Here is a 57671-nt window from a genome sequence, read left to right as displayed (position 1 = left end):
GATAATAAATATCTAACGATGGATTGTTGCTCCTTGACTTGGTGCGGTCCATGATATCGAATGTGTTGCTATTCTGAATAAGTTTGGAATTTCTATCAAATACCGCATGAGGCGCATTGTTATATAAATCACGAAAAGTAACACTCAATATGTTCCCCCTATGTATGTAATCGTATCCTATGGATAGATTGATGTTATCATATTGTGCCTTTGTATTTTGCCCTATCTCATAGTTGTTGATACTGGGTGTCGTTGCATTGAAAGCCTCCATGTTTTCACGTAACCAGTTTATATCACGCCGATTCCAGTTTACAGATGTCTTGAAGTTTGACTTACCTACATGATAATTACCCGATAGCTGATAATCTCCTATACCTAAAGGGTTAATAGTGTTCATCAACTCTCCGGAGATACTTCCTCCATTCTTCTTTTCCTTTAAGATAATATCAATTACGGCAGCTACATTTCCATATCGTAAACCAGGGTTATCATGATATTCTATTTTCAACACATCTGCCGGCAAGAGAGCCTTCACCTCCTGTATCTCTGCCTTTACACCATTAATACGTAACTCTACGGCATCCCCCATAGTGGTAGTCACCTTACTGTCGAGAGTATTTACTGAAATGCGTGATAGCTGAAGATGCTGCAACAAACTTAAACCATTGCTTGATGTTTTTTGCTGAAGCAGATTAGGGATAATTATTTGACGGTCAACTTTTTGTATTACGTTGTTGGCTGTCACGGTCACGTCATTAAGCTGCTTACTCTCTGGCTCCAACACTATTGTGCCCACCGATAGATGCTTAGAGATGTTTTGGCATTTAATTTCCTGTGTAGAATACCCAACAAAAGATATCCTTATTCTATAGCTCTCTCCTTCATGCGTATTCAGCTCAAAGCCGCCATTCATATCAGTTACCACTCCACTAATCATCTTATTTTCGCTTTCACGAAATAACGAAACAGTTGCAGCTGGTAATGGTTGCTTGTTTTCATCTACGACCGTTCCCGTAGTTTGTGCAGCAAGAATACCATAGCAGCCAGACATGAGCAACGTGAGAATTTTCTTTTTCATAAACATTATATTATTTATTATATGTATTGTCTTATTATAATTTTGGAGTCATCATCATGAGATGCCGACAGCATTTCTTGTCTTTCGACGTTGTAAAGGTAATATTTTTCTTTAATTTTCACTACGCAAAAGTATAATTCTTAGTTGTTTGCTTAAATTTAACATCAAAGTGTGATTATGTTGTTTTATAAAAACAATATTCACATAATTTCTTTTGTTTCTTGATTTATATGGCAAAATTACTTATTATCCAAAGATCACCTATCACACTTTTGTGTAAATTTGCTCCTCTCTCTTTGTTTTTTACACTTTTGTGTAATTCTCTTGCGACATTCTGCATTAAAAATGTACTTTTGTAGAAAATAAAATAGAGGGACCTTATTAAGTTGAACATATATGACAGATATAAAAGAATTCTTTATAGCGTCGAATACTGTAAGCAATGCACCAGATTATGATTCTAATGTACTGTCCACATTGATTCATACAGTAGAGTCCTTTGCACGTGTAACCTATCAGAGCATTTATTTGATAGACTATTATAAGCAGGAGTTTCTTTATGTATCAGATAATCCTTTGTTTCTTTGTGGTCATACAGCAAAGGAGGTGAAGGAATTGGGATATAGTTTTTATTTGAAATATGTACCAGAGGAAGAACAAAAAATGCTTGTTGAGTTGAACAGAAGTGGTTTTAAGTTCTTTGATACTTTCGACAATGTTGATAAATACCAATGTTCCATGTCATATCATTTTCATCTGAAGAGTGGAACAAGGAGCAGACTGATCAACCACCAGCTTACTCCTATACTATTAACTGACGATGGCAAGATATGGATAGGTATGTGTGTTGTTTCTCTATCTTCACATAAAACAGTTGGGCATGTAGAGTTCCACAAAAAGGGTAATCCTAACTATTGGAAATATTCTGGTTCTTCCGTTAAATGTGTGGACGCTTTTCGTAGTGCTTTAACGTAAGAGCCAAAGTTACTCATAAAACAAAAATATAGCTGAGAAAGTCGTCAACTATTTATTTTATTTTCATCCTCTTTCATTGAAAATCTTTTCGTTTTAAAACTTCGAAAATCTGCAGACAAAAGTTTGAAAAATCATTACATAATTTCAAAGAAAACACCTATAATTAACGACAAAAATACACACATAAAACAGGTTTACAATCAACAGAGTATCAATTAGTTACCAAGTATAAAGTAAAAGGTGCTTAATTGGACTTCAAAAGGGCGTTAGCATGGGTCTTAAAGAGCATCTTTTGCAAGCCAAAAGGGCGTCTTTTAGAAGCCAAAAGAGCATGTATTGGGTTTGAGATGTATAAAAATAGTTTACAAACATGATTTAATAAGGGGATAAGCAGGTTATAGATGACAGATAGACATCACACCTAATTACATTTATCATATAGTTTACCCCCCTTATAAAACAATCTTATTGGAAGTAGGCTTACCATGTATGTGGATTAATCTCATTCTATTAACAATCTACACATTTAACGGAAGAACCAATATTCTTTCGAAAGCCATCGGTGGATGGAATGTGAAGGAGTTTCGCTAAAAGAAGAGGAACTCGAAGTGCTTAGATTGTCAGCAGCGGGACTAACAATGACAGAAGTAGCAGACAGAATGTGCCGCTCATTAGATTCTATTAAAACCTACAAACGCCACGCCTTTGACAAATTAGGCGTAGCGAATATCACCGAAGCTATTTCAAGAGCTATCTTAAACAAACTCTTCTGAAAATAATAATTTACGGCAAAGGCGAAGATACACATTCAATTAGTAAGTGCATATTGAGACTCATTTGGCTTTGAAAAGGCGCCTATCGATTAAATGGTCTCTACATGCTCTAACACTGTGTATCCTTTAAAAAGCATTTCCCAGTGAAAACAATTTTGCTGTCACTACTGTCACCCTAATTCATTAGTTAACTTATTATGTAACAGTAGGATTACATGAAATGTTAAATGTGACAGCAAAACGAAATTAAAATTATTCGTGGAATAGTGTGTATAAATTCCACACGACCTAACATTTAGACGATAAACTAACGGCTTATATTATATACGAAAAGACCAAAAACAGCAAAGTTCAACAAAAAGGTTGTAACATTACAACCTTTTCTCAAACATTTTTCATAATTTTGCGATGTATTTAAAATAAATATGTCTGTATGAAGTATCTAAATATAAAGAAGGCATTAGCTGCTTGGCGCGATATTCAGCCATTGTCAGAGAAGGACAGGGATAGGCTCAGCCGCCGCTTCACCGTGGACTTCAACTATAATAGCAACCACATTGAGGGCAACACACTGACTTATGGTCAGACCGAGATTCTTCTGCTATTCGGCAAGGTGATTGGCGAGGCTGACATAAGGGACGTGTACGAGATGACGGCAAGCAACGTGGGGCTGCAAATGATGACAGAAGAGGCTGCTGTCAAAGAAAAGCCTTTGACACAAAACTTCATCCGCACACTGCACAGAACACTGCTTCGTGAAAACTACACCGTTTACCGCAATCTGCCTGGTGGCGTGCAGACAAATTATGTGATACACGCAGGTCAGTATAAGACGCGCCCCAATAGTGTGATAACAAGGTATGGCGACCGCTTTGAGTACGCTTCGCCCGAAGAAACGCCGGGGCTGATGTTTGACTTGGTGAATTGGTACAATGAAGCCGAGAAGAAAGGGAAACTTTCAGCTATCGAACTGGCGGCATTGTTCCACTATCGTTATATACGCATTCACCCCTTTGAGGATGGCAATGGACGTATCGCCCGTTTGATGATCAACTTCATTCTCACACGCCACAATTATCCGATGATTGTTGTGCGCAGCCGCAAGAAGAGCGAGTATCTGGAAGCGTTGCATCAGTCTGACCTTGAAGTCGGCCCTGTGCCGAGCGACGGAGCACACGCCAACATTGGCGATATTCGTCCATTCCTCAAATATTTCAATGAGCTTGTGGCAACAGAGGTTTATAATGATGTGCTCTTCATCAGCGAAAAGAATGAAAATCTTTGGTGGTATGACGGCGAAAGAATTTCTTTTCGCTCGCCTAACTACACCAAAATATTGAACGCCATGCGCACACAGCCTACGCTGACTCTGAACGATATGAAAGAGGGAACAGGTATTAGTGTGTCAGCTATCCAAAAACTGTTGGATAAACTGCTTTCTAAAAAGTATGTGGAGCGTGGTGAGAAAGATGGAAGCTGGAGAGTCTTTCTTACCCAGTAAACACGCAAAAAGGTTACATCACTACAACCTTTTCTCAAACATTTAGTCTGCTACTGGGTAGAACACTCCTTTGATTAACTGCGACATTCCGTTTTCTGTGAATGTCGCAGTTAGATTTTCGCAGATGTAACTTTTGCCTCTTATTATCCCAAGTTAACCAGCAAAAATATTTTTCATAAACTTTCGGGATGCTTTGTGCAGTATCAACTTTATAAATGATTGATAACCAAGTATAGGGTATTGTAATATTGGTTAGTATAGGGATAAGTTGTTTGTAGAATACGGAGAGATATGGTAATGATAGGTATAATATGTGTTTGTCTTTCCTACATACTATGTCCCCTTTGTTAGACCATTGATCCAGGAAAGTCATACCATGTAAGCAATAAGCCTTTATTCAGTTTCCTATCTATGCATTTAACGGAAGAACCAAAGCATTTCCCAGTGAAAAAAAATTTTGCTGTCACTACTGTCACCCTAATTCATTAGTTAACTTATTATGTAACAGTAGGATTACACGAAATATTAAATGTGACAGCAAAATGAAATTAAAACTATTCGTGGAATAGCGTGTATGATTTTCTACTTACATTTAGTAGCCTTTATCACGCTATTACACAAAACCGCCTAAATAATTCCCATCAAGCGGAGAACCGTTGGGGTAAGCAGGGCGGTGAAGATACCATTTAGCGTAATACCTAAGCTCGCAAAAGCACCATACTTACTGCTATATGCCATGGCGGTTGATGCACCCACAGCATGAGAAGCTGCTCCCATAGATAGTCCTTGAGCAATAGGACTCTTCACATGGCCGATTGTCAATGCTTTGAAACCTACCAACGCACCAATAATACCAGTGATGACCACCACGGCTGCCGTAAGAGAAGGAATACCGCCAAGACTCTGTGTTACCTCCATTGCGATAGGTGTTGTGACAGATTTACTTGCCAAAGACAGTATGATGAACTTCGGAGCATGAAAGTATTGCGCAACCAAAACGACACTCACGATACCTACCAAGCAACCTACAAGCTGAGAGAGGACTATCGGGAGCCATAAACGCTTTATCGCATCAAGCTGAAGATAAAGCGGTACGCCTAAGGCAACAACGGCTGGCTTGAGCCAGAAATCAATAAGTTGTGCATCTTGTTTATAAACCTCAAAAGGAACACCCGTCACCTTGAGGTAAACAATGAGAAGTATTATTGCTATCAGAATAGGATTGAGTAGCATCCAACCTGTACGCTGCTGCAGTCGTCTAACATAAAAGAAAGCTGCAAAAGTCAATGCGAGAATAACGTACTGATTGGAGAAGATGTCCTTACCGTCCTGTATTAAGTCAATAGTTTGACCAATCGTATCATTCCATGAATCCATTATTCTTCCTCCTGATTATTTATACCATCCTGACCATGTAACGCCTTATCCATAACGATACGTTCGGACTCTTCAATGGCTTCTGCCTCCTCTGCCTCCTCCAAAGCCTTTTTCAGCTTCGCTGCATGAGAACGATGATGGAGCAAGTCAAGCGCCATCAGTCGACGTTCAAACTTAATGACGAGTTGGTGCATGTGCCCAGTGACAACCAATACTAAGACCGTACTGACAACTGTTGCCATCATTATCGAAAGCCAATAGTCCTTGATAACGTTGAGATAGAGTATTAAAGCCACCCCAGGTGGCACAAAGAAGAAACCAAGATTGGATATTAAAAGCTGTGAAAGGCGTTCTACCCAACCTAACTTTACCCATCCCAACTTCAAAAGAAGTGTAAGGATAAGCATACCAATAATACTGGACGGCAGTTTGATTCCTGTTGCCCAAACAATCACCTCTCCTAATGCTAAGCATCCGAAGATTACAAAGAATTGTATTGCCATGTATAAAAATTATTATTCAATACGACCACTTAAAATGATGAATTGAATAGTTATCGCTTTATAAGTGGGTGCAAAGTTATACTTTTTTTGAGTATCACGTATCGAAATTCCCTTTTTTTATACTTAAAAAGGAACTATTCTCTGATATTTATCAAATGGTTAACCATCGTAATCGGAAAATTTTATGTAAGTTTGCAAGTGATAATATGCTATATAACGTTCGTAATGACAGAGACAGACAATAATTTATACGATAAGAAACTACGCCTTACTATCAGATTTAGCAGAAATAGTATGGCTCTTGCCGTGGGCGACCCGCAGGAGAATGGTACACTCGTTTATGAGCCATACGACATGAATATGGGTATCTCTATTGCTGCTAATCTGCGTGAAGCATTCAAAGTTTCGGAATTACTGCAGAGTGGATACAAACGCTTATTAGCAACCATTGACACCCCTGTCATGCTAATGCCTACAGACGACTTTGGTACACAGGACATTGAAACACTCTATCATCACACCTTCAAGAGGCAAGGTAATGAGGAAATTCTATCGAGTATCCTTCCTGATCTGAACGCTGTTGCTGTCTTTGCGATTAACAAGGACCTCAAACTTGTTATCGATGACCATTTCAAGGATATCCGTTTACAACCGCTAATGCAATCGGTATGGACCCATCTCTATCGTCGCTCATACGCAGGACCACGCAGGAAACTATATGCTTACTTCCACGACAAGCGTATGGAGGTGTTTAGTTTCCAACAAAACAGGTTCCGTTTCAGCAATTCATACGAGGTCACAAACGAACATGATGCCTTGTATTTCCTTCTTTATATATGGAAGCTAACAGGAATGGATACCGAGAAAGACGAGCTATACCTTGTAGGTGACCTTCCTTATCAAGAGTGGCTCTTGAAGAAAGCTAAGGAACATCTAAAGTTCTGTAGAGTCCTTGACCAAGAGGTCTACTTCAATAATAGTCAACTGGCTAAGCGTACTGAGATACCCTATGACATGAAGACTATCTATCTGGAATAGAAGAAATAGAGAAAGATTAAGGTATCGAATAAGTTAAACCACTCACATTTTCGATAAAAGACTAATGTCTTAACTCCATTTCACTCCTTAACTCCTTAACTCCATATCCCCCCCTAAAAAAGAAACCATGCGAATTATAACTGGAAAATATAAAGGTAGACATTTTGATATCCCACGTACCTTTAAGGCACGCCCTACAACAGACTTTGCTAAAGAGAACATCTTTAATGTCATCAATGCTTACGTGGATTGGGATGAGACAACAGCGCTCGACCTCTTTGCTGGTACGGGTAGTATATCCTTAGAACTCTTATCACGTGGCTGCAGTGAGGTGATTAGCGTTGAGAAAGACCGTGACCATGCTCGCTTTATCAGTCAATGTATGGAGAAACTCGGCACTGAAGACCATATATTAATCAAAGGTGATGTGTTCCGTTTCTTAAAAAGTTGTCATCAGAAGTTCGACCTTATCTTTGCTGATCCACCCTACGCTCTGCCCGAACTGCAGACTATTCCTGACCTTATCTTCCAATATGACTTATTAAAAGAAGATGGCCTACTTGTCTTTGAACATGGTAAGAACTATGATTTCTCCGCTCATCCCCACTTCATCGAACATAGAAGTTATGGCAGTGTGAACTTTACTTTGTTTAGATAACAGACTTTAAATCTGATTCTACCGAAATATGGAGTGATAAACTAAAACTCTCATATAATAAGGCACACAGAAGCATTAAGCCAACCATATCACAAAGCCTTTCAGCTCACGTTAAAGGAAGCGGCCCCTCCCCCAACCCCTCCCCCACAGGGAAGGGGCGTAGTATGTGAGGTTACCCCTATAGGGCTGCTGATAAGAGGATAGAACGAAGCGTACACCCTCTCCATAGGGGTATCTCGGTGATTACGCCCCTTCCCTTCGGGGGAGGGGTTGGGGGAGGGGCCGCTCTCTCATGTTCTCTTTTTTTCTCTCACAGAACTACACAGAAGAACAGAAATCACAAAGGCGCACAGAGACATTAAGTCAACCGATAACACAGAGCCTTTCAGCCATTGTTGGGTGTTAGGTGTTAATTGTTAGGTGTTGATGAATAGCAGAAAGGCTCTGTGATATCTGTCGTCGCTTGCCGGCGTTTGTGGGTTCTCCCTGTGAGCAGAAAGGCTTCTGTTCATCTGTGAAAATCTGTGAGAAATAAATCAACGAGCTACCACCAAAAAACTTGCCCCTTAACACCAACAATGGTGACAGGGGCAAGAAACGAAAATTAAATTACCGATGTATCGTCATTGATATCACATCAATGGATTCCCGCTGGAAACATAATTAAAACTAAATTAATCAATTCAGTATTATTAAAACCGAACTTTTTTCTTTTCTTGAATATTGGCCTTATTAGGCCCATTGGCCTTATTGGCCTTATTAGGCATAATATCCTCCTTTATCCTTGGCCCGCTACTGGGCCACTTCCTCCTCCGTTCTTTTTCTTATCCTCCTTCTTGTCCTTGTCTGCTTCCTCTTTCTTCCTCACTGACTCGTAGGAGTTTGCGGCAAGCTCACTCTTCAATTCTCTTCCAGGCGTAAAGACCACACGCGGCTTAATCGTCTCAGTCTTAAAAGCCTTTTCCGTTGCAGCACCCTCGCTTGACAGTGTCAGGCGCATTGTGCCAAATTCTCCTAACTGCACGCTAAAGCCGTCACGAAGATAATGAGGCAGACAATCCATAAAGTTTGCCAACACGTTTTCGATATCACCACGTGTCAGCGAAGAACGCCCAGCAATGTCGCGAGCAATATCCCGCAAAGTCTTCTTCCCCACGTTCACAGGACTTGCATAAAACTTTCCAGGACCTGTCTTGGTGCCTGGTTTTCTTCTTTCAATCAATTTGATTCTCATTGTGTTTAAAATTTTATTAGTTATTACTTACTTCTGCTGCATTCGCAGCAACACGTCTTTCATTAGTTTCGTTTCTTATACCGAGCATAATTAGCTTAAGTAAAAGCTTCTTTATTCACTATTCAAAAGAAACAAAAACCTCCGTAAAGCTTGGAAAACCCGCACGATGCGGAGACTTAAAAACATATATTAGATCAGAGTAAAATTTCTAACGGGTCGGAAGAAAATTTCTAACCCGTTAGAAATTTCTCGCTAACACGTTCCCCGTAAATTTATAACACGTTAGAAATTTTCTTGCAACAGGTTAGATTTTTCCTTATCTCTCACCCTCCTTTATCCCGTTAGACACTCCATCTCCTTTGGGGAGGGCTGGGGTGGGGTTTCTTAAGCACTCCGCTCGTAAGCCTTCCAAAAAAGACCTTCACGATGAAGATAAATCTTTACCTCTTCTGATGCTTCTAATGCCAAGATTGAAGACAATTTCATTATGTTGTCGACTATATTATTATGTATATTCTTGATTTTCTAAAATTTGCGTCGACCGCCTTACGGCGGTAGTTAAGGTGTCGCCTTTTAGAGGGCGACACCTATAAAGGACCAATCGCGAGAACTACTGAAGCGCCTCCGCCCTGAACCCGTAGCTGCGGTAGTTGCTGCCCACGTAGACGTAACCACTGAAGAAATTCAGGTTGTACGCGCCGCTACTGCCCCACGGGTAAGCACTTGACGACCAATAGTAGCCGCCGTCGCCAACGAGGTTCAGCTGACCAGAGTAGTAGTAACCCAAGGCGGGCAGGTAGAAATATTTATTTGCATCGGCTGCTGATGGAAGACCAGAGGTGATGCTACTGTTAGTGTTGTTATAATCCTTGTATGTTGTACGTAAGTCGGTTGTATTATCGGCGGATTTCTCTGTGTCGTAATGATTCTCTGCCTGCAACACAGCCTTCTTCTTAAACCACATGCCACCTTTATATAAATGACCCATAGTAGTCCATAATTCGTCACCGTCCCAACGTGGATCGCCATACACGCAATACCAAGACATCTCGTTAGCGTTTGGAAGGTCTTTACATGAACTGTGCGTTGCTGGGTTACTTACGCCATAACCTGGGTAACTCTCGTTGTACCAACGAGACACATCACTGTTACTCTGAGGGTAATTTGGGGAACTGTTGTTGTTTAGTGTTGGCTGACCTGTATTGCCTGACAAGTGCCTTGTCCATTCGTAATCCTTCCAATATTGCTCCTGTGCATCCCACATGTAGTAATGGTCGCCGTCGTAATCGCGTACGTTAAGGTTAGCTGTCATATCGTAGTAAGTGTTAGAAGCATAAGCAGTAGCAGGAAGCGTCTTCGTAATAGTACCCTCTACGTTGGTAGCTTCGTCTTTTACCCAGTAACGTACTTTTAAGATATGAGTTCCAGGCTTAATCACCATGTATGCACCGTTTGTTGTTACATTTGCTGCGCTGTTAGTCAGTGGGAAGCCGTTTGGATTAGTACTACTGCCGCTTGTAGTCAAAACAATTTGTTTGCTGCCTGTACCTGCAGAAGCATCCAAAGCACCTGTAGTTGTATTGACACTGTATGTTTCGGCTATATCGTTGTCAGAAGTTACCTCTACTTTGGTTAAGTAACAGTTACGGAGAATTGTGTTACTTGTGTAAGGCTGGAAGACAAGGTAAGCTGGCTGATGCTCTAACTGAAAGCTAAAGATGCTACCGCCTACTGCTCCTGTTGCCGTAGCTGTACCGTAGTCGCCTACTGTGCCGAAATGCTCGGTGTTGTCTGGGGCGGTCTGCGTCTGGTTAGCAGAGATAGTTACTTGGCTGCCATTACTATTCTTCCCCAAGTAATAAACCTTATAACTTGTGTGTTCTGTAAACTTGCCTGGTACTTTATACTTAAAAGAAGCTACCTTCTGAGTTGGAGCGTTCGTGCTCTTTCTCATTACGCCGTCGTCATCCTTAACGTAGATATAATCGCCTGCCTCCCAAGAGAAGTCGCTGCTGTTATAATCCAATGAGGTGCGAGTCTTTGCCTCATCGCCTGCAACGAAAGTTGTAAGGTTCTTATCGTTATCGCCCTCTTTGTTGGTTGGGTTCTGTACCACATCTTCCTTAGCACAAGATGCGAAAGTCAAGGCGACGCCGAACACGACTGCCAAAGACTTTAGTTGCGATGCGAATGAATATTGTTTCATTGTTTTCTTCATCATTTATTCGTTTTACTTTGTTCTTTTAGTTAATTACACTCTGTTAGTCTTCCCATGAAGTTGAGTTTTCATCTTCGAACTCTTCCTCATCCCATTGACTTGCCTTAGCACTGGCTGGACCAGAAGCATGGTTTGCCTTTTTGTGCTGGCCAGGCATGGACGCGTCCATCAGATTAGTGGTTTCGTTTACGTGGACTATTTCACACTCTGGTGCAGAATAGTTCTTCTTTTGTTTCTTTTTCTCCATTGTTTTATCAATTAAAATAGTTATTATTTCGTGCTTAATTTCTTTTTATTTCGTTTACGTAGGGACACAAAAAAGCGAACAAAGGAAACTCCGAAAAGTCCTTTGTTTACAGGGATTGCACGGCACGCCTCGCGCGCGTATGCGAGAAGAAAAAAGTGGGGAGGTTAGGCCTGGCCTATATGAGAGAGAGAGAGAGAGAGAGAGAGTACAAAATTATTTGGAACTACCAAATAATTTGCGATATTTTTTTCGTCTTTCTTTGTTAAAGAATCTAACACAGCACAAAGCATGTCTGCGCCTTTATTTCCTAATAAAGTGCAAACATTTGCTGAATTAATATTCTTTATGACTCTCATCGTTATTACGAGTTAATTTTAATTTAACTGGGCGCAAAGGTAGTGAGAATATATGAAACAAACAAGAAATTAGCAAAAAAATATAAAAACCTTTATCTCACCTTACTCTATACATCACCTTTATTAATTGATAACTAATCAGCAACAGTATTTATTTGCAAGAGGTTTCTTACCCTTACAACAGTGGACTCAAGAGCCTTACCATTGATTCCCACAGGCGTTGTAGGAAAGAACGATGTGTAAGGTTTCGCACATCTTCTAAGGAAACACACTCATCTTGGTCTTTTAAGAAGATATCCTTTACTTCTAATGCTATTTTCTTATCATAGAAGAAAGCATTTGCTTCAAAGTCATTCTCAAAGCTACGGAAGTCAACATTAGTAGAACCAATCGTTGCTATGCTATCATCGGCAACAAGAAGTTTTGAATGATTAAAACCAGCCTTATATAAATAAACTTTTACTCCCGCTTTCACTGTATCTAAGACGTATGTGCGTGAAGCCCATTCCACAATCTTTGTGTCTGTCTCGTAAGGAATCATCAGTCTTACATCTACTCCCGACAAGGCTGCAGTACGCATAGCAAAAAGGATTGGGTCGGTAGGAAGGAAGTAAGGTGTTTCCATATAGACATATTGCTTTGCACTGGTAAGTACCCTTACGTAGCCTTGCTCTATCTCTGGCCATAAACTTGTTGGGCTACTGGTGACAATCTGAATAAGACTATTATTCTCAGCAACCTTGCTGACAGGATAATAAACATGATCTGTAATCAACTCACGACTCACAAAGAACCAATCTACCAGAAAGGCACGTTGCAAACCATATACCGCAGCACCAGTTATCTTAACATGCGTATCACGCCAAGCTAATTTCTTTATTCCCTTCACATAACGATTGGCGATATTCATACCACCGATAAAACCAACTTCACCATCAATCACACATATCTTTCTATGATTACGATAGTTCACCTTACTGGTAAAGACTGGGAAGCGTACAGGCATGAAGGCATATACTTTTATTCCTTCAGCACGCATACGGTCAAAGAAACGATTCTTTGTTTTCCAAGAACCTACATCATCATAGATAACACGCACCTCTACTCCTTGTCGTGCTTTATCAATCAAAGCATCAGCAACAATCTGTCCCAAGGGGTCACTGGCAATAATAAAAGTATCTAAATGAATATGGTGTTCAGCCTTACCAATCTCCATTAACAAAGAAGGAAAAAACTCGTATCCAGAAGTATAAATCTCTGTCTCGTTGTTCTTAAATGGTAAGACCCAGTTCTGATTCATGAAGAGATTGATGAGTTCTCGGTACTCATTAGGCAGATGAAGACGCTTTTGTTCTACAAACTCCAACATGGAATGCTTGGTCAGTTGGTCCATACTATACTGCCAAATCTTACGCTCCTTACGTGTGGTCTGACCGAAGAAGAAGTAAAGAATGATACCTAACATTGGGATAAACGTCAGCACCAACATCCATGCCATTGTCTTGGCTGGCTGTCGGTTATCCATCAATACGCGCACCATCACCATTATGACGATAACAACGTAGATGACTAAGAATACCCAATGTACGTAAATCATCTTTCTCCTCCTTTTCTTATCATTCTATCTTGGGAGTATTCTCCCCTTCTCTTCCCTCTTCTTTCTCTTTTTCTTTCTCCCTCAACTGCTGTATATGAGCCAACTGGCTTAAAGCAAACTCCTTGTTTTCAGGTGAATCAAGCATGTTACGCAAAAAATCTTCAGCCTCATCCAACTGCATAGTCTTAATTAACATATAAGCTTTTCGGCGTTGTAGGAAGTTTAAGAACGACTGAGGCATAGGGTTCTCACCCTCTTCATAATCGTTTGCTATCTCCACGTATCTATTAATCTGCTCACCTATCTGCATAAACGTACGGAAGTCTCCCATATTAACCAGGCAATTCACGTATGTCTCTATTTGTTCAATGCTATTTGATTGAGCACTATATGCAAGGTAGTAATGGGCCCGCTCATACTGATGTAATGCATTATAGCAGAAACCCACCCAGAAAGCAACATCAAAGAAAGTCTCCCGTTCTCTCTTCTTTAGCTTATGAAAATCAAGCTGAAGACGCTTATAAACATTCTCTAAATAGGCCACTGCTTCATAGTAACGCTTCTGTCGATAGAGTACCTTACCCCGATAGATATACTCAGCAGTATTAATATTAACAATGTTAGCTATCAGCAACTGCTCATCCGTTAGTTGTTTCTGTTCGCCATTAGCCATTTTACTCTTCGCTTCCTTCCACATATAGACAAATTCATCATGGAACTGTTTAGCTGAACGGAGGTCGTAAGCCAACAAAATAGAACGCGACTGCACCTGTGTCTCCTGTGAATGGAATGATATATCAGCAGAAATATTCAATGGGAGAAGCGTTGCGACAACCTGATAGTAGAGTATGTTCTCACAGCTATCAGCTTGCTGAAGACTAAACATCATGCGCCGCCGCTTTGTTGGATGAGATGGAAGGAAGAACACAAGGTCGAGCATTGCCTTCTGACGAACAAAGCTGTTATCAGCTATCAAAGCATCTGATAAGTTATAATTCGCAATAGCAGTACTGTCATCAAGGCACATCACCTTATCTGTCACAATCGTCAACTCAGAAAAAACAGCATCCGCCATACCAAAGGCCCGTACCATCCACTGGCTTAACGTAGCAGCTGTCGCCTCATCATGTCGCCATCCAGGAACTGTCTCTTGTGTCGTCAGCTCCATTTCTCTCAATAGAAAGAGCTCACGTCCAGCGTCTTTCAGCGTCCGCTCCACGTCCGCCGTTCCTATATTCCTTGCGTCACTCCTCACCTCATTGAAGTTTCTTATAAACGCATTCTGCCATGCGAAACAGTTTTGCATAGCCAATGACAATATATCCTTAGCCCGATATTGGTCTAAAAGAAGTGTCGTCATGATGTGTAGGTCTATGACATTCGTTTCCTCATTGACTGAGTAAGCAAAGCGAGGACCATCAGAATTGATATTAAACTGGTTGCACACATGACGTACAAGATTGATTTCTTCCATCTTCGCCTCGCCAAAATAGAGGAAAGACAACTCTATCTGTGGATGCTGAGCAGAGATGAATATACCAAAGTGACCGCTCTGGAAGTCAAAGCGGACGATTATATCGTTACCATCTTTCTGCCAGTCTCCCGTACAGTTAAGCGATCTAAGGGCTTCTTTTATAATTCTCTTATTCTCGCTGACATCAAGGTCTGACAGCTGAAGTGACGGTTTGAACAAATTTCTAAACATATTCATCATGCCAGAATATTACTACCTGTTTTCTTTGCCAGGCTACTGCGAAGACTCTGAATCTTCATTATCTCTTCTATTATCTCTTGCATCTCTTTCGGGTCTTTCACCTGTTTTAGTCGCGCATTCAACTCTTTCAAACGAGATGACACATACTCAAGACGTAAGTCAGCAACGAGGTGTAAGACACGATCACGCAATGTTTGTTCCGTTTCTTTCACTTGCAGACTCTCTGCGAGTTGGAAACGGTCTACGCTCAATCTCACTGCTACAGATGCGATATTGATATCTGCATGCTGTGTGAAATACTCTTCAGCCTTGAACCCTTCTTCACCACAATGCTCTACAGCCTCCTGCAGTATCTTAGTATAAAGTTCATTTGAGAAACCAAGATTATCGCTTCCAAGGTCATAAGCAATATATTGTGCTACGGTCAGGTTATATGTCTGTCCGCTATTCTCATCTTTCACATCACGGAAGATAATCTTCTCGCCATCCCTAACAACAGCCTGAATGAGCATTTGTTCAACCTTTGATGCTGACTGATTAGACGTCATAGCCTGCGCCTCCTCACGTTGTTCCTCTATGTCTGCGGCCCGATGTTGCTGCTGTTCACGTGTCTGCTGTTCCCGATTAGAATAGATATTACGGTTCATCTGCTCCATCAGTGTACGCTCTGACACGCCCGTACGATTAGCACACTCACGTATATAGGTGTCACGAAGTATTGGATCTTTGATTACAGAGATACTCTGAACGATAGACCCGACAGCTTCTGAACGCTTGATAGGGTCGGTAACTCCTTTCAAGAGTACGTTAATCTTAAAGACGATAAAGTCTGTCTGATTATCTTCAATATATTTTCTGAAATCCTCCGCACTGTAACTACGTGCAAACTCGTCTGGGTCCTTACCATCAGGAAGCAGCAATACCTTCACGTTCATAGCCTCAGCCAATAGCATATCTGTTCCTCGTAAGGCTGCATGCTGGCCTGCCGCATCTCCATCATAGAGTAGAACAATATTAGAAGTGAAGCGATGAAGAAGGCGTATCTGATGTACTGAGAGTGCCGTACCACTATTGGCAACAACGTTCTCAATACCACACTGGTGCATAGAAACTACGTCGGTATATCCTTCCACCATATAGACAAGGTCGTGCTTGGCTATGGCTTTCTTTGCTTGATAGATGCCATAGAGTTCTCGCTCCTTATGATAGACAACGCTATCAGGTGAGTTGACATACTTCTGACTTACTCCCTTCGTACGAGAATCCAGCAGACGACCACCGAAGGCAGTCACCTTACCACTCACGCTCAGCCATGGGAACATCACTCGACCATTGAAGCGGTCGACGAGTTCGCCATTCTCTCGTTCAAAACAGAGACCTGTCTTTACGAGAAACTCTTTCTGAAAGCCTGCCTTTAAGGCCGCATCAGCAAAGGCATGACGGCCCGAAAGGCAGAAACCTAACTGAAACTTATGGATGATATCATCTCTGAAACCACGGCTACGGAAGTACTGCATACCAATAGCCATCCCATCAACATCGTTGTGTAAGATGTCATTAAAGTATTTCGCAGCCCACTCATTGACCAAGAACATTGATTCTCGTTCGTTCTCCTGCTGCTTTTCTTCACTCGTCAGTTCACGTTCATGCACCTCAATATGATACTTATTCGCAAGCCATTTAAGGGCTTCTGGATAAGTCAACTGCTCATGTTCCATGATAAACTTCACCACATTTCCCGCTGCACCACATGAGAAGCATTTGTAAACACCTTTCACTGGACTAACAGAGAAAGATGGTGTACGGTCATCATGAAAAGGACACAAACCTTTATAGCTTGTTCCCGTCTTGCGTAAAGATACGAAATCGCTGATTACCTCAACGATGTTCGACGCATTCATAATCCTATCTACTGTCGGTCTATCTATCATTATGCTACAAAGATAACACAAACCAATGAGATAGCAAAGTTAGAACAAGAAAAAGATAGATACCTCCTACAAGAAAGCCTTGACATAAACAGTCGACATCTATACCAAGATTTGATAAAATTCTCACACTGGATTCAATAAACGTTATATTCTTTCTTCACATCCTGCAGCAATTCCTCTTGTTTTCTTTCCTTCTTGCTCACAATAATCTTCATTGCAAAAGGTTGAGGCAATAAAAGAAATTCTGTTCCTTCACTCATCTTATTTTTCTGACAAGGTTGTGCCTCATAAATTGAGGTAACATTATAAACTTCAACACCTTTTTTCTTCTTTCCGTCAAACTCTTCCTGCATATAATTGGAATAACGGCAACTACTTAGATAGAAGTAATTATCTGCCTGCTGATACACTGCTTCAATGTCAATCTGCCAGTCCTTATACTTATGCCCGTACATGGCATTAATTGTTGAGCGCACAAGTGCATTAGTACGGTGCTGTACATTATAAGCCAACCCCGTAGAACGTTTTGCTCTGAGGATGACATTTTGTAGGGTATCTATACATAAATAGCCCGAATCTTTCCAATCTTTTTTCGACTTGAATAGGAGTCTTACCACATTGACACCAAAGCTTTCAGACTCATTATCCACATAGAACCTATGTTCCTTCACAAACTTCTCATCCATATCAGAAACAAAGTCATGGTAAAGCGTATTTTTAAGGTTACTATAGTCACAACCAGCTGACTTATCCTTAAAGGTGATAATATTCTCCAAGGGAGAGATTTCAAAGAGTTCCTTCTTTCTTACCAGTCCATTACTTACAAAGCGATATAACACTGTATCGCCTACATTCTGTGTCTGATACTCATATCTTAGAACTCCATTACTTCTATACTTCTTTGCTTTCGTCTTTACAAATTTCATCAACATGGGTTTAATCCATGCTGGCTCGCCCGCAGAACTCACGACAACTTCCGAAAGCAACTGCATACTTTGCTCCATAAACAGTGTATCAGACAATACTTTCACGCTTTCTTTCTGATAGTTTATATGCGAGATCATCAGATTATCAAAAGCAAAATCCACAACGACTCTCCCCTGTTGGTCGCTAAACGTACTCCTCACTTTCCCCATGTAGGTGGTATATACACTTGCTCTGCTCACTGGGATATTATTTGCTTTATCCCAAATAACGAACGTCTTCTGCGCAAATGAAGTCACAGAAAGACATAAAAAAACAATGCTAACGATAGTACGTTTATTCATTTGCTATATTAACTTTATTTATTTGCAAAATTCTTTTATCTTCAAGGAACTACAAGTATCAAAACTTCAAAAGGGTTAGAACTCACCACGCAAAGATATGAAAAAATAAAAGTACACACAATATTATCTTCTTATATTAGATAAATTATGTACTTATAAACATATTGTATCATAACTATACACGCCCTTCTTCACCATGATACATACAACTTCAAGGAATTATTTTCATGAAAAGAAATATTTATTTTCACGACAAAAAATATTTATTTACGTGAAAATAATGCCGAGATGAGCAAATATAACAAGATAGAACAAGCTATAAAAGAGCTTTCTGATAGAACTTTTCCATTGGAATTAAGGGTTTTATAAATAGTAAAAAAGAAGTTGCCATCCATCAACCCCTACACTATTTTTACGATATACATTCAAGTTTAAATCAGTTATTAGGATTCTACTTCCGTAAAACAAATGAGGGTACAACTCTCTTAAACTACAACACCTCCTCTAACTCCAACAAAACAGCTCATAGGATAGTTCCTAACAATCATAAACACAGGAAAGCTGTTTTTGTGCAACTTTTTTGTTTATGTTGCAAAAAAGCTGTACTTTTGCCCCCAACCAAAGCTATTGAATATTAAATAACACATTATTATATTTATGAGTTTGAAAATTGTAGTACTTGCGAAGCAGGTACCTGACACAAGAAACGTGGGTAAAGATGCCATGACAGCAGAGGGAACAGTAAACCGTGCCGCCCTGCCTGCCATCTTCAACCCAGAAGACCTAAACGCTCTGGAGCAAGCGCTAAGACTAAAAGAACAAAATCCTGGCTCTACTGTAGGCATATTAACCATGGGACCTCCACGTGCTGGAGAGATTATCCGACAGGGTCTCTATCGTGGTGCTGACACTGGTTGGCTGCTTACCGACCGTAAGTTTGCTGGTGCTGACACTCTCGCTACTTCATACGCTTTAGCGACAGCTGTACAGAAAATCGGTGATGTAGACATTATCATCGGTGGACGTCAGGCTATCGATGGTGACACCGCACAGGTAGGACCACAGGTTGCACAGAAGTTAGGACTCAACCAAGTTACTTACGCAGAAGAAATCCTGAAGATTGAGGATGGTAAAGCAACTATCCGTCGCCATATTGATGGTGGTGTAGAGACTGTCGTAGCACCATTGCCAGTTCTCATTACCGTGAACGGCACTGCTGCTCCTGCCCGTCCTTGCAATGCTAAGCTTGTCATGAAATACAAGTATGCTACCTGTCCGATGGAGCGCAAGGGCGATGAACCTTGGGCACAACTCTACGAGGAGCGTCCTTATCTCACACTGAACCAGTGGTCAGTTGCCGATGTCAACGGTGATGAGGCACAGTGTGGTTTAAGTGGTTCACCTACAAAGGTCAAGACTGTGCAGAATATTGTGTTTCAAGCTAAGGAGAGCAAAACACTCACAGGCTCAGACGAGGACGTAGAAGGACTCATCAAAGAACTGTTAGGAGAGAAGATTATTGGTTAAAAAACGACAGAACAACTAACCAACAAAACAAGCGACTGGCCCATCCCCTCCCCCAGAGGGAGGGGCGTAGAATGTCCTGATGCTTTTTCTTAGCTACAGACATCATAAGGGAAAGAAGTTTTATGAACACCCTTCTAATAAGCCAATTACCCTACAGTAAGTGACACATTTCACTCCCCTCCCTCTGGGGAGGGGTAAGGGGGAGGGGCCAGTTGGAGCCACTTAGGCCTGTTAGTTGGATTAGTACTTGGTCGAACATTTGATTTATGAACAACGTATTTGTATATTGCGAAATAGAGGAAACCACCGTACAGGAGGTTTCACAGGAGCTGTTGACCAAGGGTCGCAAGCTCGCAAATGAGTTAGGTGTGGAACTCCATGCCATCGCTGCCGGTAGTGGTATTAAGGGAAAGGTAGAAGACCAAATCCTGCCATACGGCGTAGACAAACTCTTTGTCTTTGATGGTGAGGGACTCTTCCCTTACACATCAGCACCACACACAGACATTCTTGTAAACCTCTTCACCGAAGAGAAGCCACAGATTTGTTTGATGGGTGCCACTGTTATCGGTCGTGACCTCGGTCCACGTGTATCGTCATCCTTGACCAGTGGTCTTACTGCTGATTGTACTCAACTTGAGATAGGTGACTACGAAGATAAGAAAGCTGGCAAGCGTTATGAGAACCTTCTCTATCAGATTCGTCCTGCTTTCGGTGGTAACATCGTCGCTACTATCGTCAATCCTGACCACCGTCCACAGATGGCTACCGTACGCTCTGGCGTTATGCAGAAGGCTGTCTATGAGGGTAAGGCAAAGGGTGAGGTTGTCTATCCGGATGTGGCGAAGTATGTACCAGAGGTTGACTATGTCGTAAAGGTTATCGACCGTCATGTCGAGCCTGCACAGAACAATTTAAAGGGTGCGCCAATCGTTATCGCTGGTGGCTACGGTGTTGGCTCTAAAGAGGGTTTCGACCTACTCTTTAAGTTAGCTAAAGAACTTCATGGAGAGGTTGGTGCCAGTCGCGCAGCAGTTGATGCAGGATGGGTAGACCACGACCGTCAGATTGGTCAGACCGGTGTCACCGTCCATCCAAAAGTCTATATTGCATGCGGAATATCTGGCCAGATTCAGCACATTGCTGGTATGCAGGACAGTGGTATCATCATCTCTATCAACAACGACCCAGACGCTCCTATCAATGCCATCGCTGACTATGTCATCAATGGCACCGTTGAGGAGGTTGTTCCGAAGTTGATAAAGTATTATAAGCAGAATAGTAAGTAACAAAGAAGTGGCCCCTCCCCCTTGCCCCTCCCCCGAAGGGAGGGGAGTAAAATGCGAAAAGGGAATAAGAGGACTACTGTCGCTAAATACTCATTATCACAAGAGGCATAGCGTGTATAATCATTGACTAACTACCGACCTATGACTAAAGAAAATAGAAAGAAATGCACCTACAAGACAGCTTCACCTGATAGATACCATATTCTGAAAGACTTTGCAAAGGAGAATCGAAACGAGATGACTTTGGCAGAAGATATTCTATGGAAAGAATTAAAAGGTACAAGGGGCGAATATCATTTCAGAAGACAGCATCCTATAGGTGACTTCATTGTAGACTTTGTATGCCTTTCACAGAACTTAGTCATAGAAGTAGACGGAGCTTACCATAAGCAACCGCTACAAGAGGTAGACGATAAAACAAGAACAGAATACCTCAATGAAATGGGCTTTAATGTTCTTAGATTCACTAACGAAGAGATATACACGGACATTGATAATGTGATAGAACAAATAACCGAATTTATAAACAACGAATAAAAAGAGTCCCCTAACCGTAAGAATCAGTACATTCTACTCCCCTCCCTTTGGGGGAGGGGCAAGGGGGAGGGGCCACTCTTACATTTTTTATCATGGCAAATTATTATACTGACCACCCAGAAATAGCGTTTCACTTGGAGCACCCATTGATGAAACGCATCGTAGAACTGAAAGAGCGTAACTACGCTGATGCTTCTACACACGCTGACGCACCTGTAAACTATGAGGATGCTATCGAGAACTACAAGCGCATCTTGGATATCACTGGTGACATAACAGCAAATATCATTGCACCTAACTCTGAGGCTGTAGACCTTGAAGGTCCACACCTTATCGACAACCGTATGCACTATGCCAGCAAGACTTTGGAGAACATTGAAGCTACACGTCAGGCTGGATTGTGGGGTGTCTCTATGCCTCGCCGTTATGGTGGACTGAACCTTCCAAACGTTGTCTTCTCAATGATGTCTGAGTTGATTGCTGCTGCTGATGCTGGTTTTCAGAACATCTGGTCGTTGCAGTCTTGTATCGACACACTCTATGAGTTTGGTAATGAGGAACAACGCCAGAAGTATATTCCACGTATCTGTGAGGGAGAGATGATGTCAATGGACCTCACCGAGCCTGATGCTGGGTCCGACCTTCAGCGTGTAATGCTCAAGGCTACCTTCGATGAGAAGGAGAACTGCTGGCGCCTGAATGGTGTGAAGCGTTTCATTACCAATGGCGACTCTGACATCCACCTCGTTCTTGCACGTTCAGAAGAGGGTACACGTGATGGTCGTGGTCTTTCTATGTTCATCTATGACAAGCGTAATGGCGGTGTTGACGTACGTCATATCGAGCATAAACTCGGTATTCATGGTTCTCCTACCTGCGAACTTGTTTACAAGAATGCAAAGGCAGAACTCTGTGGTAATGTCCGCATGGGTCTTATCAAGTACGTAATGGCATTGATGAATGGCGCTCGCCTTGGTATCGCAGCACAGTCTGTCGGTCTTGAGCAGGAGGCTTACAACGAGGGATTGGCTTACGCTAAGGACCGTGCACAGTTCGGTAAGAAGATTGTCAACTTCCCAGCTGTCTACGATATGCTTTCTCGTATGAAGGCGAAACTCGATGCTGGTCGTTCTCTCTTGTATCAGACAGCACGCTATGTTGATATCTACAAGGCATTGGAAGATATCGCACGTGACCAGAAACTCACCCCTGAGGAGCGTCAGGAGATGAAGAAGTACAACCGTCTTGCCGATGCTTTCACACCATTGTCAAAGGGTATCAACTCTGAGTATGCTAACCAGACAGCCTACGACTCTATCTCTATCCACGGTGGTTCTGGTTTCATCATGGAGTATAAGTGTCAGCGTCTGTACCGTGATGCACGTATCTTCTCTATCTATGAGGGTACAACACAGCTGCAGGTTGTTGCTGCCGTGCGCTACATCACTAATGGCACTTACCTTTCTATCATGAAGGAAATGCTCGAAGCTGAACTTGCTTGCGACTGCATGAAGGGGCTGCGCGACCGTGTTGCCAAACTTGTTCAGCTCTATGAAGAGGCTGTTGAGAAGGTTAACGCAAGCGAAAACCAGGATGTTCACGACTTCCTCGCACGCCGTCTTTACAACATGACAGCCGACATCATCGGTTCTCTCCTCCTCATTGAAGATGCTGCTAAGGCACCAGAGCTCTTCAAGAAGTCTGCCCATGTCTTTGTTCGCATGGCTGAGGAAGAAGTTATCGGTCACGCTGCTTACATCAAAGCCTTCAATCCAGAAGACCTCGAACAGTTCAAGGCTGTGGAAGAAGAGACGGAAGAAGCATAATCCTTTATTAGGATTAATCTCATATAAAAGCAACCGAGCGCAATGCTTGGTTGCTTTTTTCGTTACGGATTTGGCGTTGATAACATTGGTCAACGCACCTTCATCTTCCCACTAAAACTACTGACAACAACAAAGCTGATATGCAGAACGAGGAGAAAGAAAACTGAAATAATTATAAATCTTGGTGGTTATCTGCTTATTTATACCTACCTTTGTCACACACATTAAAAGGAGAAACAAGATGAAGAGATATTTTCAAGCAAGTATGTTGCTGATGGGCTTATTGTTCATCCAGTCAACAACAGCGTCTGCACAATGCCCTATCAAGGAGCAGATAATGAATGGTGACGATGGAGGTGAGGGCTTAGAGAAGGCTAACCGAGAACGGGATAAGACTCCGGTCAGCCACACGCTGATTATCTTCTTCGACAAGAAGACAGGTAGCAAACCACTCTTAAAAGCCATCAAGAAACAGGGCTGCACCCTACTCTACAAATACAAGGAGTTCAGTGCTGTAGCGGTCAAAGTTGACGAGAAGCACGACATTGATAAGGCTATCGCTGATTTCAAGAAAGTAAAAGGTGTGATGAGTGTCAACAAAGACGGTATCATGCAAATACAGTAACTGTCCCTATCCTAAGACTAAAAGTCAAGCCATAATGTGAGTAGCATTGTGGCTTATTTTTTCCACCTCAAATGCGATGTCAGTTCGCTCAAAACTGGTAGCAACAAAACCAACTTTTATAAGCAAGAAATAACCCCTAATACTACGAAAAAAGTTTTATTTTTAGTTGCTGTCACATTTAACATTTCACGTAACCATACTATCATCCAATAAGTTAAGAGCCGAACTCACATGACAGAAATGACAGGAAAATTATTTTTCAAGGATTTCCTTCTCCTCAAAGAATAATTGATTCAGCACCTTAAAAGCAACTTCACGCTGACACCACAGCCAACCATTCCACGATAAAGCTGTAGAAAGTAAGGTAGAGGCACTTGTATAACCAAGCCACCACAACTCTACTCTCCACACTTATTCCTTACCGACTCATTGTCAGTATAAGTTCCTTTCCTTTCTCTAAGTTTACAGTTCCGCTATAAATCTGGTTGTCTTTGTTTATCTGTTTATCGGCGGTAGTGTGATAAACCTCCAACTGGTAGTTGCCAGAAGGGATATTATTTATCTTGAAATCAACATCATAGCGACAGATGCAGTTTGTCATCATGTCCTTATCGGGATACAGGATGAGAATAAGCTTACCCTCACTGCTGCTTGCTCCTACATGGAACAGGTCGATTGCACAGTTATCCATGACGTCGGCAAAACGTGCCGTGACAGTATTCTCTTTACCGAGCAAGAGGTGCAACACAGACCGCTGCCCCATAAAACGATTATAGTAATCAGGCCGAGACTCCATCAGAGAGGCTGATGCTTTGCAACCTGACGATTTCACATCACTTATCCCAACATTCCCAACAACTGCATTCTCCGTTGTACATGACAACATTAGCACTGACAGACAGCATATAGTCAGACTGTTAATAGCTTTCCAATATTTCATACGTATATCTATTTATAGGGTTAGTTAATACAAAAGATTCTTCGCAAAGATAGTGTTTTATTTTGTAGAATACAACTTTTTTCTTGCAAAAAGAACTATATCATGCCACTTCAATCCCCAACATGTTAGCCGCAGTCCCTATCATCCTATCTCTACACAAACCGCGTTTTATCTTCAACGATACGGAAAGTTCTTTCCTCTGGGAGTGGTTCTATCACATATACCTTACCTGCTCGGAAATTAAAAACTATCTCTTCTTTATAAAGAACATTACGCATATTGCGCTTTGAAAGAATACGCTCCTCATAGAATTCAAACACCACTCGATGTCTTCCCGCGGTCAGGAAACTTCCATCAAACCATGAGAAACTTACGCCACGGCCATAATTGATATCATCAATCTTACCTATTGACACCATCATGTTCTTAGCACCTTTATTCCATGAGGGGAAGAACAATCGGCAATGTTGGGGATTACGACGGAGCCAAGCACTTTTCTCTATACGAAAAATAGCGACTATCGCCACGCTCACCAGAACTATCATAGCAAGAGGTACATAGATAAACAAATTCTTTTCATAGAGTAAATCAAATCCAATATTAGAAAAGGCAAAACCCATGGATATGCCGAAGGATGCTATTATAGATAGGATGTACCAAACGAGACCACCTTTAGAAAAGGTCTTAATACTGGGTGCCGAATGAAAAAAAGAGTAACGATAGAATAGTTTATTAAGCCCATAAATAAAGCCGTACGCTCCTAAAATAATAATGGTAGATACAATAAATGATTTCATCTTATATTATTCTTGATTTAATAAGTTTATATTCTTGATTGGACAAGGGTGGTGGGGTGGTGGGTGGTGGGTGTTTAATGTTGGGTGATGAGGGCTTGGTAATGAAGGGTGAGGGGTGTTGAATATTGGGTGATGGGTATTGAATGGTGGGTGATGAGGTTTTGGTAATGAGGGGTGATAGATGTTGAATGGTGGGTGATGAGGGGTAGATAATGAGGGTGATGGGGGTTGAGTGGTAGGCGATATGCGGTGATTCTGACCATAATTCTTACTATGCAAACAGCTGAGAAACATCTGCTCTCGATTTTTTTTCATGAAAAGAAATATTTCTTCTCACGTAAATAAATATTTTTTTTCACGTAAATAAATATTTTTCTTCATGAAAATAATTCGCAATGGCAGGACGGAACACTATCGTACGAGGACAGAAACGGACTGACGACCCAGCTCTGCTGACTGACAGAGAAGCATCTTGTCGACCCATGCCGATAAGGTAGTGCCTCCTAACTGATGACGTTATGCAACTCATTCACAAAGTCTTTTAGTCCCACAAAATGTTCGCCAAAGACATCCCGCCACCTGTTTCGGTTCAGTGGGTACTCCATGAAGTCACTCATTTGCAGGTCACCATTCTCGCTGAGATAGTTCAGTATCTCTTTCAGATACTGTTCTTGCTCACCTGTCAGGTTGCCGTCTTTGATAAAGCGGGTATAGAGGGCTAACGCTTTCTGGCGGTCTACACCTTGAATGACACGGATAAACGCAGCCACATTATGGTTATATTTCTTTCCGTTCGTAGCCTCATCAAACTCCGTACGTGTACCTAATTCTTCCCAGAAGATACGTTGCAACTCGTTGACATCATCCGTCGTCAGCTGCTCAAAGTTCTGTATCTTCCTTAACACTTCATTGTCTGTATGCTTTGCCAAATAGTCTATCACTCGGTCGTGATAGGTGGCTTTCAGCGTGACAGGAGCAGCCACGGCATCCGAGCTAATAGCGTCTTCGATGTTGATAACAAATCTTCTTTCGTCCCTACTCTCGGCTAACACATGCACTAACTCACGTAGTTCCTTCCTCACTCGTTCGAGACTATCCAGCGTGCGACGCTCCCAGAAGCCTGCTGTCTGCACCTCCTTAATGGTTTCCATCCGCTCTCTCACAGCAGGGATAGTGGCTTTCTTCTCTAAGAGTTGGGCTATCTTTATCACACTCGCACGACTGTTATCGGCCTTCACCGTACTGTCTACCAGCTCTAACTGCAGACAGAGCATCAGCACATCGAACTTCTTTGCGGCCTCATTCTCCTTCGGACGTGGCAACAAATGGGCTATCCCCTTCAGTTCGGCAACGTCTAAATCGCTCAGACAAACCCATGCCTCCTGCTCACGATAAGGCTCAATCGTTTGCAGATGTGCTCTGACATCAATGCGAGCCCTACTGAGTTGGTTCACTTGTGTGTGTAGGATAGCCTTCAACTCATCGTGTAGACAGCGGTCGACCTCCCTCTCTTGGTGTTCAGCCGACTGTAAGGCAGCTGCGATATCAAGCCTCAACGCAAAGAGCCGTTCGGTCAGCGACTTCACAGCGACGGGGTTTGCGCCATCACTATTTACTGAGAAATACTCGAAATTGCCGCACCAATCGAAGATATAGAACTCCTTCTTGTCAGCATCACCAAACACCTTCGGACAGAGACGTGTGCCACGTCCTATCATCTGCATAAACTTTATCTTCGAACGAACACACTTAAAGAAGACGAGATTGAGCACCGATGGCACATCGACCCCCGTGTCAAGCATATCGACACTGACGGCTATCTGTGGGTACTTATCCATCTGTTCGAAGTCAAGTATAAGTCCATGTGCCTTGTTGACATAGTTATCAATCAGCTGACAGTAGTTGGGATCTTTCTCAGGATAGAGCGTACGGAAGCGTTCAACGATGAGTTCTGCATGAGAATGGTTCATAGCGAAGATGATAGTCTTACCTATCTCCTCCCCACTCTTCACCTTCAAACCCTTTTCCATCAACTCCATCAATACCTTGTCAACGGTATCTATGTTGAAAAGATACTTGAATATCTCTTGCGGAAGGATGTCACGATGATACTCATCGTCGGGTCCTAAGCCTGCTAAAGACTTCTCATAGTCCATTAGTCTTTCGGCTTCTTCACGGTCCTCCTTCGACATTTCGTCCCATTTGGCACCACGTTCCATTATCTTAGAGTGATACTGCAGTGTCTTATAAGGACAGAGATAGCCATCTCTAACAGCCTCATCAAGGTCGTAACTGTAGTTAGGCATACCGTTATCCAACTGTAGGAGGTCGTAGGTATTGCGGTCTATCTCATCACGTGGGGTAGCCGTTAAACCAATGAGGAGAGAGTCGAAATAGTTGAAGATGGCACCATATCTACCAAAGACACTTCGATGAGCTTCGTCGATGATGATGAGGTCGAAGCGGCCAACACTAAAGGTTTTATCCTCTCTGTCGAGGTAGTTTATCATCGTTTGATAGGTTGAAAAGAGGATGCGTGCCTGCATATCAGGGGCTTTCTCCTCGCTCAACACCGACATAGACACACTTGGCAACAAGGCTTCGTAAGCACGATGAGCCTGACCGACCAAGGCTGTGCGGTCGGCAAGGAAGAGCACTGTCTTCACCCAGTCATTGCGCATAAGGATGTCGCAGAGCGAGATACTTACACGTGTCTTACCTGTTCCTGTTGCTAAGACGAGCAGTCCTCGACGGTGCTTAGCATTAAACCACTCTACAATACGCTTGATAGCGGTCTGCTGATAAGGGCGGTCAGTAATTTCTTCCTTTATCGTTACGTCTTTTATCTCAGCCCTCCCCCTCTTCTGTATCAGCCTTTCAAGGTCGTCCATAGAGTGGAAGGAGATCACGTCACGGTCTGGATAGCCCATTCCGTCAATGACTTTTGTCGTAAAGCCATTGGTATAATAGATGACAGGGCGCACACCATATCGCTTCTCTAAGCAGTCAGCATAGAGCGTTGCTTGGTGTCGTCCTTCTGTCAAAGCATGGTTAGTGGCCTTGGCTTCAATGACAGCTAAGGGCTTTCCGCCACGACTAAAGAGAACATAGTCGGCATAGCCTTTCCCCGAGGCAGTGGGCATCCCGTCTACTTCCACCTCTATGCAAGCCTTTCCACCCAGCACTTTTCCCTTCTCTTCTAAGACTTCCCAGCCTGCTTCCTCGAGCATATAATCAATGAGATACCTCCTTGTCACGGCCTCACTGGCAAGACTTTCACGAGGTAGCACCACTGGTTGTGGGTCGTCGAGCGACTCTTTCCGTACGCTATTGACCACCTCCATCTCCACCTTAGGTTCTGGACTCTTGACGAGGGCGACTGGGGCAGACGGTGAAGAGATGAGTGTTGCGTCGAAAGGAGGTATCTCCTTCACAGCATCCCAACGCCCCATAAAACCCGCCACGACATTATAGAGTGCACGAAGACAGCGGAAAGCCTTCACCCGATTGACGGGTTCTGCACCGTCATGGCTGGCCGCATTGCCTATTTTCTTTACTAAGTAAATATCTTCTCGAAACTTATAATCACGATTGACAAAGGCGTCTGTCGCTGGAAGACGTAACATATCGTTGAGCGTCGCACGTGCGTCAACGGTAACACCAGCCATCTTCAACATGTTCTTCATCAGCCACTCAAGGGCCTTACGAGCATTATTGGCAGACGCATCAGGGTAGATTGGTTGTTGTTCTTCAGCCAACCTGCAGTAGTTATGTAGGTGCTTAAAGGTCGGTATCTTGTCTGCTAACAATAGTATATAATCAAAGTTTTTAGCCATATCGTCTTTCTTTGTATTAATGTTTTTATCTTACTCGTAGATTATATTAAGTCTCCAAAAATCTTTTTGTAAGTCTTGTCAACAAATTAATCAAACCAATATTGCATTCGAGAAGCAAGTAGAGTCTCTAAATCCATAATTATCTTCTGAATAATAGCTTTCTGTTTCTCTATCTGTTCTATCTTATTTGCGAATGTATTCTGTATCGAGATAGGAGGAATACATATAGATATACTTGCAATCTCTTTTGTTGATATATGCGTTACCTTAAACCCTTTAGCATATTTTGCCTTCTCATTATAGAACGCTTTTGTCCTTGTGTAATACGAAAGGTATATGCCATTCTGGTTATGATGGAATATTGCTGCATCCGAGCCGACAACCACATCATAGTCTCCAAGCCATGCTGTGCTTTTACAAGAACCCTCAACATCCTCACTGGTAATCGCTAAAATAAGATCACCAGGATATGCTATCTTATACTTAGGAAGTAAGTCTTTAGGTATAAAGGTTATGGTTTTTCTTGTATATGCACCAAATATTGTATGTAGCTGACCATAATGAATACACGGTAAACCATCATCTACGAAGTCTTTTTTGGATATTCCAGCACCCCTTTCTAAGGTTCCTATTTCCCCAAACGTCTTCACTTCCCACCCTTTCTCATTCTCCACAGGGTCTCCAAACATCTCATAGAAGATGCTTTGTGCAAGTGTATCATAGTCTTTTAGCTGCTCTTTCTTAATCCGTATCAGCTCGTTTAGCTTATCAAGTTCGGAGACAATGGATAGCTGGGTAGGCTTAGGAGGGATTGGGATAAGGGCTTTCCTTACATCAGTCTCTTTAACTGCAGGGTAATTAGCACCATTTGTTAGCTTTTCCAAATATGCTGTAAACTTGTTACTAACCACATAATAGAAAATATACCTTCGTAAAGCTGCATCATTAATACGCAATACGCAGAAGCCACTCGACGCAACTAAATTAGTTGCATCATCATTAACTATAGCTATATTCCTTAGGTTCGGTCTTACTGTTGAGATGAGTATGTCTCCATATTCAACCTTTTGCTGTGCTCGTGAAGGAGCATCTAACATTTTAAAAGAAGTAGTTCCTGTTAAGCATTGATTAATGTTATCAATCGAAGAAATATCTATATAGCGTATTACATCGTTTGGACTAAAACGTTTTTTGGCTTTTTCTATCAATAAAGAACTACTAATATCTCCCAATTTCTTATATTCCCAATCCTCTCTCATACGCTTACCTCCTTCCCTACATGCTGTATAAGAGAATACTGTTGGGGTTCAACAATCCCCTTGCCTACCTTCTCGCAGCCAAGAGAATATACCCTTGTAAAAGTCAGTTGATTATTCATTCACTCCCTCCTCCAACATTTCCATGAGTGCATTATAGCCACTTAGATAAGCTGTCTCATTCGCTTTTAGACGAGAAAGGATGTCGTTGACAGGCTCGTAGGTGACTTTCTCACGCTCTACCTCCTTATACTTATTGATAGAGAGGTCGTAATCATTCGCACGAATCTCGTCTACTGACACCATAAAACTCTGTTCTCTACGACTGCGATTAGCTTCGTCAGCAAGGTTGTGGAAGCGGTTGACAACATCAGGGATGTCATTCTCAGCTATTGGCGAACGCTTGTCGTCGAGCGAAAAGCCGTCAGCCTGCATATCATAGAACCACACCTTATCTGTTCCACCACTGTTGGTCTTCGTGAAGACAAGTACTGCCGTGCTAACACCAGCGTAGGGTTTGAAGACACCGCTCGGCATAGAGACGACCGCCACCAACTGCTGATTGTCGACCAGTTCCTTACGTATAGCAATGTGTGCCTTGGACGTTCCGAAGAGAACACCATCTGGAACGATACTCGCACAACGTCCACCCACCTCCAACGAACGTACGAACTGGGCAAGGAAGAGTAGCTCTGTCTTCTTCGTATCAGCGTAGGCAAGAATCTTCTTGTTCACATTTCCCTTGTCAAGACTGCCCGCAAAGGGTGGGTTGGCAAGAATGAGTGTGTAGCAAGACTCGTCATTGTTCTGCTCAGAAAGGGAGTCGCGACGTGCCAATTCAGGTGCTGTGATGTCATGCAAGAGGAGGTTCATTGCTCCGATACGCAGCATCGTTGGGTCGGTATCGTAGCCATTGACAAGCGAAGACTTGATATGCTTCACCGATTCAGCCGTATAGAGTGCCCGCTCGTGATGCTCCTTGATATACTTCACCGCCTCCACCAAGAAACCCGCACTACCCATCGCAGGGTCGCAGATATAGTCGGCTGGTGTCGGCTGCATCATGTCTACAATCATACGGATGATGTGGCGAGGCGTGCGGAACTGTCCGTTTGTTCCCGAAGCAGCCATCTTACCAAGGATATACTCATAGACATCGCCCATCGCATCACGGTTGTTCATATCGAGGGCATCAACCCCATCGACCACCTTCGTCAGTGTACGAGCATCCGAGATAAGGAAGGTAGCCGACTGCATATACCTGCTGTAAGCACTCTCCTCACCTGTTCCGATTGTCTTGATAAACTCAAAGACATTCTGACGAACCATCTGAAACATGTTTTCAGGACCCGTATGGCGGAACACCGACCAGCGCATACTCTCGTAGGGCACCTCCTGTTCGGTGACAGGGTTCAGCCAGTTCTGGCCTACAAGGAAGGTAGGGTTCTTTATTTCTATATCGAAGTCGCGTGCCATATCTTCCTCTTGTAGCTGCTTGTCGTCAAGCATCTTCATAAAGAAGATATAGGTCATTTGCTCTAAAACAGTAATAGGATTGGTGATACCAGAGACGTGGAAGGTGTCCCATATCTGGTCAATCTTGATTTTTATCTCGCCTGTTATCATCGTTATCAGTTTACGGATTTATAGGTTGCGCTTGCCCTCTACCAAGCAAGACGACTACAAATGTACAAATTATTTTCCAATTCCTTCACTTGAAAACTTTGAATTTTGAACTTTAGTCTTTGCCAAAAGAAAGTAGAGATATGGACTGGTTGACATAAAAGAAATAACAAAAGAGTATGTAGCCTTTGGATAGAAAGGACTTATCACACAAATTGTGGTGCTTCCGAAATATGACATGACAAACTAAAACTCTTACATAATAGGGCACACAGAGCAACGGAGAGGACGGAGGTAAAGGCAATAACACGGAGGTGCCGATGGCACATAGAGCGACGGAGGCGTAGCGTACAGATTCCTGATAAATCTGTTGGAATAAACGCTTTGTGTATAAAGTGCTAATGGAATTAGCAAACAAGCTCCGTCACTCCACGTACCGACCGTGCCTCCGTAACTTCCATTACGTTGTTTTAATAATCCTCCGTACTCTCCTTTTCTCCGTGTGACATTTCGTCAGAGACCTAAGCTTAGGCGAATCGTTATCATTTCAAATATCTGAAACCCTAAATTATTTCTCCATTCCTTTGTATTTCTGTAAGAAAACATTATATTTGCAAAGAACAAAGAAATAGAACTCTATGCCTACAATCGCACTACTAATACTTAATGAACATAGCTATGATGTCGGGCTACTCAACCAATGTTTCGGACTGTTCATTGGGTGAATTACCTCCAAAAATATAAAATAAAAATAATGAAAAGCATCCTACTAAAAATCTTGTCAATAATAAGTCCTGTTATTATCCTTGCAGCTTTGGGCATTATGCAGGGAGTATGGTTTGATGTAGAGGAGTCTATTGAAAGAGGAGATACAGACGTTTTTCATCCCTCTTTAATCCAATATCTATTGTATTATTTAGTAAGTATAATCTTGCTTGTGCTTTCTTGTTTGCTGCTAAAACATGAATATAGAAAGACCTCATCTGCTTTTTTACGAGTGGTATATGCTACTATTTTAGTATTAGATATTGGTATTATACTGATATGTTTCCTTGCTCTTTAAGCTCAATTACCTTATTGTTCGGACAAACGAGGCGATATCTTCACCATTGTTTTAATGATACGATATTGACTTATCGGGCTTCTGGTATTAGGTAACGCCCGTGCTCTACAGTACAAGACGACTACAAATGTACAAATTATTTTCCAATTCTTTCATTTTGATTTGAACTTCTTTGGGGTTTAATAAAGCAACTTAAAGAATTGAGCTAAGCCTTCGCACGATATGTGCGGAGCCTTCGCACATGTCGTGTTGATGCTCCGCACATATTGTGTTGAGGGTTTAGCCGCCCCTCAACCACTTCTTTTATGGTTCTTCTTAAGTATGAAGTGATAAACTAAAACTCTTACATAATAAGGCACACGGAGCGACGGAGAGGACGGAGGTAAAGGCATAGCACGGAGGTGCCGACGGCACATAGAGCGACAGAGGCGTGGCGTACAGATTCCTGATAACTCTGTTGGGATAAACGCTTTGTGTATAAAGTGCTAATGGAATTAGCAAACAAGCTCCGTCGCTCCACGTACTGACGGTGCCTCCGTGCCTTCCGCTTTGTTTTTAATAATCCTCCATTCACTCCGTACCTCTGTGTGACATTACGTCAAAGTTCTAAACTTAAGAGATACTTTCCTTATCACTCCAATTTTCAAAAAAACCTCTTTTACTGCACAGGGGCTTGTGCATAGACCTTCAAGCCGAACTCGTTGGCGTATGCATAGACGTGTTCGAGGATGTCAGCCATGGCATGCTCGTAAGGAATCCAGTCTTTCTGACGTAGGAAGAAGTAAAGTTCCATAGGGATACCCGCCTGTGTTGCCTCCAATTGACGTACGAGGAGAGACATCTTCGCATTGACATCCTCACGCTTGGCAAGGTAATGCTCTATGTAACGACGGAAGAGAGCAGTCGTCACAACCTCACCCTTGAGGTCGTCCGCCTTAGCAAGTCCCTTATCAATTAGCTGTTGCTTGAGTCCATCGTCAGCAATACGAATACTGCGAACATCAAAGTAAATCATCTTCTTGACCCTTTGTCCCTCTACATCATCTACCCCCTTCCAGTTTTGGAACATTCCACTAACCAATGTAAGAGGCGGTACGGTGGTAATCGTATTATCTGCTTGACGAATCTTTACAGTTGTGAGTGTGATATCAATGACCGTTCCATCCACGAAGCCGCCAGGTAGAGTAATACGGTCACCAATATGTATCATCTCGTTACTCGTCAGACGGACACCAGCAACAAGACCATCAATCGTGTCCTTAAAGACTAACATAAGAACGGCAGAGGTAGCTCCTAAGCCAGCCAACAACGTCATCGGACTACGATTAATAAGGATTCCAACCACCACAATCACAGCAATAAAGATAGCAAGAATCTTCAATACGCCACAGAAAGACTTAAGATAAAGACTCGTTGAGTCACCGGGTTTCGTGTTGAGATAGCGCAGACGGTCGATGAGTTTCGTCACGAGTCGCGTCGTTGCTACGGTAAGATAGACAGCAGTTATTCGTGTCAAAGCCACCTGTACGACATGGTACTGATAGAAGACAAGCGGCATCAACTGCCATATCACCAAGGCAGGGACAATGTGGCAGGCAGTGTGCAGCACTTGATGGTCAAGGACTACATCGTCCCATCGAGCTTGCGTACGCTTTACCAGACGAAGAACAAGGGGAACAAATAAGTATTTACAGATTCGTTCGGCAATGAAAGCCAACAAGATTGCTACTAAAGTCAATAAGACATGACGCAATACAGGAACGGTATGACCATGTACACCGATTGACTCAATGATGTTCTCGACGAAGATTCTTATCTCTTCAAGGACATCTTCAAGGAGATGATGGGGAAGCTTTGGTATCATAAATTCTTTTCTTTTTAAAGGTTTATTGGGCTATTAGGCTAATTGGGCTAATAAGGCTAATAAGCCAAATTAGCCTAATAAGCCCTATTGGCACAACGCCACACAAATCTTGTTTTGGAAATTGCGCATTGGTCCATTGCTGAGTCCACCATTATTAATAATAGAGAAACAAAGCAGATGACCGTTGGAAGCAGTGAGATAACCAGCCAGTGAGCTGACACCCTTCACCGTTCCAGTCTTCGCCTTCACATTACCAGCAGCAGCCGTTCCACGCATACGACTACGCAGTGTTCCGTCTACGCCAGCTATCGGTTGTGACTCAAGATAGGCCTCATAGATATCAGGACGCTGATAGACATAACGCAAGAGCTTCACCTCAAGTTCGGTCGTCACATAATTATATAAAGACAAACCAGAACCATCAGCAACATTATAGTCGCGAGGGTTTAGGCCAATACGGCTAAAGAGGGCATTCTCATACTGGCGTGCTGTCTTCGCACTCGCCCATCGTGTGCCACCATTAGCAGCCAACTGATAGAACATAGACTCTGCATAGAGGTTATCACTCACCTTCATCATACGATGGAGCACCTGCCGAATAGAATGTGTACGTGTCGTTAGCAACTGTGCATTAGCGGGTAACTGACGTTCGCCAGTAGAGCCATTCAGCGTCACACCCATATCTTCTAACTTACGAGAGAAACGATAGGTAAACTCGTCCTTACCATCCACAAGCAAAGGGGAGAGATTAGGATTCTTATCATCCCAACACCAACCCTTACCCAAACGGTCACGATCCTTAAAAGAGAGGTCGGCATAAACACTACCTTCTATCGTCTTGATACCTAAATCACGTACGGCACGTGCCATCTCAGTCACGTCTGATGAGGAGAGCATTGGGTCCATACCGCCAACGCAATAGAGGTCGCCACGCAACACTTGGGTAGAGTCGTCAATCTCACCACTATAATAGAGACGTGTCTTAAAGTCGTAATCAGCACCGAGCTTATCGAGAGTTGCAATGGCTGTAACACATTTCATCGTAGAAGCAGGGCGCAAGTGGAGGCGTTCACGGAACTGGTAGACAGGAACATCGTCCGTCAAGTCCCATACCATAACACTTGTTTGTACCGTCTCTAAGAGCGCACTTCGGAGTATTCCATCCAGTCGGGCTGTGATATTTTCCTTCCAACTAAGATGGCTATCAGTGGTGAAAGCAGGGATAATACTATCTGTATCTTCCTCTTCCTCACCACTATCATCAGTATCTAAGGCGGCGACCTTCGGTTGTGTGACGACCACAGCCTTAGGATGCAGGATGTTAGCAACCTCCGTACTATCCAAATATACCTGTGCCTGTGTAGGCAGACTCAACACGACACCGACGACCAGTGCCGATAAGTATTTCAATCTCATACTTTGTTATCTTTCTTTTCTATTCGTTTTTCCAGTGCTGACAAGAAACTGTCGACATTATCAGGTTGTACGCTGACAACACTACCATCTGTCATCTCTAACAGTGCGTAATAGCCCAAACGAAAGGCAAACGGTCGCTTCTCAACCCTCTTCACATCAGAGAGGACAACCCGCTTGGTGCGTCCTATGCGTCCTGTCATCACCAGTAGCGTAGCCTCATCTGTCAACACATATTTAGAGTGAATGGCACGGTCTACTGCTCTGAGCGTCACAATGATAAGTAGAAAGCCTAATAAGACCATCACACTGTTCGTACGATGCCACAGACAGAAGAAGGCACCAAGCCCAAAAACCACGATGGCGCCCATGTCATTTACCGTTACTTTATGTTGGAAAGTTCTCATATTACTTGCAAAAGTACAAAAAAAAGCCTTTGCACATCCATCTATTACATAAAAAGATAATGGCAACCAACATGTGGTTGCCATTATTAGGGGGGAAGGTTATTAGCCTAATTGGGCTTATTAGCCTAATTGGGCCAATAGATCTAATAAGTCAAATAACCTTAAACCAAAGTTGCAATAATATCCTCACGGCTACCTGGCAGCATGTCAATGACAGGAATCTCAGGCATTGTGTAGCATCCAGGAGCAAGGCGCATACTTGCACGAGCCACGTTAACAAGCACCTGTGCAGTAAGCGCAGGGTTATTGATAGACATATCGAAAGAGAAATGCTGGTTGTGGGTCTGACCACTAACACCCTTACGAGTCATGTGAACGCCATGACCAACATCATTCAAAGCAGCCACACTTGGTACGGCAAAGACGTGCAACTCGTCGTGAGCAAAGTAATCGTCAGCCTTAAGATCCTTTGTTACATCCTCAAGGTTAGCGCCCTCTTCCAACTCAACATAGACCATACGACGATGGATACCCTCGCCGAGAGGAATCGTCATAGAGAGTGCATCCTTCACTCCCTTCTTACTACGAGCAACCACAGAGTGGCCCATTGAACGGCCAGGACCAAAGTTTGTATAAGAAAGCCCCTCTGGTGCAAGACTCTCTAACAAGACACGTACGACAGAGTCTGAGCCTGGATCCCAACCAGCAGAGATAACACTAACGGTATTGGTGCGCTTGTTGTTCTCCATCTGCTTGGTACGATAGTCGAGGATAGAACCATGAATATCGAAAGAGTCTACTGTATTAATACCCAAAGCAGAAATCTTCTCTGCATATTCTGGGCAGCTACGTGTTGGTGTAGCAAGTATAGCCACGTCAACATCCTTCAGCTTAGTTATATCATCAACAACCTCGTATGGGGTCAGTGCTAATGGTTTGTCCTTGTCCCCCTGACGGCGAACGATACCTGCAATCTCAAAATCCTTTGCTGCTTCAAGTGCCTGAACACTGTAAACACCAATGTTACCATAGCCTACAACGGCTGCTCTTATCTTTCTCATTTTTCTTTACTTTTATAAAGTTTAGCTCTCTTATGTCTTGCAAAAGTAACGTTTTATTTGTGAAAAGTATCGTTTTAGCCACATTTTTAACAATATTATATAGTAAGGAGGATAATGGCTTTATTACTTGCCCATCAACTATTCCCTCCCCGTCAACGTCCTTTGTGGTACAATCCAGTTGGTAGTTGGTGGGTACGGTACACTTTCTTTTTCTATTTTATACCTTGATAATACAATAATTTATATCCCTGCTACGTTATTAATCTTGTATATACAAAACCCCTTACCACGGTAAGGATTATTTTTATTAGATTATGATTGAATACATCAGGGGCGAATTGGCTGACCTGACACCTGCTTTGGCTGTTGTCGAGGCACATGGTGTAGGCTATGCACTGAACATTTCGCTCAACACTTATAGCGCCATACAAGGCAAGAGCTCAGTGAAACTTTATGTACACGAGGCTATTATGACAGGTGGACGCGACGATAACTATACACTCTATGGCTTTGCCAATAAGCAGGAACGTTCGCTCTATCGACTGTTGATTACCGTCTCTGGCGTCGGTGCTAATACCGCTCGTATGATTCTCTCATCGCTGACACCAGCCGAACTATGCAATGTCATTGCCAATGGTGACGAGAAGATGTTGAAGACGGTGAAGGGAATCGGACTCCGTACAGCACAACGTATCATCGTTGACTTGAAGGACAAGATTATGCAAAGTGGTATTGCTGACGAATTACATGTTAGCAGTCAGCCTAACACGCCAGCTGTCAACGCTGCTATCAAGGACGAAGCCGTCAGCGCATTGACGATGTTGGGGTTCTCTCCTGCCCCATCTGCAAAGGTTGTTGTGAGTATCCTCGCTGAACAACCAGACCTACCAGTGGAACAGGTTGTTAAGTTGGCGTTGAAGATGATTAAGTAAAACCGAACCAACCAACTGATCACACAGCTGGCCCCTCCCCCATCCCCTCCCCCAAAGGGAGGGGCGTGATTACCGCCTACAACTGCACCTTGCGGTATGTTAAGGCTTATCATCAGTTAGGACTATCCACTGATACCTATACAAGTCTATCCCAAAAGAGATTGAAAAGGTGTCAAACCACTTATCTTCTTGAAAAGAAAGTATTACATATCCATCCTTATTATCACACTTCTCGGCAGTATCGGACTGTTGAGTTGGGGACGCTCGGCACTTGGTTTTGCACCGATTGCTAAACTCGTCTATATGGTGGCACCACCAGACACGGTTAAGAAAGCGAAGCCTATTGAAGTGGAGATCGATGAGGAGACTATTCCTGACTCTTTGCTACATCCTCGTTGGAAGGTACAGCGCACAACCCCGATTACCTACGACGACCTCAAGGAGAACTCTACCGACCTTATACGACCAGAGAATATGCGACAGACTGTGGAGTATAACGACTCGCTCGACCGCTATATCATTGGTTATAAGATTGGTAAGACCTACGTGATGGCGCCAATCATGATGACGCCAGAAGAGTATCGGAAGTGGACGGAGAAGCGTAGCTTTACAGATTACTACCGTTCAAAGAACCAAGAGATACTTAGGGAGAAAGGTAAGGATAAGTTCGACTTTACTGATATGCACTTCTCATTGGGTCCTGCTGAAAAGATATTCGGTCCTGGTGGTGTACGTATTAAGACACAGGGTTCGGCTGAATTGAAGTTCGGCGCAAACATCAAGAACATTGATAACCCATCACTGCCTATCCGTAATCGTAAGACAACGGCAATGGACTTTGATGAGAAAATCAATGTCAACGTGAATGGTAAGGTGGGTGATAAGGTGAACATGAACCTTAACTACAACACTGATGCTACCTTCGACTTTGACACACAGAACTTCAAACTGAGATATGAAGGTAAGGAAGATGAGATTATCAAACTCGTTGAGGGTGGTAATGTTACCTTCCCTTCAAACAACTCTCTCGTACAAGGAGCATCTGCTCTCTTCGGTATTCGTACTGATATGCAGTTTGGTAAACTGAAGTTACAGACCGTATTGTCACAAAAGAAGAGTTCTAATAAGAGCGTTAGTTCACGTGGTGGCAAACAGCTTACACCATTTGAGATTGATGCTGCTGATTATGAAGAGAATCATCACTTCTTCCTCTCACAATATTTCCGCGACAACTATGACGCGGCTATGAAGTCATTGCCTAACCTCAAGACTGGTGTTACGATTAATCGTGTGGAGGTATGGGTGACGAATAAGACTGGAACAACCAGTAACACGCGAAACATTGTTGCACTGACCGACCTCGGTGAAAACAAGAAGATTAGCCGTACTGATCTGTGGGGAACTGGTAACGGACCCGTACCAACAAACAATGCCAATACAGAATACACCACTATTACACAGACCTACCCTGCTGCTCGTAACATCGACCAAGTGACGAGTATTCTTGATGGCGCAGGTCTTGTGGGTGGTAACGACTATGAAAAGTTGGCAAATGCCCGACTGCTCAATAGTTCTGAATACACGGTCAACAATGCCTTGGGTTATATCTCACTGAAAAGCGGACTACAGACTGATCAAGTATTAGCGATTGCCTACGAATATACATACGGTGGCGTTACCTATCAGGTGGGTGAGTTTGCCAGCGACCGTACCAATATCAATGAGGCACTCTTCGTCAAGTCATTGAAGAACACCAGCAATAATCCTAAGCAGGGAAACTGGGACTTGATGATGAAGAACGTCTATTACCTTGCTTCTAACATTGAGCGTGATAAGTTCCGCCTTGACGTGAAGTATCAGAGTGATACGACAGGTGTCTATCTGTCATACATTCCAGAACCGCAAGTAAAGAACCAAACGCTCATCAAACTTCTCAATGCTGACCGATTGGATAACAATAACAATCCACATTCCAATGGTTATTTTGATTACGTTGAGGGATATACTATCAGCAACGGACGTGTGTTCTTCCCTATGGCTGAACCTTTCGGTAATGGACTTCGGAAAGCATTGACAGATAAGGGGGTTACTACAGCTATTGCGAATAAGTACGTTTTCGAACAACTTTACGATTCAACAAAGACTATCGCTAAACAGATTGCCGAGAAAGATAAGTTCGTCCTTGTTGGACAGTATCGTGGTTCGGCTGCAAACGTTATCTCCCTTGGAGCCTATAACGTTCCACAGGGCTCGGTAATAGTAACTGCGGGCGGTGTAACCTTGAATGAGGGTTCTGACTATAGCGTTGATTACAGTGCTGGTGAGGTGACAATCCTTAATCAGAGTATTATCGATGCAGGTACAGCAGTCAATGTATCATTAGAAAGCCAGAGTGCTTATCAACAGGAGCGTAAAACGATGATTGGTGTAAACTGGGAGTACGACTTCTCGAAGGACTTCCAGATTGGTGGTACCTTCATGCACCTCTCTGAACAACCGTTGACAACAAAGGTCAATATGGGTTCTGAACCACTCAACAACACCATTTGGGGACTGAATATCAACTGGAAGAAAGAGAGTCAGTGGCTTACGAATATGCTCAATAAGATTCCATTCCTACACGTAACACAGCCTTCTTATATCACTTTCTCTGCTGAGTTTGCACAGTTATTGGCTGGTCAGAGCAAGGGAACACAGGACAATGCTTCTTATCTCGATGACTTTGAGGGATCAAAGACTACCATCGATGTAAGTCAGCCAACCTCTTGGATTATCTCAAGTGTACCATCAGACTTCCCTGAGTATTCAGATAAGACAACCCTTCGCAGTGGCTTCAACCGAAGTCTTTTGGCATGGTACACTATCGACCCACTCTTCACTCGTCGTAGTAGTTCGCTGACTCCAGGACACATTAAGAGTGACCTTGAACAGCTCTCTAATCACTATGTACGTGAGATTCCAGTTACCGAATTGTTCCCAATTCGGGACCGAAACTACAGTGGTTCTACCTCTACATTGAATATTCTCAACCTCGCTTACTATCCTTCTGAGCGTGGACCTTATAACTTCAATCCAAATATTGACGTTAACGGACATCTCACGAATCCTACTGGAACATGGGGAGGTATGATGCGTAAGTTGGATACTAACGACTTCCAGACAGCTAACATTGAGTATATAGAGTTCTGGATGCTCGACCCATTCATCTACTCCAACCGACTGCCAAATGCGAACCAGTATGGTGGTGACTTCTATATCAACCTTGGAGAGGTATCTGAGGACGTACTGAAAGATGGTAAGAAGTTCTACGAGAGTGGTATGCCTGTAGATGGTAGTCACTCATGGACAACTACACAATGGGGTAAAATACCAACACAAAGTACGATTACTTACGCCTTCGCAACCTCAAAGGGTAGTCGTGCGAAACAAGATGTCGGCTTTAATGGATTGACTGATGAGGAAGAACAGCAGTTTGCTTCTTATCAGAACTTCCTTACAGCTGCTCGTGCTAATACCAATCAGGCTATCTTCGACTCGATATGGGCAGACCCTGCCAATGATGACTACCACTATTTCCGTGGTTCTGATTGGGATGCAAAGAAGGCTTCTATCCTTGAACGATATAAGCGCATCAACAACCCACAGGGTAACTCACCAGACAATGACAACAACAACGAGCGTTACGATACCTCGTATAAAACAACGCCTGATGTAGAGGATATCAATCAGGACTATACGCTGAACGAATATGAGAAATACTACCAGTATCATATTAGTATTCGTCCACAAGACCTTGTCGTAGGTCAGAACTTCATTGTTGACAAGCGTGTAGCCTCAGCCCCACTGCGTAAGGGTGGATCTGAACCTGTCACATGGTACCAGTTCCGTATTCCTTTAGAGGAGTTCCAGAAGCGTGTGGGTAATATCAGCGACTTTACCAGCATCCGCTTTATGCGTATGTTCCTCACTGGTTTTGCCAAGCCCATCGTACTCCGCTTTGGCACTTTCGACCTTGTAAGTGGTAAGTGGCGTCAGTATCAGCAGAATCTTACCAACTCTGCAAGCAACTCGGGTACGATGTCAGTGAGTGCTGTGAGCCTTGAAGAGAATAACGACAAGGTTCCTGTTAACTATGTATTACCCCCTGGTATTCGTCGTGGACAAGATCCTAACCAGCCACAATTGGTCGAGGAGAATGAGCAAGCGCTCTCTATGGTTGTCAACAATCTTGGACCCGGTGAGTCAAAGGCTGTCTATAAGAATACAACCCTCGACCTTCGCCAGTACAAGCGTCTGCAGATGTTCGTACACGCTAACGCCTTTGAACAGAATACAACCAATCTTACGGATAACCAGTTGGCTGTGTTCATCCGTTTGGGTTCTGACTACAAGAACAATTACTACGAGTATGAAATTCCTTTGAAACTGTCAGCTCCAGGTCATTACGATACAAACACAGGGAAAGAGCGACGTATTGTATGGCCAGAGGAGAACATGCTTGATATTCCATTGAAGCTCCTCACCTCCGTGAAGAAGCAACGCAATCAGGCACGTGGAGCAGGTACAGCAAGCTATAACCGTGCTTTCTCTGTATACGACACCGATCATCCTGCTAACAAAGTAACGGTGATGGGTAACCCAACTCTTGGTGAAGTGAAGACGATGATTATTGGTGTTCGCAACCTTTCCAGCAGTCAGAAGAGTGGAGAGGTGTGGGTGAATGAGCTACGTCTACGAGAGTTTAATAACGAAGGTGGATGGGCAGCAAGAGGTCAGCTCAACCTACAGTTGTCTGACTTCGGTACTGTAGACGTCAATGCCAGCCACAGTACTGATGGCTTCGGTGGTTTGGAACAGGGTGTTAACGAGCGACAGCAGGAGTCTAAGACGGATGTTTCTGTCACCACAAGCCTTGAGTTAGGAAAGTTCTTCCCTGACAAAGCAAAGGTCTCAGCACCATTATATTACAGCGTAACCAAGAGCGAGAGTCGTCCTAAGTATAATCCACTCGACACGGATATGGAATTGAAGGATGCCCTTGATGGTACTGCAAACCGTCAAGAGCGTGATTCTATTGAGTCTATTGCCATTACGAAACGACTGACAACGAACTTCTCTTTGTCTAACGTACGTGTTGGTATTCAGACGAAGAACCATCCTATGCCATACGACCCTGCCAACTTCTCATTCTCTTATAGCCACTCTCACTCTCACACATCGGGTGAGACAACGGTCTATGAGAATGAAGACAACTGGCGCGGAGCATTGAACTATAACTGGACCCCAGTATATAAGTCTTGGGAACCTTTCAAGCGTCTTATCAAGAGTAGGTCGAAATGGTTTGAAATCCTCAAACGCTTCGGACTGAACTGGCTTCCACAGAACGTAACCTTCAACACAGAAATGGTGCGCAACTACTACGAGTTGCAGGAACGTGATATGGAATCAACTGAGAACAGTCTGCTCCCACTTACCTTTAGCGAGCAGTTCCTTTGGAACCGTGACTTTGCTCTACGTTGGGACTTGACACGCAATCTCCACATGAACTTCCAAAGTGCGACACACGCTGAGATTGAAGAACCTTACACACCTATCAATAAAGACCTCTATGCCGATCGTTATCAGGCATGGAAAGACTCAGTATGGACAAGTATTAAGCACTTCGGTACTCCACTCGATTACCAACAGAACTTCACACTTTCTTATCAGCTTCCACTCAATCTGCTACCTATCTTTGATTGGGTAAATGCTGATGCAAATTATACTGCATCTTACACTTGGGTACGTGGAACGAGTCTTGATAATGGTACTTCGCTCGGTAATACCATCACAAATAACCGTGCTTTGAACATCAATAGTAGTTTCAACTTTGAACGACTCTATAATCATATACCTTTCTTAAAGAAGACTAACGAACGCTTCAACCGTACTCGCCCAACTCGTCCTAAGCTGACAGCAGAACAGAAGAAGGCGGAGAGAGAAAAGAAAGAAAAAGAAAGGAAGGAGAAAGATAAAGACGACGACAAGAAGAAAGCACTGCCAAAGAACCAGAAGAGCTTTGAAAAGGAAATCGTTATCAATGCCGATTCTGCTATCCTTGTTTCACATGGTAAGAATACAAAACGCCTTATTGTCTCTGCTAAAGACGAAAGAGGAAAGGCTATCAAGATTAAGTATCGTAAGGTAGGTGATACGCAGTTGAAAGTCTTTAATCGTACTGACTCTGCCATCCGCATGAAACTTACCGTAACACCTAAGGAACCACTCGATAATAAGGGTTGGTATAAGACCGCACAATGTGTGGCACGTGCACTGATGATGGTACGTTCGGCAAGTATTTCTTATCGTGATCAATATGCAATGGCACTGCCTGGATTTATGCCAACGGTGGGTGATGCCTTTGGACAGACACGTGGAACAGGTGCCTTATCACCAGGTCTTGACTTTGCTTTCGGTCTTATTGATGATGATTATATCGGTAAGGCACGTGATAACAACTGGTTGCTTATGAACGATAGTGTGGCTACACCTGCTGTCACTAACCATACAGAAGACTTGCAGATTCGCATGACACTTGAACCATTCAAGGACTTCAAGGTTGACCTTACTGCCAGTCGTATGCAGACTACCTCACGAAGCATCCAATATATGTACACGGGTACGCCTACAACACAGAGCGGTTCACTTACCATGACAACCCTATCATTAGGTACTGCATTCGAAAGTCAGGGCAATGCCAACAACGGCTATCATAGTCCAACGTTTAATCGTTTCGTGCAGTCACTTGATAGTTATCGCAATCGTGTCGAGGCACAATATAACAATGCAACCTACCCTGCTTCGTTTGGTGGCGGACACTTCACTCCTGCAGTAGGTGCTGTTAATAAGTATAGTGCAGATGTTATGGTTCCAGCTTTCCTCAATGCATACACCAGCATGAGTGGAAACGGACTCAACATCTTCCCTTCTCTGCGCAGTTTGTTGCCTAACTGGTCTATCCGTTACAGTGGTCTTTCACGCTTGCCATTCTTTGAACAGTTCTTCAAGAGTGTTAACATCAATCATGCTTACCGCAGTATCTTTGCTATCGGTTCTTATCAGAGCTATAGTACATGGCAGGAATACATGAACGGACTCGGTTTCATTACTGATGCAACTACGGGTAACCCTATCCCAAGTTCGATGTATAACATCTCACAGGTGAGTATCAACGAGGCTTTCTCGCCTCTGTTAGGTGTTGATGTAACTCTTCAGAACAACCTAACAGCACGCTTGGAGTATCGCCAGACACGTGTATTATCACTCTCGATGACCAGTGTACAGTTGAATGAAGCCTCATCAAAAGACTGGGTTATCGGTATTGGTTATAGAATCAACGACTTCAATCTTTTCAACAATGGTACACGACGTGTGGCTAAGAGTAAGAAGAAAAAGACATCAGACTCCTCACAGCAAGACAACAGTTCGTCTCGTCAGAATAACGGATTGAACCGTGACCTCAACCTACGCCTTGACATGAGCTATCGCCAGCAGGCATCGCTCACACGTGACATTGCATCGCTGACATCAGCAGCTTCAAGTGGTAATACTGCGTTCAAGTTCTCTTTCTTGAGCGACTACACCCTGAGCCGCTTAGTTACTGCCAGCCTCTACTACGACTTGCAGATCAATACTCCGCTCCTCTCATCTGGTAGTTATCCTACTACCACCCACGACTTTGGTGTGAGCCTAAGACTTAGTCTGACAAGGTAAAAGACTTTGAGGTTAGGCATAAGTGACAAAAAATGCTTCTTCCGAAATATGGAGTGATAAAGTAAGCCTACTATATATAAAAGGCACACAGAGAGGGGGAGAACACGGAGGTGAAAGCATAAAAGACAATATCACGGAGGTGCCGAAGGCACAAAGAGCGACAGAGGCGTAGTACACATATTGCTGACAGCTTTGGTTATAAATGTTTTAATAAATCTTGCAAGCCACAACTTTGTAATGAAGTAGACAAAAAAATTAATAAAACTCGTAAATATCCTCTGTTCCTCCACGCACCAACGGTGCCTCTGTGCCTAACGATTTCTGCTATATAAAAACTCTGTACTCTCCATTTCTCTGTGTGACCTTTTTTCAAAGTTCTAATCTCAAAAGGTATTACTCCAAATTGCTGAAGACCTCTTTTTAGATGTCTCAAAGTGACAGACGACTATAAACTCTTACATCTTGTGATTTATTAACCAAAACGCATTGCTATGACAAGCTCAAAAAAGTTCGCGAACAAATTCAAAAAAGTTCGCGAACTTTTTTGAATTTGTTCGCGAACTTTACATTGAATATCTTAGACTGACGAATTGTGTCTTTATTAATCTGCAGGAACAGGACCAGGATTTTCGTTCTTTTTCTCTGTCTTCTTTTCCTTCTTTGTTTTCTTTTCCCCTGGTGTTACCTGCTCAAAGGTAACATCGTTCAGTGTGAAATACTTACGAGAGGCAAGAAGTTTCACAACAGGCTTCTCAATGTGTTGTTGTGCACGAAACTGTTCACCTTTCAAGACAGCCTTACTCTTAAACGAAGGAGTCAATGTTCCAAGGTCGCCAAACTCTACGATGTCACCATTGGCAACAATGTCACGAGCAGTTTCGCTGGCAAGATTAAGCACAGCAGCTACCTCTTGCGCATTAAAGGTTGTTGACTTTGAAATACGTTCACAAAAGTTGCGGAAGTCTATACGCTGCCTACCCGTCGGGCGCGCTACGATTACAGTCTTCCCAGCCTGTTTTCCAATGTTCAACTTCTGTTCTTTTAAGATAAATTGAATAGGTTTATTAGCCATATTGTTATTAAGGTGGTCTCTCTTTGTGATAACTCCGTGGGCTCGAGACCTTTTAGCCCACGGAGCGTTACTGTTTCTAATTATTTATGGAATTATCATACATCAATAATGAACAAAAGGGCGGACAAACATACGACTGTCACTACTCTTATTCCCTTGAACCACATAATTTCTAGCAAACATATGCAACATCGACCATCCACCCATATATTCGTTTTTAAAATTTTCATAACAATAAGCATAATATTGCGATGTAGAAAGCTCTGAAGATGAGGCATAAAGGCTTTTTCCTGCACCTTTGGAACGTTGACTAGTAAATTTAAGAGCATAGGTGTCAGGATAAAACATTTCATTTAGACTACCAGGTGCTGGCTTTTCTACATAATCAACATCTTCATTAATAAGATATACAAGGTTTTTGAAATAAAGATTCCATTCTCCAATAGATGGTAAATACCATTTTCCAATGTTAGCTCCTGTTATAGGGACACCAGCGTCATAATGGGCTGCAGCATAAAAGGCTGGATAGTTTATTGCATCATTTCCTTTTATAATACCATCAGTACTATAAGTTGTTGAATAAGTATATTCGTAACCTTTTAAATCAGAGAGGTGGTCACTTAGAGTCGCACTTGCAGTATTTGTTGTAACTACATTATCTTTTCCCCATTTAAAATTACTTATCGCACTAGGGTCAATATCTTTTATTGCTGCTGCAATACGTTTAGAGCGGCTCACTACCACTGCTATAGGTGTTTTAGAACTGAAGTTTGCATCAGTCTTCTGTCCGGTAGTTCCATCACTGAAAAGGTATATGTAATTATAGTGAACTTTCATCACTAAGCGATATGAATCATTCGAGGACATTGAGGCTAGCGCAGGGAATGTAACAGAACGACCTGTAATTGGTAATCGATAAGCAGTTCCACCAGTTATTGTAAATTTTAGATTAGCTCCATTTGTTTTTGGAAGAAAATAATAATAATCATTCCAACCTTCTGGAGCTGTTGGGGCATTAGTCCAAGAAGTCCCTGTTGTATAAGTAAAAGTAATATTGTCTGTAAATGGAACGGTTCCTGCTACCGCATAAGTTTGAGTGGATGTATTAAAGTTGATTTTTGAAGGTATATTAAGTGTAGAGGAGAAATTACCTGTCACATCACGTGGGGGAAAACCATCTGTTTGCATAACAACTTTAACTCGGCTTCCAACATGCTTCATCTGGAAAGCAACTTTTTGTTTCCTTGGTGTTGGGGTAATTACAACGTTCTTGGCTATACCTATACGTGCATTCTCGACATCACTACGATCAATACTCCAAGTTTCTCCATTAACCTGTACTTTTTCATTGCAGCAAACAAAGGTATATGTACCTGGTTCAAGACCAATTTCTTCATTGCTACTCGTAGGGGTAAATACATTACTTGTAACAGTTCCCTTTAAAGTACCTTTAAGACTTGTTCCCTGATAAGCATAAATAGTGTATGTGCCATTTGTTAAAGCACGTGTCATTGCTTTCCCTACTTTGTTAATTGTCTTAGTAGTATCACGCTGTAAACTAACTTCAGCATACATCATTTCCCCCATAGGAACAATTTGAGTTTTCTGTACTTGTGAATCAATAGTCGCACGCGTACCATGACTAATGGTATCATCTGTGTTATAGTCACTGAATGAAATCTCAAATTTAATATCTTTTGCAGCATTTACCTTGTTTGCAGTATTATTAACTACATCATCATTACTACAAGATATTGTTAGCATAGCAGCTAACATACATATAATAGAAAAAAAGTTTTTCATTTCTGTCATGAATTAATTATTCTTATAAATTTTATACACCAAATATCGATCTTCTATGGAGCAACTTCAGTAGACGATCCTACCCATTCTTCGTGATCGGCATTTATCTCCTTATCATTGTTCCAATTCTCTTCACTTGAACCTTGTGGATCTAGCGTTACGGAAGCACAAATAAATTTTTCGAATTGAAGCTCGTGTACTTTACACTCGGGACGTTCATAGACCCTTTTAAGTTTCTTTTTCATCATTGTTTTATTATTTAAAAATAGTTATTATTACGGGTCAGTCCTAAAACCCATTATTACGTGCTTAATCTCTCTTTATTTCAATTTTATATGGACACAAATAAAAGAACAAAGGAAACTCCTAAAAGTCCTTTGTTTACTAGGGTTTATACACGGCAAGCCTCGCGCGCGTACGAAAGAAATTAAAAAATAAATTAAACCTGCTCTACTAGAGAGAGAGAGAGAGAGTACAAAATTATTTGGAACTACCAAATAATTAGCTACCTTTTTTTCAACTTTCTTACTCTCGTTCATCAATGAATTAGATACAGCAATAGCGTGGCTAACACCTTTGTTTTGTAAGGTGCTACGCTTATTAAAATTATTATTTATTGCTTGTATCATCGTGATTAATCTCTAATTCGGACGCAAAAGTAACAAAAAATATTAAATCACCAAAGTAAATCAAGAAAAAAATAAAAACAACTATTTATGAAAGCACAGAAGTCGTGTGCTCCTGACATTTTCCTACAATGCACCTTAAAAAGTCCTTGTGTCATTTTTAGACAAGCATCTTCTGCATCTGAACAAACGCTCTATTAGCTTGTAAAAGACGCCCTTTTGAAGGGTTACTAACGCCCTTTAAGAGTCCTATTAAGCACCTTTTCTTGCGCTAATTTATAATCAACTGATAGTCTGTTATTTACAAACTCAGAAATAAAAGTATTGACTTGTCTTTTCAATATGAGAAAAACTCGACTTTATGTAAGTATTTTTCAAACCACTAAACAGTCATTATCGGTTTATAAAGAAACGTCTTTCTTCTTAAAAGCAAAAACAGACTGCCGTGTCTTAAGGACAAAAGCAGTCTGTTGGGAAAGTATTTTAGAATTTGAAAACTATTAAAGAGGATACTCGTCAAAGGCGTAAAGCACTGTTGAGAGATAACGCTCACCTGTATCTGGCAGCAAGGTTACGATGGTCTTACCTGCATTCTCAGGACGCTTAGCAATCTCGGTAGCAGCAAAAGCAGCAGCACCAGAAGAAATACCAACCAACAAACCTTCTTGTTGTGCCAACTGACGACCAGCAAGGATAGCTTGATCATTCTCTACTTGGAATATCTCATCAACATATTTTTTATTGTAAGTGTTTGGCACAAAGCCTGCACCAATACCCTGAATCTTATGTGGTCCACTCTCGCCACCACTCAATACAGGAGATGAGGTTGGCTCAACAGCAATAACCTTCACATCAGGATTCTGCTCCTTGAGGTAGCGACCGATACCACTCACCGTACCGCCAGTACCTACACCAGCTACAAACACATCAACCTTACCATCTGTATCGCGCCAAATCTCAGGGCCAGTAGTAAGATAGTGACGTTCTGGATTAGCCTGATTCTCGAACTGCTGAAGGATAATACTACCTGGAATAGAATCTCTCAACTCCTCCGCAGCCTTGATAGCACCCTTCATACCATCCTTTCCACTTGTCAACTTCACCGTAGCACCGTAAGCCTTTACAAGGTTGCGACGCTCCACACTCATAGTCTCTGGCATGGTGAGAATAAGCTTATACCCCTTCACTGCTGACACCAAAGCTAATCCAACACCTGTATTTCCACTGGTTGGCTCAATGATTGTAGCTCCTGGCTTTAAGAGTCCTTTAGCCTCAGCATCCTCTATCATAGCCAATGCTATACGATCCTTCACACTACCACCAGGATTGAAATACTCAACCTTTGCAAGAACAGGAGTCTTGAGTCCTCTTTCTGCAGAGAATTTATTAAGTGCTAACAGTGGTGTATTACCGATAAGTTCTGTGAGTTTGTTTACTACCTTTGCCATATTCTTTTGAGTTTTGATTTCTTACTAATTGTTTACGGATGCAAAGGTACAGACATTTACCAACATGTGAAATACTCTCTTTATGTTATTTAGCATACCACAAACGTGGTATTTGTATTAAAATAAAGCATTCTTATTGCCATTAACGCAAAATTCCTTATATTTGCACTACGATTGTCACAATATCTACGAGTATGCAGAAATACGCAGATTACATAGAAGAGATTGAGATTGACTCGCTTTGGAGCGGGAAGAAACATATCCGTTGGACACTGGACCGACAGGTGAATATCCTCAGTGGTATCAATGGTGTCGGGAAGAGTACCATACTTAATAAGGTGGTACGCAGCCTGTCGCAAGGTGGTGAATTCCCCAGCCATTCACTGAAGGGTGTCCGACTGAAGGTAAGTCCTAATGATGCGCGGTGGATACGTTATGATATTATCCGCTCGTTTGACCGTCCACTGATGAACTCGGATAGTATCAGCAAGATTAACGTCGATCTTGTTACAGAACTTGATTGGCAGCTTTTCCAACTCCAACGCAAGTATCTTGACTATCAGGTGAACATCGGTAATCGTATTATCGAGACCTTACAAAGTGGTGAGGCAGATGCTGCAGAGAAGGCGCAGCAGATTTCTCAACCTAAGAAACGCTTTCAAGACATCTTAGACGACCTCTTCACCGAGACAGGTAAGAAGATTATTCGCTCGGAGAATGAGATAAAGTTCTCATCACTCGGTGAAGTACTGGCTCCTTATCAGCTGTCAAGTGGCGAGAAGCAGATCTTGGTTATCCTGCTGACCGTATTGGTAGAAGACAATGAACATTACGTTCTCTTTATGGACGAGCCGGAAGTGAGTCTGCATATAGAGTGGCAGAAACGCTTAATCGACCTCATCTTAGAACTGAATCCAAATGTTCAGATTATCCTCACGACACACAGTCCAGCTGTCATCATGAACGGATGGATTGACCGTGTAACAGAGGTTACAGACATAACCGATAAATGATTGTCAGAAGGAGGGAGCAATGGGAAAAAGACTGAGCGACAACCTATCATCGGCTTATATTGATGCAGCGAACCGATTGAATGGTAAGCGGGCACGGAGAAAGATTATCGCATACGTGGAAGCGTATGACGATATCTTCTTTTGGCGCACTGTCTTGAGCGGTTTTGAGAACGAAGAGCGTTACTTTGAAGTGATGTTACCATCGCGATTGAACCTTACCAAGGGCAAACGGTCGGTATTAATGAACCTCGTTTCGCAGAATATTGGTGAGAACATGATTGCTTGCGTAGATGCTGATTATGACTATCTGCTACAAGGAACTACCCCACTATCCGATGAAGTGAACAACAACCCATACGTTTTCCATACGTATGCTTATGCCATTGAAAACCTACAATGCTATGCACCGAGCCTACATGATGTGACAGTAGCAGTAACGCTCAACGACCATTCTATCTTTAATTTCGAAGAGTTCCTTAAGCTATACAGTGAGAGTATACATCCCCTCTTTGTCTGGAGTATTTGGCATTATCGCCAAGGTATTCATCGACGTTTTACCATCTCCGACTTTAATCGAGTTGTGGAAATTGGTAATTTCTCTCTGCAAGGAGCAACTGAAAGTATTCAACGGCTGCGCCATAAGGTGCAGATGCGTGTACGACAACTACAAAAGGAGAATCCGAACGCAAAGGAAAGCTATCTAAAACTAAAAGACGAACTGCGTTCCTTAGGTGTTACACCTTCAACAACCTACTTATATATACAAGGTCATCATCTCTTTGATAACATAGTTGTACCAGTCTTGAAGCGGGTATGCGACCTTCTTGTGCGTGAACGTGAAGACGAGATTAATCGCAATGCAGTACACGATACGCAACGTCGCAACGAACTGTCAAGTTATGGTCATAGTACGGAGGCGATTATCCCTATGCTCCGTCGCAATGTTGGTTATACGAACGCCGAACCATTCCTGAGATTGAAAGAAGATATTTACACCTTCTTGAATCCACCATCACAACAACCAACAGACTAAGTTTTCTTTCATAACATCACCCTACCCCATGCTTCTACCTACACTTTCTTTACGAAGTGGGGCGTTATCTGCTGTAGTTTTATTATCTTTGTACTCAAAATCTAAACAATAAATTCTTACATGAAGAAGACTCTACTTTTAATCGCAACACTGCTGGCAAGTTATGTCGGCATGGCACAAGAGACTTACCATCCAACGGCTGAGAATCTTAAAGCACGCGAACAGTTCCAAGACGAGAAGTTTGGTATCTTTCTGCATTGGGGACTCTACTCAATGATGGGTACTACCGAATGGATTATGACCAACAGGGATATCAACTACAAAGAATATCCTAAGTTGGCAAAGACGTTCTATCCTTCAGAGTTTGATGCGGATGCTTGGGTAAAAGCTATCAAGGCTGCTGGTGCAAAGTATATCACCATTACAACACGTCACCACGATGGATTCTCACTCTTTAAGACAGCTACCAGCACGTATAATTCCGTTGATGGTACTCCTTTCAAACGTGACATCATTAAAGAAATGGCTGATGCTTGCCAACGTAATGGTATCAAGTTGCATCTTTACTATTCTCACCTTGACTGGGGACGTGAAGATTATCCAGTGGGAAGAACAGGAACTGGCACTGGTCGACCAAAAGAGAAGGCTAACTGGGCAAGCTACTATAAGTTTATGAACACACAGTTGACAGAATTGCTCACAAACTATGGAAAGGTGGGTGCAATCTGGTTTGATGGCTGGTGGGATCATGACAGTGATGCTAAGCCTTTCGACTGGCAGTTGGAGGAGCAGTATGCTTTGATTCATAAGCTGCAGCCACAGTGCCTCGTTGCTAACAACCACCATCATACTCCTTTCCCTGGCGAGGATATCCAAATCTTCGAACGTGACCTACCAGGTGAGAACAAGGCAGGTCTCTCTGGTCAGAGCATCGGTCGCCTACCCTTAGAATCATGCCAGACTATCAACGAGCATTGGGGGTACAACATCACCGATACCCTCTACAAATCACCAAAAGAGTTAATTCAAATGCTCGTTCGTGCTGCTGGAAAGAATGCCAACCTCCTCCTCAACATAGGTCCAGAACCAGGTGGTGCCCTTCCCGAACTTGCCCTCGACCGTCTTCAGTCCTTAGGTAAATGGCTAAACCAATATGGCGAAACCATCTACGGCACTCGTGGTGGCATCGTTGGGCCACATGAATGGGGAGTAAGTACACAGCGTGGTAACAAACTCTACATCCACATCCTAAACTGTATGGACACCAGCCTCTTCATCCCTACTGGCAACCACAAAATCAAGTCTGCCACCATCTTTGGCACCAACAAGCGTGTCAACTTCACAAAGACTGGTAATGGTATCACCCTTAATCTCGATACTGTCCCGACTGATATTGATTATATCGTTGAGTTGACGTTGTGATGTAGGCTTTCTCAGTTTATCATCTTTCAAATAACCCCTCAGCAACTAACTGGTTACTGGGGGGCAGATTATTGGTTTTGAACTCCGACGAGAAACACTATTGGCAGTACACCACATAGAACAAATTCAGTGTTTGACACCATAAGTGTACGTTTCAAAAGAATATTTTACCATGTAAATCGTTTTTATATACCAAGTCTAACTTTATTTTCTTTGAATCTTTGACTTTGAGCATTAGCTTTCAGTCTTTCCATCAAATATGCTGCTTCTCTTATTGTATATCCATTCTGACAATAAGCATTCGCTATTAACGAATATTCATTCGGTAACGAAGTCGCAAATATTCCTTTATCATCAGTATTGACCGACACATTTATTCCATTTGATAAAAAACGAAAGCAAGGATGAAAATTATATCCGTCAATAGGTCCTATCTTTACATTTGAAGAAGGATTTGATTCTATTGCAATCTTTTTCTTAACAATGATTGCCATCATATAATTTTGGATTTGCTCAACTATAGAAGATATATCCTTATGAAATATTAACACATCCACGACATTTCCTTTTTCCCATATATCTTTATTTGATAAATAGTTTATACATAGCTTTCCTACATCTTGGTCTTTTCTCGCCTTAACACAGTCTTCATCTATACATAAAGCAGTTTTATCCCAAAGCGATTTCTCAACAGATGTTATACAATCATCACTTCTCAACAACATAGACTGGTAGTATTTCTTTTCATCGTAATAGATACTATATCCTATCTCTTCGTATAATTCTTTGGACTTGTCCTTTAATTGTTTTTCAAAGTCCGAAGACATCCTTATTTGGGCTATTCTACATGTAGACAATATCCAAACAAGTACGTCAAGCATCCTCTGCTTAGACATAATTACTTGATAACCTCTATTCTGATAATAGGAATAAGTATCAGCACCTATTGCAATAGCATGTCCCAATCGACTCCCTCCTTTTAAGCCAAGAAATCGAATGGCGTCATCTATATTTTTTAAACCATCAGCAATATCATAGAAGTCCTCTCCTACATGATAAGTAAGATTCTTTAAACCTGTAGCTCTCGCATATCTGTATATATGTCCAAAAACAGCTGGTGGGCATTCTATCTCCTCTCCAGCAGCATCAATACCAACAATTTTATACGGTGGAACAAACAGACTATGCCCGATTCTGCGTTTTTCTACATAATTAAATGGACTTCGGGCTGTTCTGCGTTTTTCTGCATCATCCAACACTTTAAACAATTGGGTTACGTAATCTTGCTTGAAATCGAATCTCATACCAAAATTCTTTTTGTGGATTTTCTTTTCATTTTGCTTAATGAAATGGACTATAAACGTAAGACTATTGGTATTAATATCGCTTCGTTTAGATTTATGATCTAAAGAACACTCTAATCTGATATTAGGAATTCCGCCTGGCGTAACTCTTGCCTCAAAATAATCTCGAGTCTTTTCTCGAATTGAAGACTGAACAGCATACAAAGGATATATTTCTTGATACTTTCCACAATAATTGGACTTACGTGACTCATATATTTTGAAGTTCTCAAATCCATATAAGGAATTAGTTTGTACAAACTCTTTTCTTATTCTAATCTTCAAAGAGATATACAAAAACATCCAATCTGCAATTTTGACAATTTTGGGGATATCTTTCAAATAGCTTTTAAAAAAATCATATAAAAATTTTCGTTCTCCCTGATGTATTGAGTAGATATTGCTATACTGAGATTCTGTACTCGCATAATCGTATTTCTGATAATTGCTGTTCCTATAAAGAGAAATTTTACTTTGTAATTCTATCAAGTAAGAGACTCTAAGTTTATCATCATATATGATATTCTTTATAAAACTGTTTTTCTTTACTGCTTTTTTTTCATTAAGAATCTCATATATATGCATTCTCAATATTGCAGCCGCAGAGTCAACCAGCAAGTGCAAAATTACAAAACGTGTTTAAAGAACTCACACTTTGGAGTAGAAAAGTTTAATTTTTCTCTTGGTCTTTCGTT

At 42.2% G+C, this 57671-nt stretch carries 37 protein-coding genes and 2 pseudogenes (1 of these 39 running past the window's edge); 15 read left to right on the top strand and 24 right to left on the bottom strand.

Going from position 1 to position 57671, the window contains the following annotated elements; translation table 11 throughout:
* On the bottom strand, nt 1–1078 hold the start of the coding sequence (locus CHB62_RS08590) for a TonB-dependent receptor (RefSeq protein ID WP_240616177.1). It extends 1217 nt beyond the left edge of the window; the window shows 1078 of its 2295 coding nt (coding positions 1–1078); the start codon lies at nt 1076–1078; the stop codon falls past the left edge of the window.
* Nucleotides 1079–1474: 396 nt separating this feature from the next.
* Between CHB62_RS08590 and CHB62_RS08585 the strand changes: the two are divergent.
* The 3 genes and pseudogenes from CHB62_RS08585 to CHB62_RS08575 form a co-directional block, all read left to right on the top strand.
* Nucleotides 1475–2005, top strand: a pseudogene (locus tag CHB62_RS08585) (helix-turn-helix transcriptional regulator); the annotation flags it as partial.
* 587 nt (nt 2006–2592) lie between these two features.
* A pseudogene (locus tag CHB62_RS08580) lies at nt 2593–2826 on the top strand (response regulator transcription factor); the annotation flags it as partial.
* A gap of 433 nt (nt 2827–3259) precedes the next feature.
* Complete coding sequence (locus CHB62_RS08575) at nt 3260–4327, top strand: Fic family protein (RefSeq protein WP_089366511.1); 1068 nt, start codon at nt 3260–3262, stop codon at nt 4325–4327.
* A 627-nt stretch (nt 4328–4954) separates the two neighbouring features.
* Here the strand turns inward: CHB62_RS08575 and CHB62_RS08570 are convergent.
* The gene (locus CHB62_RS08570; protein WP_089366510.1) at nt 4955–5704 is read right to left on the bottom strand and encodes an LrgB family protein; all 750 of its coding nucleotides are present in this window, start codon (nt 5702–5704) and stop codon (nt 4955–4957) included.
* Nucleotides 5704–6207, bottom strand: a complete 504-nt coding sequence (locus tag CHB62_RS08565; RefSeq protein WP_089366509.1) for a CidA/LrgA family protein — start codon at nt 6205–6207, stop codon at nt 5704–5706. The genes CHB62_RS08570 and CHB62_RS08565 overlap by 1 nt, the downstream gene beginning before the upstream one ends.
* 225 nt (nt 6208–6432) lie before the next feature.
* Here CHB62_RS08565 and CHB62_RS08560 point away from each other — a divergent pair, with 225 nt between their 5' ends.
* On the top strand, nt 6433–7245 hold the full coding sequence (locus CHB62_RS08560; protein WP_176414857.1) for a DUF3822 family protein: 813 nt from the start codon (nt 6433–6435) through the stop codon (nt 7243–7245).
* 127 nt (nt 7246–7372) lie between these two features.
* Nucleotides 7373–7903, top strand: a complete 531-nt coding sequence (gene rsmD / locus CHB62_RS08555) for a 16S rRNA (guanine(966)-N(2))-methyltransferase RsmD (protein WP_089366508.1) — start codon at nt 7373–7375, stop codon at nt 7901–7903.
* A gap of 778 nt (nt 7904–8681) precedes the next feature.
* Here the strand turns inward: rsmD and CHB62_RS08550 are convergent.
* The 7 genes from CHB62_RS08550 to CHB62_RS08515 form a co-directional block, all read right to left on the bottom strand.
* On the bottom strand, nt 8682–9137 hold the full coding sequence (locus CHB62_RS08550) for an HU family DNA-binding protein (protein WP_089366507.1): 456 nt from the start codon (nt 9135–9137) through the stop codon (nt 8682–8684).
* Nucleotides 9138–9747: 610 nt separating this feature from the next.
* Nucleotides 9748–11355: an Lcl C-terminal domain-containing protein gene (locus CHB62_RS08545; RefSeq protein ID WP_089366526.1), complete on the bottom strand. Its 1608-nt coding sequence runs from the start codon at nt 11353–11355 to the stop codon at nt 9748–9750.
* Between the two features lie 43 nt (nt 11356–11398).
* Nucleotides 11399–11602: a hypothetical protein gene (locus tag CHB62_RS08540; RefSeq protein ID WP_089366506.1), complete on the bottom strand. Its 204-nt coding sequence runs from the start codon at nt 11600–11602 to the stop codon at nt 11399–11401.
* Nucleotides 11603–12133: 531 nt separating this feature from the next.
* Nucleotides 12134–13555 carry a cardiolipin synthase gene (gene cls, locus CHB62_RS08530; RefSeq protein WP_089366504.1) on the bottom strand — a complete coding sequence of 474 codons (1422 nt, stop codon included), beginning with the start codon at nt 13553–13555 and terminating at the stop codon, nt 12134–12136.
* Nucleotides 13556–13574: 19 nt separating this feature from the next.
* A complete protein-coding gene (locus CHB62_RS08525) occupies nt 13575–15260 on the bottom strand; it encodes a hypothetical protein (protein WP_240616178.1) in 1686 nt (561 codons plus the stop codon).
* A 5-nt stretch (nt 15261–15265) separates the two neighbouring features.
* On the bottom strand, nt 15266–17200 hold the full coding sequence (gene dnaG / locus CHB62_RS08520) for a DNA primase (protein ID WP_176414856.1): 1935 nt from the start codon (nt 17198–17200) through the stop codon (nt 15266–15268).
* 134 nt (nt 17201–17334) lie between these two features.
* Complete coding sequence (locus CHB62_RS08515) at nt 17335–18468, bottom strand: hypothetical protein (protein ID WP_089366501.1); 1134 nt, start codon at nt 18466–18468, stop codon at nt 17335–17337.
* A gap of 657 nt (nt 18469–19125) precedes the next feature.
* Between CHB62_RS08515 and CHB62_RS08510 the strand changes: the two genes are divergently transcribed.
* The 5 genes from CHB62_RS08510 to CHB62_RS08490 all read left to right on the top strand — a co-directional run bounded on the left by CHB62_RS08510 (nt 19126) and on the right by CHB62_RS08490 (nt 24272).
* Nucleotides 19126–19995 (top strand): electron transfer flavoprotein subunit beta/FixA family protein, encoded by an 870-nt coding sequence (locus CHB62_RS08510; RefSeq protein WP_009011405.1) that lies wholly within the window; start codon nt 19126–19128, stop codon nt 19993–19995.
* A 266-nt stretch (nt 19996–20261) separates the two neighbouring features.
* On the top strand, nt 20262–21284 hold the full coding sequence (locus CHB62_RS08505; RefSeq protein WP_009011404.1) for an electron transfer flavoprotein subunit alpha/FixB family protein: 1023 nt from the start codon (nt 20262–20264) through the stop codon (nt 21282–21284).
* Between the two features lie 141 nt (nt 21285–21425).
* Nucleotides 21426–21821: an endonuclease domain-containing protein gene (locus tag CHB62_RS08500; protein ID WP_089366500.1), complete on the top strand. Its 396-nt coding sequence runs from the start codon at nt 21426–21428 to the stop codon at nt 21819–21821.
* 92 nt (nt 21822–21913) lie between these two features.
* Nucleotides 21914–23647: an acyl-CoA dehydrogenase family protein gene (locus CHB62_RS08495; protein WP_089366499.1), complete on the top strand. Its 1734-nt coding sequence runs from the start codon at nt 21914–21916 to the stop codon at nt 23645–23647.
* 241 nt (nt 23648–23888) lie between these two features.
* Nucleotides 23889–24272 carry a hypothetical protein gene (locus tag CHB62_RS08490; protein WP_089366498.1) on the top strand — a complete coding sequence of 128 codons (384 nt, stop codon included), beginning with the start codon at nt 23889–23891 and terminating at the stop codon, nt 24270–24272.
* Between the two features lie 418 nt (nt 24273–24690).
* On the opposite strand, the gene CHB62_RS08485 is transcribed toward CHB62_RS08490, so the two are convergent.
* From CHB62_RS08485 to CHB62_RS08440, 9 genes are all read right to left on the bottom strand, one after another.
* Entirely contained in the window at nt 24691–25212 is a 522-nt protein-coding gene (locus tag CHB62_RS08485; RefSeq protein ID WP_089366497.1) for a DUF8447 domain-containing protein, read from the bottom strand.
* 152 nt (nt 25213–25364) lie between these two features.
* Complete coding sequence (locus CHB62_RS08480) at nt 25365–26009, bottom strand: hypothetical protein (protein WP_089366496.1); 645 nt, start codon at nt 26007–26009, stop codon at nt 25365–25367.
* A gap of 503 nt (nt 26010–26512) precedes the next feature.
* The gene (locus CHB62_RS08475) at nt 26513–29845 is read right to left on the bottom strand and encodes a type I restriction endonuclease subunit R (protein ID WP_089366495.1); all 3333 of its coding nucleotides are present in this window, start codon (nt 29843–29845) and stop codon (nt 26513–26515) included.
* 86 nt (nt 29846–29931) lie between these two features.
* Nucleotides 29932–31104 (bottom strand): restriction endonuclease subunit S, encoded by a 1173-nt coding sequence (locus tag CHB62_RS08470; protein ID WP_089366494.1) that lies wholly within the window; start codon nt 31102–31104, stop codon nt 29932–29934.
* Nucleotides 31105–31215: 111 nt separating this feature from the next.
* Nucleotides 31216–32727 (bottom strand): class I SAM-dependent DNA methyltransferase, encoded by a 1512-nt coding sequence (locus tag CHB62_RS08465; RefSeq protein WP_089366493.1) that lies wholly within the window; start codon nt 32725–32727, stop codon nt 31216–31218.
* Nucleotides 32728–34445: 1718 nt separating this feature from the next.
* Entirely contained in the window at nt 34446–35651 is a 1206-nt protein-coding gene (locus CHB62_RS08455; protein WP_089366492.1) for a mechanosensitive ion channel family protein, read from the bottom strand.
* 84 nt (nt 35652–35735) lie between these two features.
* Nucleotides 35736–37067, bottom strand: coding sequence for a D-alanyl-D-alanine carboxypeptidase/D-alanyl-D-alanine endopeptidase (dacB, locus tag CHB62_RS08450; RefSeq protein WP_167386058.1), 1332 nt, complete (start codon nt 37065–37067; stop codon nt 35736–35738).
* Complete coding sequence (locus CHB62_RS08445; RefSeq protein WP_089366523.1) at nt 37064–37471, bottom strand: hypothetical protein; 408 nt, start codon at nt 37469–37471, stop codon at nt 37064–37066. The genes dacB and CHB62_RS08445 overlap by 4 nt, the downstream gene beginning before the upstream one ends.
* Nucleotides 37472–37632: 161 nt before the next feature.
* On the bottom strand, nt 37633–38532 hold the full coding sequence (locus tag CHB62_RS08440; RefSeq protein WP_089366491.1) for a diaminopimelate dehydrogenase: 900 nt from the start codon (nt 38530–38532) through the stop codon (nt 37633–37635).
* 314 nt (nt 38533–38846) lie between these two features.
* Here CHB62_RS08440 and ruvA point away from each other — a divergent pair, with 314 nt between their 5' ends.
* Together ruvA and sov are read left to right on the top strand one after the other, a co-directional pair.
* A complete protein-coding gene (ruvA, locus tag CHB62_RS08435) occupies nt 38847–39464 on the top strand; it encodes a Holliday junction branch migration protein RuvA (protein WP_089366490.1) in 618 nt (205 codons plus the stop codon).
* A gap of 189 nt (nt 39465–39653) precedes the next feature.
* Nucleotides 39654–47216 (top strand): T9SS outer membrane translocon Sov/SprA, encoded by a 7563-nt coding sequence (gene sov / locus CHB62_RS08430; protein ID WP_089366489.1) that lies wholly within the window; start codon nt 39654–39656, stop codon nt 47214–47216.
* Nucleotides 47217–47817: 601 nt separating this feature from the next.
* Here the strand turns inward: sov and CHB62_RS08425 are convergent.
* The 4 genes from CHB62_RS08425 to cysK form a co-directional block, all read right to left on the bottom strand.
* The gene (locus CHB62_RS08425; protein ID WP_089366488.1) at nt 47818–48288 is read right to left on the bottom strand and encodes an HU family DNA-binding protein; all 471 of its coding nucleotides are present in this window, start codon (nt 48286–48288) and stop codon (nt 47818–47820) included.
* Between the two features lie 102 nt (nt 48289–48390).
* A complete protein-coding gene (locus CHB62_RS08420) occupies nt 48391–50100 on the bottom strand; it encodes a hypothetical protein (protein ID WP_089366487.1) in 1710 nt (569 codons plus the stop codon).
* A gap of 44 nt (nt 50101–50144) precedes the next feature.
* Nucleotides 50145–50339 (bottom strand): fatty-acid--CoA ligase, encoded by a 195-nt coding sequence (locus CHB62_RS08415; RefSeq protein WP_089366486.1) that lies wholly within the window; start codon nt 50337–50339, stop codon nt 50145–50147.
* Between the two features lie 878 nt (nt 50340–51217).
* Nucleotides 51218–52165, bottom strand: coding sequence for a cysteine synthase A (cysK, locus tag CHB62_RS08405; RefSeq protein WP_089366485.1), 948 nt, complete (start codon nt 52163–52165; stop codon nt 51218–51220).
* 194 nt (nt 52166–52359) lie between these two features.
* On the opposite strand from cysK, the gene CHB62_RS08400 reads away from it, so the two are divergent.
* The 3 genes from CHB62_RS08400 (at nt 52360) to CHB62_RS08390 (ending at nt 55633) form a co-directional block, all read left to right on the top strand.
* Nucleotides 52360–53178, top strand: a complete 819-nt coding sequence (locus tag CHB62_RS08400) for an AAA family ATPase (RefSeq protein WP_089366484.1) — start codon at nt 52360–52362, stop codon at nt 53176–53178.
* A gap of 19 nt (nt 53179–53197) precedes the next feature.
* Nucleotides 53198–54211 carry a DUF4435 domain-containing protein gene (locus CHB62_RS08395; RefSeq protein WP_009011382.1) on the top strand — a complete coding sequence of 338 codons (1014 nt, stop codon included), beginning with the start codon at nt 53198–53200 and terminating at the stop codon, nt 54209–54211.
* A gap of 120 nt (nt 54212–54331) precedes the next feature.
* Nucleotides 54332–55633 (top strand): alpha-L-fucosidase, encoded by a 1302-nt coding sequence (locus tag CHB62_RS08390; RefSeq protein WP_089366483.1) that lies wholly within the window; start codon nt 54332–54334, stop codon nt 55631–55633.
* Between the two features lie 185 nt (nt 55634–55818).
* Here the strand turns inward: CHB62_RS08390 and CHB62_RS08385 are convergent, their stop codons facing one another.
* A complete protein-coding gene (locus CHB62_RS08385) occupies nt 55819–57561 on the bottom strand; it encodes an amidohydrolase family protein (RefSeq protein WP_158296837.1) in 1743 nt (580 codons plus the stop codon).
* Between the last annotated feature and the right edge of the window lie 110 nt (nt 57562–57671).

It is taken from the genome of Prevotella jejuni, from assembly GCF_900187995.1.
GTDB lineage: Bacteria > Bacteroidota > Bacteroidia > Bacteroidales > Bacteroidaceae > Prevotella > Prevotella jejuni.
Note: the sequence above shows the minus strand (reverse complement) of the source record. Positions and strands in the feature narration are given on the sequence as shown.

What these genes read in the sequence shown, in the direction of transcription:
- rsmD (WP_089366508.1), top strand. Translation starts at nt 7,373, where the DNA reads ATGCGAATTATAACTGGAAAATATAAAGGTAGACATTTTGATATCCCA.
- CHB62_RS08505 (WP_009011404.1), top strand. Translation starts at nt 20,262, where the DNA reads ATGAACAACGTATTTGTATATTGCGAAATAGAGGAAACCACCGTACAG.
- CHB62_RS08495 (WP_089366499.1), top strand. Translation starts at nt 21,914, where the DNA reads ATGGCAAATTATTATACTGACCACCCAGAAATAGCGTTTCACTTGGAG.
- CHB62_RS08485 (WP_089366497.1), bottom strand. Translation starts at nt 25,212, where the DNA reads ATGAAATATTGGAAAGCTATTAACAGTCTGACTATATGCTGTCTGTCA.
- CHB62_RS08490 (WP_089366498.1), top strand. Translation starts at nt 23,889, where the DNA reads ATGAAGAGATATTTTCAAGCAAGTATGTTGCTGATGGGCTTATTGTTC.
- CHB62_RS08480 (WP_089366496.1), bottom strand. Translation starts at nt 26,009, where the DNA reads ATGAAATCATTTATTGTATCTACCATTATTATTTTAGGAGCGTACGGC.
- CHB62_RS08470 (WP_089366494.1), bottom strand. Translation starts at nt 31,104, where the DNA reads ATGAGAGAGGATTGGGAATATAAGAAATTGGGAGATATTAGTAGTTCT.
- CHB62_RS08515 (WP_089366501.1), bottom strand. Translation starts at nt 18,468, where the DNA reads ATGAATAAACGTACTATCGTTAGCATTGTTTTTTTATGTCTTTCTGTG.
- CHB62_RS08395 (WP_009011382.1), top strand. Translation starts at nt 53,198, where the DNA reads ATGGGAAAAAGACTGAGCGACAACCTATCATCGGCTTATATTGATGCA.
- CHB62_RS08575 (WP_089366511.1), top strand. Translation starts at nt 3,260, where the DNA reads ATGAAGTATCTAAATATAAAGAAGGCATTAGCTGCTTGGCGCGATATT.
- CHB62_RS08540 (WP_089366506.1), bottom strand. Translation starts at nt 11,602, where the DNA reads ATGGAGAAAAAGAAACAAAAGAAGAACTATTCTGCACCAGAGTGTGAA.
- CHB62_RS08415 (WP_089366486.1), bottom strand. Translation starts at nt 50,339, where the DNA reads ATGATGAAAAAGAAACTTAAAAGGGTCTATGAACGTCCCGAGTGTAAA.
- CHB62_RS08525 (WP_240616178.1), bottom strand. Translation starts at nt 15,260, where the DNA reads ATGTTTAGAAATTTGTTCAAACCGTCACTTCAGCTGTCAGACCTTGAT.
- CHB62_RS08440 (WP_089366491.1), bottom strand. Translation starts at nt 38,532, where the DNA reads ATGAGAAAGATAAGAGCAGCCGTTGTAGGCTATGGTAACATTGGTGTT.
- CHB62_RS08475 (WP_089366495.1), bottom strand. Translation starts at nt 29,845, where the DNA reads ATGGCTAAAAACTTTGATTATATACTATTGTTAGCAGACAAGATACCG.
- dnaG (WP_176414856.1), bottom strand. Translation starts at nt 17,200, where the DNA reads ATGATAGATAGACCGACAGTAGATAGGATTATGAATGCGTCGAACATC.
- ruvA (WP_089366490.1), top strand. Translation starts at nt 38,847, where the DNA reads ATGATTGAATACATCAGGGGCGAATTGGCTGACCTGACACCTGCTTTG.
- CHB62_RS08445 (WP_089366523.1), bottom strand. Translation starts at nt 37,471, where the DNA reads ATGAGAACTTTCCAACATAAAGTAACGGTAAATGACATGGGCGCCATC.
- CHB62_RS08390 (WP_089366483.1), top strand. Translation starts at nt 54,332, where the DNA reads ATGAAGAAGACTCTACTTTTAATCGCAACACTGCTGGCAAGTTATGTC.
- dacB (WP_167386058.1), bottom strand. Translation starts at nt 37,067, where the DNA reads ATGAGATTGAAATACTTATCGGCACTGGTCGTCGGTGTCGTGTTGAGT.
- CHB62_RS08545 (WP_089366526.1), bottom strand. Translation starts at nt 11,355, where the DNA reads ATGAAGAAAACAATGAAACAATATTCATTCGCATCGCAACTAAAGTCT.
- CHB62_RS08455 (WP_089366492.1), bottom strand. Translation starts at nt 35,651, where the DNA reads ATGATACCAAAGCTTCCCCATCATCTCCTTGAAGATGTCCTTGAAGAG.
- CHB62_RS08425 (WP_089366488.1), bottom strand. Translation starts at nt 48,288, where the DNA reads ATGGCTAATAAACCTATTCAATTTATCTTAAAAGAACAGAAGTTGAAC.
- CHB62_RS08560 (WP_176414857.1), top strand. Translation starts at nt 6,433, where the DNA reads ATGACAGAGACAGACAATAATTTATACGATAAGAAACTACGCCTTACT.
- CHB62_RS08570 (WP_089366510.1), bottom strand. Translation starts at nt 5,704, where the DNA reads ATGGATTCATGGAATGATACGATTGGTCAAACTATTGACTTAATACAG.
- CHB62_RS08465 (WP_089366493.1), bottom strand. Translation starts at nt 32,727, where the DNA reads ATGATAACAGGCGAGATAAAAATCAAGATTGACCAGATATGGGACACC.
- CHB62_RS08420 (WP_089366487.1), bottom strand. Translation starts at nt 50,100, where the DNA reads ATGACAGAAATGAAAAACTTTTTTTCTATTATATGTATGTTAGCTGCT.
- CHB62_RS08500 (WP_089366500.1), top strand. Translation starts at nt 21,426, where the DNA reads ATGACTAAAGAAAATAGAAAGAAATGCACCTACAAGACAGCTTCACCT.
- cysK (WP_089366485.1), bottom strand. Translation starts at nt 52,165, where the DNA reads ATGGCAAAGGTAGTAAACAAACTCACAGAACTTATCGGTAATACACCA.
- CHB62_RS08385 (WP_158296837.1), bottom strand. Translation starts at nt 57,561, where the DNA reads ATGCATATATATGAGATTCTTAATGAAAAAAAAGCAGTAAAGAAAAAC.
- CHB62_RS08550 (WP_089366507.1), bottom strand. Translation starts at nt 9,137, where the DNA reads ATGAGAATCAAATTGATTGAAAGAAGAAAACCAGGCACCAAGACAGGT.
- CHB62_RS08510 (WP_009011405.1), top strand. Translation starts at nt 19,126, where the DNA reads ATGAGTTTGAAAATTGTAGTACTTGCGAAGCAGGTACCTGACACAAGA.
- cls (WP_089366504.1), bottom strand. Translation starts at nt 13,555, where the DNA reads ATGATTTACGTACATTGGGTATTCTTAGTCATCTACGTTGTTATCGTC.
- CHB62_RS08400 (WP_089366484.1), top strand. Translation starts at nt 52,360, where the DNA reads ATGCAGAAATACGCAGATTACATAGAAGAGATTGAGATTGACTCGCTT.
- CHB62_RS08565 (WP_089366509.1), bottom strand. Translation starts at nt 6,207, where the DNA reads ATGGCAATACAATTCTTTGTAATCTTCGGATGCTTAGCATTAGGAGAG.